The following is a 55,787-nucleotide window of genomic DNA, read 5'->3' on the forward strand; positions in this document are numbered from 1 at the left end:
GCGACCCCGTGGCCGGCGCCGTGCTCGCCTGGATGAGTGAGGTGGCCGACCCGCAGGCGTTCGGCGCGCGCGAGGCGCTGGGCTGGCCGGAGTCCGCCGTCAAGTGCGGCTGGTACGGCGCCCCCGACGAGACCTGTCTGCGCACGCACGCCGTGGCGGTGCAGCCGCGCGGCGGCACCAGGGTGAGCGTGATCGTCGCGATGACCGCCCTGCCCTACACCGACGCGCAGGAGCGGGAGGTCTACCGGGAGCGGGTGGGCAAGGGGCTGTCGGTGGAGGCGGAGCACGAGAAGGTGTCCGGCACGGTGCTACGCGGGCTGATGACGGCGACGCGGGAGGAACTGGGCGCCTGAGAGGCACTGGGCCGGGCGTGTGAGGCGTCCGCAGGCGTCACCGCGGATCTCGCGTGAGCCGTTCCACGACCTTGGCCAGCTCCGGAGGCTCCACGCCCGCAGGCAGCTCCTCGGCCCACACGTACCCGAGCCAGGCCGCGCTCTCCTCCTCCGTCAGCTCCCCCGGATCCACCTCCGGCCGCTCCTCGTCGAACCGCGCCAGAAAGAACACCTCCCGCTTCACGAACCGGGTCCCCAGCCAGCGGAAGTCCCGGTCCACCTCGACGTGCCGGTCCAGCACCGCCGAGCCGGGCAGCCCGGTCTCCTCGGTCAGCTCCCGCCTGGCCGCCCGCGACGGGGTCTCGCCGGGCTCCAGCCTGCCGCCCGGCGGCTCCCAGACCTCCGCGTCGTCGATCCGGTCGTACCAGTGCAGCAGCAGCACCCGCCCGTCGCGGTCCAGGCAGACCACGCGCGCGGCGGGACGCACGTCCATGTCGCTCACGCTGGGGAGGCTACCGGGGGACGTGGTGGCGCAGGCGCAGGGCGTCCGGGTAAGGGGAGAAGTACGTCTGGTCGCGCACCCACGCGGCGGCCTCACCGCGGGCGTGGTGGCGCAGCAGCGTCGTGGGGACGCTCAGCGGCACCAGGCCCGCCCGGTAGTCGTCGATGACGTCCACCAGGTCGGCGCGCCGGACCGGGTCGAGCGCGAGCATGCCCAGGCAGTGCTGCAGCACGTTGACGTTCTTGCCCGTGCTGGCCTTCGTGCTGAGGATGCGCCGGAACGCCTCGGTGTAGCGGGCGGTCACCTCCTCGTGCGGGCGCCCGCCAGCCGCGGCCACCACCCGGCCCGCCTCCCGGTAGAGGCCGGGGTCGTGGGCGAGCAGTTGCATCTTGTGCCGGGCGTGGAAGGAGACGAGGTCGCGGGGCCGCCAGCCGGCCTCGATCAGGGCGCGCAGCCTGGCGTGCGCGAACACCCGCTCCACGAAGCTCTCACGCAGCAGCGCGTCGTGCAGTCTGCCCTCGTCCTCCACCGGCAGCAGCGGATGCCGCTCCATGACGATGCCGCTGAACAGCCCCCTGTTGCGCCGGTCCGCCGGCATGCCGTCCGGACGGTAGACGGGCACGCCGTGGATGCCGCAGGTGGGACTCTTGGCCTTGAACACGTACCCGTCCACGTCGAGCTCGGACAGCTCCGCCGCGCGGCGTACGGCCAGCTCGGTCATGCGGTCGGTCAGATCGACCCGCGTCATCCGCGTCACCAGGCGAGGGCCGTCCTCGGAGCCCACCTGCCGCAGCGTCTCGCGCGGGGCGCCCAGGCCCACCTCGATCTCGGGGCAGACGGGCACCCAGTCGACGTACGGGTCGAGTTCGCCGGTCAGGAAGCGGTCGCGGCTGTGCCCTCCGTTGTACCTGACCGGCTCGCCCAGCAGACAGCTGGACACGGCCACCCGGGGGCGTGCTTCCTGCTCGCCGGCCGTCCCGGGTTCGGTGATCACCTTCACATTGCAGCTCGGAAGGGCGGACGCGGGCAACCAAGCCCGGGGAGATCATTTGACATCGAGTGCGCTCCCATTCGTACCTTGAACTCATGACCACGCCACAACACGAGATCGGGCCGGGTTTCGGCGCGGGATCGACCTGTCGGGCAGGCTGGCGATCGTGACCGGCGGGGGAACGTGCCGCACACGTTCAAGACGCCTGAGCAGGGCGGCGACCGAGGTGTGGGCCGCCACGTCGCCGCAGCTCACGGGCATCGACGCCTTCGCCCGCTAATCCCACGAGCTGCCCGGGGTCAGCGCTTCATCGCGCCGTCGGCGATGGCGTCGGCGGCCTCGCCGATGGCCACCCCCACGATCTCCAGCCGCCGCACCAGCTCCCGCTCCTTCATCGCGTTGGCGGTGATCTCCTCGGAGAAGATGCGCGAGATCTCGTACTGGTACATCCGCCGGATGGCCCCGCCCGCCTTCTTGGCCTCCAGCGCGTCGTGCGACACCGCGGACGGCCGCGCCGCGAGGCTCCGCACGGCCTCCTCCAGCGCCTCGATGCCCACGATGACCTGGTCGAGCATGGGCGTGAAGCGAATCTGGTCAGGCACCCGGTACAGGTGCGACTCCCGGACGAAGTCCCGCAGGGAGTCGAGCACGTCGTCGATCGACCGTGACAGCCGGAACAGGTCCTCCCGGTCGATGGGCGTGACGAGGGCGGTCTTCAGCTCGTCGATGAGCCGGGCCCGCTCCTCGTCGCCCAGGTGCTCGATCGAGCGCATCTGTTCGTGCGCCCCCGTCCTGCCCACCTCGCCGCCGATCATCGCCATCGCCAGCCACGCCCCCTCCTTGGTGGCCTCCAACTGCCCGAGGAGCGCCTCCGTCAACGCGCTGTCCATGCGCCCGGTCATGAGGTCCCTGATCCGCCGCAGCCGTTTCACTCCCGACTTTCCCTTCATGACAGCTCCACGCTCGCGAACCCCTTGACCAGCAGGGCCAGCCCCCAGCCCAGCAGGCCGCTGGCCGGCAGGGTCAGCAGCCAGGCGGCGACGATCTTCCCCGCCGCGTGCCAGCGGACCCGGCCGCCGCCCTGTGCCACGCCGGCGCCGATGAGGCCGCCTGCGATGGCCTGCGTCATGCTCACCGGCATGCCGGCCGCCGCGCACCCGATGACCGCCACGCCCGCGGCCAGTTCGGCCGCGACGCCGTGCGGTGGCCGGGAGGCGATGATCTCGCGGCCGAGCGTGCGGCCCGCCTTGGGCAGCCCGTACAGGGTGCCGGCCGCGAACAGCACGGCGACCAGCACCGTGTACTCGACGGGCGCGCCGGTGAAGCCCAGCGCGATCATGAACACGGCCAGCATCTTCTGGGCGTCGTTGGCCGCGTACGCGAGCGTCTCCAGCAGGAAGCCGGCCCAGTGCCAGCGCCACAACTGCCGTGCGGTGGTCGTGGCCACCAGCAACCGGATCAGCACCCACGCCAGCAGCCCGCCCACCAGCGGCGCGGCCAACCCGAACGCCAGCACCAGCGCCACCCACCCGGGCGCCACCTCCAGCCCCCAGCCGAGCCCCGCCCCGGTGAGCCCGCCGACCACGGCCAGGGTCAGGCTGGTCGGGCGGCCCATGGCGCCGAGCGCGCCCACGACGGCGAGCGAGGCGGCCACCGCGATGGTCATCGCGATCTGGCCGCCGGGCTCGTCGTAGGAGCCCAGCCGGGTCACGAACGTCATCGCCACCTGGTGCGTGACCAGCGGCACGACGGCGACCAGCACCGTCAGCACCACGATCCCGGTCACCGGGCGTACCGTCGGCAGCTTCAGCCCGGTCGCGAGGAGCGCGCCTCCGTCGTTGATTCCGGCCACGACGGCGAACAGGCCGGCCACCACGATCAGCACGACGGCGTCCAAGGGCATGTACTCCATCCCGCCCCGCCTCAGCAGGGACACACGTACCAGGAGACCAAATAGCTACCCAAAAAGGACAGAAGGTTTCTGCGAACTCGGTCACGCTCCCGCAACCGCTCCTCGCGGGTACCCTCGTCTCAGGCTACGAGCACCCGAACGTTCGAGCACTTAGACGTCCGCGAGAGTGAAGGCATGACCAGCCCCGCCGAATACATCCTGACGCTGTCCTGTCCCGACCGGCCCGGTGTGGTGGCCGCGGTATCCGGCCTGCTCGCCGGGCACGGATGCAACATCATCGAGAGCCAGCAGTTCGGCGACAGGGTGGCGCAGCGCTTCTTCATGCGCGTGCAGTTCGCGGCGGACCTGGGCGAGGACGACCTCAACGCCGCCTTCGCCGCGCTCGCGCCCGACTTCGCCATGGAGTTCAAGCTGCGCGACGTGGCCAGGAAGCCGCGCGTGCTGATCATGGTGAGCAAGTTCGACCACTGCCTGAACGACCTGCTCTACCGCGTACGCTCCAAGGCGCTCGACATCGAGATCGCCGCCGTCGTGTCCAACCACCCCGACCTGCGGCCGCTCACCCAGTCCAACGGCATCGACTACCACCACCTGCCGGTCACCCCGGAGACCAAGGCCAGGCAGGAGGCCGAGGTGCTGGCGCTGGTCGAGCACTACCAGGTCGATCTGGTGGTGCTGGCCCGCTACATGCAGGTGCTCTCGGAGGACCTGTGCGGGAAGCTGGCAGGGCGGGCGATCAACATCCACCACTCGTTCCTGCCGTCGTTCAAGGGCGCCAAGCCCTACCACCAGGCCCACAACCGCGGCGTCAAGCTCATCGGCGCCACCGCGCACTACGTGACCGCCGACCTCGACGAGGGGCCGATCATCGAGCAGGAGGTGGCCAGGGTCAACCACAGCCACTCACCTGAGGACCTGGTGGCGATGGGCCGCGACGTGGAGTGCCTGGCGCTGGCCAGGGCGGTCAAGTGGCACGCCGAGCAGCGGGTGCTGCTCGACGGCCACAAGACCGTCGTCTTCCCGCGCTGAGGCGTCACGGCCTGAACGTGCCGAAGTACCAGGGGTTGCCCTGCGGGTCCTGGCAGCCGTACTCGCGCGAGCCGTACGGCTGGTCGGTCAGGCCCATGGTGATCGTCGCGCCCGCGGCCCGCGCGCGGTCGTGATGGGCGTCCACGTCGTCCACGGCGACGTAGATGCCGGGGCCGCCGGGCCTTCCCAGGCCGAGCATGATCATGTCGTCGCCGGCGAGCAGCTCGGCGTGGTGGACGACGCCTTCGTCGTTCTTGGCGACCTCGTGCACGCGGAAGCCGAACGCGCCGGTCAGGAAGTCGATCGCGGCCTGGCAGTCCTGGTAACGGGCGAGTGCGTAAACAGTGCGTGTCATGAGGCCCACGATGCCGCGGCGCCGCTCCCGGGTCTTGGATAAATCTGACCCGGGGTGGTGTCGCCCAGCACCCGGAACTCGCGGTTCATGTGCGCCTGGTCGTAGAAACCGCACTCCGCCGCGGCCTCGGCCGGAGCCGTGCCCGCCCGCAGCAGCCGCAGCGCCCGCCCGAACCGGATGACCCGGGCCGCCGTCTTCGGCGGCAGCCCGACCTGGTCGTGGAAGCGGGCCACGAGATGGCGGTGACTCCAGCCCAGCGCGTCGGCCAGCGACGAGACGCCCAGCCGGCCGCCCGACTCCAGCAGCCGCGCCCACGCCCACGGCAGCTCAGGCCCCAGCGCGGGGCCCGCCGCGATGCGCTCGCACAGCAGCCGGTCGGTCAGCGCCAGCCTGGCCCGCCACGACGGCGTCGCGGCCAGCCGCTCCAGCACCAGGTCGCCCCACGGCCCGAGCAGGTCGGTGACGGGCACCACCCGGTTCGTCAGGTGCCGCATCGGCACGCCGTACAGGCGACGGGCGCCGAACGGCGTGAGGAACACCTCCACGCCCTCCGACGGGCCGTCGATGCGGGTGACGGTGAAGCGGTCGCCCAGCCCGCCGCCGAACGCCCTGACCCGCTGCCCGTCCGCCTCCATCGGCGTGCCGAAGGCCAGGATCAGCACGGAGCCGGGCATCGCCGCCTCCGACCTGGTCAGCGGCGCCGCGTAGTGCTCGCGGTAGGCGCACAGCCGGGTCACGTACGGCCGCAGGGCAGCGCTGGGGGTGGCCTCGACCATGGCCAGCCCCAGCGCGGTGCTCATGCCTTCGAGACTAACGGCCGGCGCGCCGGGCCAGAAAGGCTCGCGCGCGCCCGGCACCACAGGCCGGAAGGCTCGCGCGCCCGGCACTACGGGGCGGTGGAAGGCTCGCGTGCCGGCACTGCGGGCCGGTGGAAGGCCCGTGTGCCGGCACGTCCGGCAGGTGAGAAGGCTCGTGCGCCGGGGCTACAGGCCGGTGTGCTCGGCCAGGAAGGTCAGCGTGTCGGCCGACAGGTCGACCGACCTGCTCACCGAGCGGGCGCCGTGACCCACCTCGGTCTCGTTGCGCAGCAGCACCGGCCGGTCGGCCGTCGAGGCGTGCTGCAGCGCCGCGCACATCTTCCAGGCGTGCAGCGGGTGCACGCGCGTGTCGGACTGGAAGACGGTGAACAGCGTCGCCGGGTACGCCACCGACTCGTTGACGTGGTGGTAGGGCGAATACCCCCACAGCCAGCCGAACTGCTCAGGGTCGTCGGCCGAGCCGTACTCCACGTTCCAGGTCGCGCCGAGCCCGAACTTCTCGTACCTGATCATGTCGAGCAGCGGCGCCGAGCAGACCACCGCCGCGTACAGCTCGGGGCGCTGCGTCAGCGCCGCCCCCACCAGCAGGCCGCCGTTGGAGCCGCCGGAGATGCCGAGCTGCTCGGGCGTGGTCACGCCGGTCGCGATGAGGTGCTCGGCCGCGGCGTGGAAGTCGTCGAAGACGTTCTGCTTGTTGGCCAGCATGCCCGCGCGGTGCCACTCCTCGCCCTCCTCGCCGCCGCCGCGCAGGTTGGCGATGGCGTAGACGCCGCCCGCCTCCACCCAGGTCAGGATCGAGGCCGAGTAGCCGGGGGTCATGGACAGGCCGAAGCCGCCGTAGCCGTACAGGATGGTCGGGCGCGGGCCGGACGCCTCGCCGACGGGGGAGATGACCAGCATGCGGACGTCGGTGCCGTCCTTGGAGCGGTAGACCACCTGCTCGGTGCGCACCGGAGGCACCTCCACCGCGCCGGGGGAGGCCGCCCAGAGCGTCGTCTCGCCCGTCCTGGCGTCGTAGCGCTGGATCGTGGGCGGCGTGGTGTTGTCGGTGTAGCCGAACCACGCCTCGTGGCCGCCCTCGGGGCGCTCGGCGATGCCGCCGATCGAGCCGAGCCCCGGCGCGGGCACCTCGCCGACGACCTCGCCGGTCGCCAGGTCGTGCACGGTGATCTCGCTGATCGCGTGGCGGGTCCAGCCCACCAGCATGACCGGGCTCTCCAGGTCGTCGAGGATGGCGAAGTCGCTCAGCACCGCCTCGGGGTGCTCGGGGATCAGCTCGCGCCAGGTGTCGTAGCCGGGCTCCGCCGGGTCGGTGACGCAGACCCGGCCCCTGGACGCGTCGCGGTCGGTGTGCACGTAGAGCCTGCCGTCGCGGCCGAAGTACAGCCCGACCTGCGCGTCCACGCCCTCCTGCACGACCTTCAGCTCCGGCCGTTCGATCGGCGAGGCGGTCAGGTCGGCCACCCACACGTCGTTGCGCGGCGCGGTGCCCTCGTGCGCTGAGACCTGCAGCCAGCGGCCGTCACGCGAGACCGAGACGCCGTAGTAGTTGGTCATCTTCAGGCCCTGGCCGAAGATCATCACGTCGTCCTCGGTGGAGGTGCCGACGCGGTGCAGGTAGACGCGGCGGTGGAACTGCGTCTCGTTCTCCGGCACCTCGGTGCTCGGCAGCCTGCGTACGTAGTAGAACGCCGCACCGCCGGGCAGCCACGCGATCGGCGAGTAGCGGCAGCGGTCGATCGGCCCCTCGATCCGCTCGCCCGTGGCCACGTCGATGATGTAGAGGATCGACTCCTCGTTGCCGCCCACGGAGATCTGGTACGCCAGCAGGCGCCCCTCCTTGTCGGGCTGCACCGCGTCCAGCGTGGTCAGCCCGGACGGGTCGAGCGCCATCGGGTCGACCAGCGCCCGCTCGGTGCCGTCGGGCTCGACCACGTAGTAGACCGCGTGCTCCTGGTCGGGCGTGCGCCGGGAGAAGAAGTAACGCTCGCCGCGCCAGGCCGGGACGCCCACCGAACCGGACCTGAGCAACTCGGCGATGCGGTCCTTGAACCGTTGCGGGCCCCGCTCCGCGCCGAACAACTCGGCCTGCGCGTCCAGCCATCCCTTGGTCTCGGGGCTGTCGGGGTCCTCGAGCCACCGGTAGGGGTCTGGGACGGGGGTTTCGTGCAGGATGTCGACGATGTCTTCGCGACGTGCTGTCGGGTACGGCTCTCGCGTCATGCCAGGAACCCTACTGCCAAAGGGCATGCGTAAAGCGCTGGTAGAGCGGGCATAAAACGTACCGTGCGTCCCTCTGGTCATTCCGGCGAGTGGTTTTTGGGGTGGCGGGGACCACGGTGCAAACGCCAGACTTGGTGACAGGACGGTGCCGTGGTGACCATCCGCTGGACCGTCCGGCGGAGGTCCACGTGACGGAAGCACGAGTGCCCCAGGAGGGGCCGACAGGAGGGACATGCCGCGGCATGTCCCCTTTGATACGCGCGCAGCGGGAAGAGGCCCGATGATGCGCCAGGTCCTGCTGCTGAATGCCACCTACGAGCCACTGACCACCCTCTCGCTGCACCGCGCCGTCGTGCTCGTGCTGCGGGAGAAGGCCGACGTCGTCCATCGCGACGGCCGAGGCGCCGTGCTGCGGTCCGCCAGCCGCACGCTCGACGTTCCCTCGGTGATCAGGCTCCGCAGATATGTCCGCATCCCCTACCGGTCCCGCATCCCCCTGACCAGGGCCGCCCTCATGCGGCGCGACGACTACCGCTGCGCCTACTGCGGGCAGAAGGCCGAGACCATCGACCACGTCATCCCCCGGTCCAGGGGCGGCACGCACACGTGGGAGAACTGCGTGGCCTCCTGCACCACCTGCAACCACCGCAAGGCCGACAAGTACCTGGAGGAGCTGGGGTGGACGCTACGCGTCAGCCCGGCGGTGCCACGAGGCGCCCACTGGCGGCTCATCGGCGCCTCGCTCGTCGGTGACCCGCAATGGGCGCCCTACCTGGAAGCAGCGGCCTGAAACCGCGTTGAGCGCGAGGCCACATGCCTGACACCATGAGCAGGCATGTGGACCTTCACCTCATCCGTTGAGGAGTACGCCGCGGTCGCCGAGCCGTTCCTGCTCGGCGACCCGGTGCGCAACACCGTGCCACTGACCGTCCTGGCCAACCTGCGGGCCGGCATGCCCGTCAAGGACCCCCGCTACGGGTGGTGGACGGTGGACGGAGAGGTGCGCGGCGCCGTCTTCCACACGCCGCCGTTCCCCGTCGGGCTGTTCGCCGTGCCCGTCGAGGCCGTCCCGCCCCTCGTGCGGGCGCTGGACGGCGGGCTCACCACGTTCGTCGGCCCCCTGGAGGTCACCGGCGAGGCCACCCGGCTGCTCGGTGAGCCGTCACGGGTCGTCTCCGAGCGGCTCTTCCGCCTCGGCACCCTCGCCGTCCCCGACGTGCCCGGCCGGGGCAGACTCGCGGTGGCCGGTGATCTTCCGCTGCTGGTGAGCTGGTACCAGGCGTTCGGCGACGAGACCGGCATGGGCGAGGGCGACGTCGTCGACCGGGTGGTGCGGCGGCTGGAAGGGCGGGAGCTGTTCCTGTGGGAGGCGGAGCAGGCGCCCGTCTCGCTCGCGGCGCTCTCCCCGGAGGCCGGTGGGGTCTGCCGCATCGGGCCCGTGTACACGCCGCCGTCGCGTAGGCGGCGAGGGTATGGGGCTGCGGTCACCGCCCACGCCAGCCGGGTCGGGCTGGAGGAGCGGTGTGAACAGGTGGTGCTCTTCACCGATCTGGCCAATCCGACGAGCAACGCCATCTATCGGTCGATCGGGTACGAGCCCGTCTCGGACTACGCGCACATCAGCTACGACTGAGGGCGCCGCGCCTCCCGAAGGACCGCGCCCGTCACGTCAGTGCGGTGGCGGAGTGGCGAGCGGCCCCTGCGGACACCACGACCGCGGCTAAACTACCCCCATGCCGCGCTACGACTTCCGGTGCCGCGCCTGCGGTTCCACGTTCGAGGTGTCCCGCCCCATGTCGGCCTCCGACGACCCGGCGACCTGCCCCGACGGCCACGCCGACACGGTGAAGCTGCTCTCCACGGTCTCCATGACGGGCAGCGCGTCCGCCCCCAGGCCCGCCGGTGGCGGCGGGTGCTGCGGCGGCGGCTGCTGCTCCTGACCGTCTCCTCTAGGCAGGGGCCCCTGTGTCCGGCCTGGTCAGCGTGTGGACCGCGAGCCGGGCCATCCGCTCCACGGTGGCGACGCCGTTCTCCATGGCGGGGTTGCGCTCCGACAGCACGGCGATCAGCAACTCGTGCCCGCGCACCAAGAGCCGCCCCACGCTGTTGACCGTCCACAACCCGTCGTGCACCTCGGCCGGCAGCCACCCGTTCTTCAACGCCACCTCACCCTCCGGCGCGGCCGCGCTGACACCCCACGCCTGCGACGGCGCCACCGACGACATGAGATCGAGGGCGTAGCGCCGGCTGCGGGCGGGCAGCGGCCCTCCGGCACCGGTCAGCCGCTCCAGGACCTTCACCTGGTCAGAGGGCCTGCTGTGGGTGTAACCCCAGGACAGCCCGGAGCCCGGCCGCGTGTGCCGCACGCCGAGCCGGCGCAGCGCCCGGTCCAGGCCGTCCCGGCCGCCGATGGTCAGGTACAGCTCGTGCGCGCAGTCGTTGTCGCTGTAGCGGATCATGCGGGAGGCCAGCCTGCGTTCGTACGCGCTCAGCCGCCGGCCGTCCTTGCCGAGCAGGAACGCCAGCAGGATGTCCACCTTCGCGACGCTGGCCAGCAGGAACGGGGTGTGCTCGCGGAAGGTGTACCAGGCGCCGGTGGTGCGGTCGTGGACGGCCAGCGCCGCCCGCCCCGGACGTTCGCGCAGGTAGCGCTCCAATGCGCGGTCGAGGGCGCGGCGGTGGGCGGGCGGCAGCGCGCTGTCGGCTCCGTCCGGCGGCAGCCGCCCGGCTGTTGGGGCTGGGTGCGGCGCCTCGCGGGGAGGCGCCGCGCAGCCGGGCGTGGCGAGCAGCAGGATGGCGAAGAGCGAGAACCCCCGTACGCGCATGTGCGGGAGCCTGCCACCCGCCACGCCAACGGCCGGGGAGCCGATGGTCAAACCTCGGCCAGTTTCGGCGTGGCACGCCGACGCACGCCAGGAGCACCCAGCCCGGCGCCGTTCGCCGCGTTTGCCAGCTCACCGAGGCCTGCAGCTGTCGCCGAGGCCCCCCACTTCATCGAGGCCCCCTGCTTCACCGTGGCCCCAGGCTTCACCGAGGCCCCCTGCTTCACCGAGGCCCCAGGCTTCACCGAGGTCCCCCGCTTCACCGTGGCCCCAGGCTTCGCCGAGACCGCCAGGTGCGTCCAGGCCGTCGGCTGCGCCGAAGCCGCCGGCGCGCCCGCCTCTCTTCGCCGAGGCAGCAGGCGAGCCAGCCACTGTTGGCCGAGGCGGCAGGCGAGCGGCCGTTGTCGGCCGAGGGCGGTGGGTCCGCCGAGGCCGCCGTGCAGGCCTTCTGCGGCGGCGGCTCGGCGGGTGGGTCAGGGTCAGGCGGTCAGCCTTCGCTGGCCGGTGCCGGCCGCCGTGACGGCCCGGCGCTTGCGGCGCTGGAACGGCAGGAACCGATCGGCCAGGTGCGGCCGGGACGGCGTGAGCGTGGGCTCGACCGCGATGATCCGGTCGAACCTGAACGCCCTGATCCCACGGCGCATCTTGCACACGCCGACCAGGTACCAGTATTCGCGGTGCACCAGGCACGTCACCGGCTCGACGTCGCGAGAGGTGACGACACCGGAGGCGTCGCGGTAGTGCAGGCGGATCATGAGCCGGCTAGTGATGGCGTCGGCCATCAGCCGGGCACGGGAGGCGACGTCAACGGGCAGCGGCTCGGTCAGCGTCGTGAGCGTGGTGGCGATGACGTCGTCGTCGAGGTCGAGGTGCTCGAATGCGTGCTGCAGGCCACGCCTGGCGGTGACGGCCTGGGGGCCCGCGCCGAGGTGGGCGAGGGAGAGGGCGAGTGCGGCGATCTCGGCGGTCGTCAGCGGGCGAGTATCGTGCTTCACGACTGTCGTCATACCCCAACAATAGGGGTAAGCACCGACAATTTTCGAAAGTCTGTCCGGGAAGACAGGTGCCTGTGCGGCAGGCGAGAACCCACCCGCCCACCGCACAGGGAACGGTGCGGCAGGCGCGAGACCTGCCGCCCTCGTAGCGGTGGAGTGGCTACCGCGAGAGCTGCGACAGGTCGCGCGAGGCGCCCGTAGAGGCCGACGTCGTCATGGCCGCGTAGGCCTGCAGCGCCACGCTCACCTGCCGGTCGCGGTCGCGCGGCCGGTAGCCGCCCAGGTCGGCCAGCAGCCGCTCGCGCCGCGCGGCCAGCTCGGCCTCGGGCACCCGCAGCTCCATCGACCGGCCGGGGATGTCGATGTCGATGATGTCGCCGTCCTCGACCAGCGCGATCGTGCCGCCCTCGGCCGCCTCGGGGGAGGCGTGGCCGATCGACAGCCCGGAGGTGCCGCCGGAGAAGCGCCCGTCGGTGACCAGCGCGCACACCTTGCCCAGACCCTTGCCCTTCAGGAAGGACGTCGGGTAGAGCATCTCCTGCATGCCGGGGCCGCCCTTGGGGCCCTCGTAGCGGATGACGACCACGTCGCCGGCCTTGACCTTGCCGCCGAGGATGCCCTCGACCGCCTGCTCCTGCGACTCGAACACCACGGCGGGCCCGCTGAACTTCCAGATCGACTCGTCCACGCCGGCCGTCTTCACGACCGCGCCGTCGCGCGAGATGTTGCCGTAGAGCACGGCCAGGCCGCCGTCGGCGGTGTAGGCGTGCTCGCGGTCGCGGATGCAGCCCGCCTCGCGGTCGAGGTCGAGGTCGTCCCAGCGGTTGTCCTGCGAGTACGCCTTGACCGTGCGCACGTTGCCGGGCGCCGCGTGCCACAGCTCCACGGCCTGCGGCTTGACCGTCGGCGACATGGCGTCCCACTGGGCCAGCAGGTCGGCCAGCGTGCCGCCGTTCACGGTGGGCACGTCGCGGTGCAGCAGCCCGGCGCGGTCGAGCTCGCCCAGGATGGCGGGGATGCCGCCGGCGCGGTGGACGTCCTCGATGTGGTACTTGGCGGTGGCCGGGGCCACCTTGCACAGGCACGGCACCCGCAGCGAGATCTCGTTGATCTCCTTGAGCCCGAAGTCGACCTCCGCCTCGCGGGCGGCGGCCAGGATGTGCAGGATCGTGTTGGTGGAGCCGCCCATCGCCACGTCGAGGGTCATCGCGTTCTCGAACGCCTCGCGGGTGGCGATGGAGCGCGGCAGCACCGACTCGTCGCCGTCCTCGTAGTAGCGGCGGGTGATCTCCACGAGCTGGCGGCCGGCGTCCTCGAAGAGCTGCTTGCGCGCCTTGTGCGTGGCCAGGATCGTGCCGTTGCCCGGCAGCGCCAGGCCGATGGCCTCGGCGAGGCAGTTCATGGAGTTGGCGGTGAACATGCCGGAGCAGGAGCCGCAGGTCGGGCAGGCGTTCTCCTCCATCTCCAGCAGCTCGGCGTCGGAGACCGAGTCGTCGGCGGAGGCGATCATCGGGTCGATGAGGTCGAGCTTCTTGCCCGGCGTCTTGCCGGCCTCCATGGGGCCGCCGGAGACGAAGATCGTCGGGATGTTCAGCCGGAACGCGGCCAGCAGCATGCCCGGGGTGATCTTGTCACAGTTGGACACGCAGATCAGCGCGTCGGCGCAGTGGGCCTCGACCATGTACTCGACCGCGTCGGCGATCAGCTCGCGCGACGGCAGCGAGTAGAGCATGCCGCCGTGACCCATCGCGATGCCGTCGTCGACCGCGATCGTGTTGAACTCGCGGGGGATGGCCCCGGCCTGCCTGATCGCCGCGGACACCACGTCGCCGACCTCGCGCAGATGCACGTGGCCCGGCACGAACTGGGTGAAGCTGTTGGCCACCGCGATGATGGGCTTGCCGAAGTCGCTCCCGGCTACGCCGGTCGCCCGGAGCAGGGCCCGGGCACCGGCCATGTTCCTGCCGTGGGTGACTGTACGTGACCTGAGGGCGGGCATTGGGCATCTCCCATCGTTGGCGAGTCTTCACATGTTACGGCCACCGCCCGGTGAATGAGACGCTTGTCCATGCCTCGGACGGTTGGTTACCGGATCGTGCCGGAATCGACGGCCGCTGACACCTGAACTCGTGTTACAGAGATCAAATGAGTCACGGGGCAGCCATGCTGGACGACCCCGCAAGGGTCGGCAACTTCATTCATACGATAGACCGCTTATGCCGAAGACCTGCCAGGGGCGAGGGCGTGCAGGACTCCCCGCACGTCGCCAGACGGCCGCTGCTCACCGGCTGGCGGGAGGGGGCCGAGGCCAGGCAGCACACGGACCGCAAGGGGATCCCGCTCGTCCGGCTCAGCGAGGCCGGCGCCTGGCCGCAAGCGCTGGCGCCCAAGAGCCTCAGTGGTTTCGGTGACAAGGCCGTCACGCACGTCATCTCGCCCGACATCCCGCGCGCCCACCCGGACATCCAGCCCGGCGAGCCGATCCCCAGGATTCTCGCCCGCATCGTGGCCGAGCTGCGCAGCAACCGGCTCCGCTTCCCGCGCTACCGGCTGACCGCGCTGCTGGTCGAGCAGCTCGCCGAGACGCACGGCAGCGAGGAGCACGCCCGCCGCGTCCTGCGCGAGGCCGACCGCAACTGGGGCTGGGGCGTGGACACGGCCAGCACGGGCGCCGAGCACGTGCCGTTCCCGATCAACCTGCTGCTGCGGCTGGTGCCCGGCTTCCTGCACGACCTGCGGCTGAGCGGGCGCGTGCCGGGTCTCGGCGGCAGGTTCCGCTGGCTGCGCCGCGCCCTGTCGCAGGACGATCGCGCCGCGCCCGGCGTGCCCGCCCTCCTGGCAGGCCTCGACCCGGACGACGACAAGCGCGTCTCGCGGCTGCTGCTGCGCGCGTTCATGGACGACCTCTCGCGCCAGTACCGGCGCTCGCCGTCCCACGTGCGGGGCGCCGCCCACGTCTTCTACCCCCTGCTGCTGCTCAACGAGCACGGGGACGAGCTGGTCGAGCTGATGGCGGAACGGCGCGCGGACCTCGACAGGTTCGACCCGGTCGTGGTCGTCTCCTACACGGCCGACGCCGTCCAGATCGAGGACGACGAGGAGCCGCTGTGGACGCTCATCCGCTGGCGCAGGGAGCTCGTCACCGCCGACGACGCGGCGACCTGGGGCCAGGTGCTGCGCAACCCGCTGGCCATCAGCGCGCCGCCGCTGCCGTCCGACCTGTCCCGGTACGACGTCGCCGACCGCACCTGGGTGCCGCCCGCCCGGGTGGCGCCCTGGTGGTCGTCCTGGGTCGCCATCACCCTGTTCTGGATGGCCCTGGCCGGCGCCGTGGGCGCGTACGCGGGCCAGACCGCCGCCTGGCACCGGAACGCCTGCGCGACCGGCCTGTGGACGCCCTGGTCGGAGAGCGGCAGACAGCTCGCCGGCACCGAGTGCGTGGGCGTGGCCGAGCCCGACTACCTCTTCGCGCCGGGCAACGCCGAGATGCGGCAGGTCCAGGCGGTGCTCCAGCAGGAGAACGAGCGGGCCGCGCGGCTGAGCGAGGGCAGCGACCGGCCGTACGTGACGATCGTCTACCTGGCGGCGCTGACCTCCTCCGACAACGACACGCTGGCCGCCGCCCGCGAGGGCCTGGCGGGCGTGGCCATCGCCCAGAAGCGGCAGAACGGCGCGGCCGGTCCCAGCGAACCGCTCGTCCGCATCCTGCTGGCCAACGCGGGCGGGCGCATGCAGCACGGCTCCCGCATCGCCCGGCTGCTGCTGCGCTATCAGGACGGCCAGGCGCCCATCGTGGGCGTCGTGGGCCTGGACCAGAGCCGCCAGGAGACGGTCGCCGCCATCCAGGAGCTGGGCAAGGCCGGGCTGCCCATGGTGGCCTCCACGCTGTCGGCCGACCGCCTCGTCAACGAGTCGCCGTTCTACTTCCAGGTGGCGCCGCAGAACTCCAGGCAGGCGTGGATGGCCGCGGCCTTCGCCGGCTCGCTGGCCGCCAAGGGCGAGGTGGCCCGCAGGGCCCGCGTCTACTACTCCCACGACGAGACCGACTACTACGCGGCCAACCTGAAGTCCCGCGTCGTCGCCAATCTGCGGGAGAGCCGCTTCGCCGTCGAGGCGCACCGCTTCACGCCCATCGGCCTGGCCAAGCCGGGCGCGGGGGACCGCAGCGAGGACCCGTACGCGGGCGACCCGCGCGACGCGGGAGTGTCGGCCTGCGGCTTCGACGGGCTCGTGTACTTCGCCGGCCGGGGCATCCCCGACTTCGCCGAGTTCGTGAAGGGGGTGGCCGACAAGTGCGCGTCGTCGCCGCCGGTCATCCTCGGGGGCGACGACGTCACCCGCTACGTCGCCGATGTGCGCGTCCGATCGGCCGTCGGCGGGATCGGCTACTACTACGAGTCGTTCGCCGTCGCGCCCAGCAAGTGCGGCCAGCCGCAGCGGCACGACTTCTACGCCGAGCTGTTCGCCACGTTCCCCTTCGAGTGCGAGGAGCCCGGCCCAGGACGCACCCTGGACGGGCACGCCGCGCTGTCGTACGACGCCACCGAGACGATGATCACCGCCATCCGCAGGCTGGGCGGCATGCGCCACCGCGTGCCCGTGAACTCCTACACCGTCTGGCGCCAGCTCGGCACCCTCTACACCGCGGACCCGACCGGCCACGCCATCGAGGGCGCCACGGGGGCGCTGGACTTCGGGGCGAGTTCGCCCCGGCAGTACCCGCTGGACAAGGCCGTGCTGATCCTGCACGTCAAGGGCGCGGAGCGGCCCACCCAGATCGGCGCCTGCGGGAACATCACCGGCGCCACCGACGACGAGCTGTTCCCCTGGTGCGACTCGATCCCTGAGCGCTACCGCTAGCCCGGTGCTCACCGCCGCCGAGGGCGCCGGCGGTGAGTGGGTCAGCCTTCGCCGTAACGGGCGGGCAGCACCTGCGCGGCGATGTCGTAGATCCGGTCGATCTCAGCGGTCGTCAGCGCCCGCTCCCGCTTCGTGATCCACTTCCGGGCGCGATCGCCCTGGTAGACGTCCACGCCGCGAATGTTCATGATCTTCCACGGCACCGGCGGGCCGTAGATCGCCAGCGACGGCACGACCGCGACCTCACGGCCGAACGACTCGCTGATCAGCTCGCTGGCCTGCGTCGCCTCCCATTTGGCCTCGGTGAGGCGGGGCTTCATGTCGAACGGGCCGTGGAACAGCTTCTTGCCCATCTGCACGCGTACGGGCAGCCGGCGGTCCCACTTCTCGGAGTCGACCGCGTACACGCCCGTCGGGCCCACCACGAGGTGGTCGATCTGGGCCTCGCTGCCCGGGATCGCCCTGGCGTGCAACGTTCGGTAGCCGCTGCGCTCAAGCCTGCGCAACTGCGCCTCCGTGCGGCGCTCGGCCACGGACGTCCGCCGCCACGCGGGCACGGACGAACTGGAGCGAGCGCGGTAGACCGCCTCGAGGATGGCCGCGATCACGCCCGCGGTCACACCCACCCGCCAGTCCTGCACGAGGAAGCCCACCGCCAGGCCGACGACCACCGCGAGGATCACACGGTTGCGCAGGCGGCGGAAGCGGGGCTGCTGCAGCAGGCTACGCACGGACGCGCGCTCGACCGGCGCGTACGTGGAGGTGGGCGCCGAAGGCTTCGCGGCGGCGGTCTGCTCGCTTTCTGGTCGGTCGCTCACCCAGATGGGTGACGCGTTGTGACCGTCTTCTCGCTGGTTGTCGGAGTCCACGTCACTCACCGTAGCCCGGAGATTCGATCGATTCCTAGTGTTGCCGTGTCCATAGTTTTATGGCCCAGCTCATCGTGTTCCACGCATGTTTTCGGGGTATGTCTATTGTTCTTCTCTAGAGAACCCCCGCTCGGTAAAAGATCTTAACCCTGGGAGAGGACCACCCCGACGACGGGTCTGGTCGAGCCCGCTGACGAGGTTTACGGTCTTGGTGTGAACAGCGCGGCGGAGATTCTGCTCTTCCTCATCGGCGTGTCCATGGGGCTGTTCGTACTGATCACCCTGCTCGTCATGGTGCCGGTACGCGGTGCGCAGCGCCGCATCGAAGCCGGCCCCGTGTGGCTGGGAGGCCCTTCCCGGAGCGAGCGTGGGGTGAGCACGTCCGGCCTCGTACTGGCCGACAGGGTGGCGGCGTGGGCGGAGGTGCCCGAGGACGACTGGGTGACCGCCGCCGAGACCGCTGAGCCCGGCAGACGCGTCGGCGGCGCCTCGGCGGGATGGTGAGGCGCCGCATGAACCTCGGCGGGACCGGTTTCGGCGGATGGTGAGGTGACCCATGAAAGGACTGACCGCCGCCCAGGGCGACGACGTCCGTAAGGCCCTGCACACCGCGGAGCGGCGCAGCGGGCTGCGGTTCGGCGTGTTCCTCGGCGATCCCGTGGGCGGGCGGCGGCACTTCGCCGAGCGCCTGCACGCCGCCCTCGGCGTGGATGCCGACGACGCCGTGGTGGTGTTCGTGGATCCGCGGGGGCGGGCGCTGGAGATCGTCACGGGCGAGAACGCTCGCCGTCGGCTCAGCGACGGGGCTTGCCGGATGACGGCCATGTCCATGGCCACGGCGTTCAGCGCGGGCGATCTGATCGGCGGGTTGCTGTACGGGATCGGCGCGCTCGGCGAACAGGCCACCGCCCGCCGCTGACGCCGCCGCTGACGCCGCGGCGGCGTCACGGGTGACGTTCGAGCAGGGTCACGGGTGGCGTTCGAGCAGGGTCACGATGTGCTCGCTGACCCCGTGCAGCAGCGTCGCCGGCTCGATGGCGGCGTCGGCGATGGCCGAGAAGAGCGACGGCAGCCCCGGGAGCGGAAACCCGTCGTCCTTCAGCGCCGCCGTGCCGATCGGGTTCTTGTCGAGCACCGCCCGGCTGCGCTCCCACGCGTCGAGCACCTCCTCGGGCGACGGCACCCCGAACCCGTGCCCCACCGGCGCCGCGTGCCTGAGCCGCACGAGCGGGGTCTCGGCGAACGCGAGCGCCGTACGGGCCCGCGACTGCAGGTCGGCGCGCGGCTCCGGATCGATCCAGGCCATGGACGTGCAGGGGTTGCGGCAGGTGGCCACGCACACGCCGATCGCCCCGGCCACCTGGCTGTGCTGGCGGTCGAAGTAGGCGCGCCAGCCCTCGGCGGGCTCGGTCGAGACCCGCAGGGTCCGGTTGGTGGCGGACTGCTCGGACTTGGTGTGGTCGCACTCCCGGTCGCCGATCACGCCGAACCGGCTCCCCGCCGCGCTCAGCCCCACCGGCCACCTGGCCGGATCGCCGGCGTGGCCGAGCTGCGGCTCGAAGGCGAGCAGTGGCAGGTACTCGCTGGCGATGTGCACGGCGGCGATCATGGGGCTCAGCTCGCGCCGGTGCCACCGTACGGCGATGACCTCGAGCAGCAGCCCGTACGCGGGCCGCAGCGACTCCAGCGCTCCCCGTGGCTGCTCGCGCGGGGTTTGCGGCATGTGGCAGGCCCTGGCGCGTCGTCGCAGGTCGGCGGGTACGACCCGGGCCTCGGCCGCGAAGTCCTCGGCGTCGAGCGAGAGCAGCCGGTGCCCGAACTCGCACACCTCCGCGATCTCGGCGGCGGGCGCGAGCGCGCCGAGGTCGGCGAAGGCGTAACGGCGGGCTAGGGCGACGAGCAGGTCACGAGTCGAGTCCACGCGATGACTTTCTCACGATCAGGCAGGGATTACGGACATGAGGCCCATGGGTGTCGCCGCCAGGCCCGCCCTCAGGGTGGCGGCTCCGGCCAGGGTACGTCGCGATCGCGGGCGGGCGGGGCGGCGGACGGCGGACGGAGAAGGAGCGGGCCGGAGGGGGCGGAGACGAACAACGCCGGAGCCGGCCGGAGGTGGGCGGAGAGGGCGACGCCGGAGGGCGGGCGGAGACGGGCGACGCCGGAGTCGGGCGGAGGTGGGCGGAGAGGGCGACGCAGGAGGACTGGCGGAGACGGGCGACGCCGGGGCGGTCGGGAGGGTGGGCGCAGGGGGAGCGTGGGCGGGCCAAGTGCTCACGGGCGGGATGCGACGCCGCCCACGGCAGGGTGGGTGGTCACGGACAGGGGGCGCGGATGCACTGGATCTCGCCCGGCTGACTGGTGATCGTAGGCTCGACCGTCGGCTCCTCGGGCCCCGGCGTGGTCGGCTCCTCCGTGGGCTCCTCCGGCTCGGACGTCGTAGGCGTCGCCGAGGGGCTCTCCGTCGGCGGGCTGGACGTGGTGACCGTCGGGCTGGGGGAGGGCTCGCCCGTGGGGCGGGTCGCCCGTGGGCTGGGCTGGCGCTTGCTCGGCTGCACCGTGTGCTTCCTGCCGCCGGTGGCCGACGGAGTGGTGGGCAGGAGGTCGGCCGGGCTGCTGACGCTGACGGGCGGGACGGGCGTCTCGCCGCGGGACGCCTGCTCGACGGGCCGCAACCAGACGAACCCGGCGACGGCGGCCGACACGAGCACCGCGGCCAACATGGTGATCACCGCCTGCACCGTCCGGCGCCGCCGCCTCGACGGTGACCCGACGGGCTTGGTCGCCGTGACGGGCGTTCCCCCTGTGCCAGGCGTCCCCTGCGAGCCGGACGCGCCCCCACCCGTGCCCGCAGCCGCGAAGCCGTCCGCGGGACCGCTCACAGCGCCACCGGCCATAGCACCGATCGAGGCTGACGGATCGGTGGCGGCTGACGGGTCGTAGGCGCCGGCCGCGGGCGAGGTCAGCGCGGCACGCGCCGCCTCGGCCATCTGCGGCGCGGTCTGCCACCGCCCCTCGGGCGCCTTCTCCAGCGCCCGCTCCACCACCTGCCGCACGCCTGCGGGAATGTCGTCGGGCAGCCGCGGTGCAGGAGCGTTGAGGTGCTTGAAGATGATCTGAATGGGCGTGTCGCCCTGGAACGGCAGGTGCCCGCTCAGGCACTCGTAGGCCACGACCCCCAGCGCGTACAGGTCGACCGCGGGCGTCACCTCGTTGGAGGTGGCCATCTCGGGAGCGCAGTAGCCGGCCGAGCAGAGCATCGTCCCGGTGGCGGTGAGCTGGCCGGCGGAGGCGGAGTGGGCGATGCCGAAGTCGGTGAGCACGACGCTGCCGTCCGGCTTGACCATGAGGTTGGCCGGTTTGACGTCGCGGTGCACGATGCCCTGCGCGTGCGCGGCGGTGAGCGCGTCGGCGACCTCGGCGACCAGCTTCATGGTGGCGGCGACGCCGAGCGGCCCGCCCCGCCGCAGGGCGCGGTCGAGCGACTCGCCCTGGATGTGCTCCATGACCAGGAAGCTCACCCGGCGCCCGTCGACGTCGCTGATGCCGTAGTCGTAGACGTCGACGACGCCGGGGTGGGTGAGCGTGGCCATGGCTCTGGCCTCGTTCTGGAAGCGCTGGGCGAACGTCGGGTCCTCGCTGAGCGCGGGCATCAGCACCTTGACCGCCACCGTGCGCCCGAGGACCGTGTCGTCGGCACGCCACACCTCGCCCATGCCCCCGCCACCGATGCGGGTGCCGAGCACGTAGCGTTCGTTGAGGGAGGACCCCGGGCCTAGCACGTTTCGAGGCTAACACCGCGCCCTGGATGCCAGCGTCAACTCGGCGTAGCCGGCCCGTGCCTGTCAGGGGCGTGGGCCGGCCGGGGCGTCACGCGGACGCGGCGTCCTTCTCCCTGTTGCGCAGGGCGCGGCGGACGCCGTCGGCGCCTTCGAGGATGAGCCGGCGCAGCGCCTGCGGCGGCTGCGCGGCGGACAGGAAGTCGTGCGCCGACCGCACCGTGGTGGGCTCGATGAGCAGCGCGGGGAAGCACCCGACGGCGAACGTCGAGGCCTGGTCGAACGTCCACTCCTGGTAGATCCGCCCGACTTCGGCGAAGTACCTCTCCCGGTACGGCCCCATCAGCTCGGGGTGGCGCGGGTCCTGGAAGCCGCCGATCGTGGCGCGGGCGATGTGGTTGGCCAGCGTGCCGCTCACGATCCGCGTCCAGGCCGCCTCCTTGGCCTCGGCGGTCGGGATCGCGGCCCGGCACTGCGCGGCCGAGCGCTCACCCGTGGCCGTAGGGTCCCGCTCCAGCTCGGCCTCGATGTCGGCCTCGCCGAGCCGGCCGCCGGAGACGAGCGCCTGCACGAGGGTCCAGCGCAGGTCGGCGTCCACGGTGACGCCCTCGGGCACCGCCGTGCCGTCGAGCACGCCCTGCAGCAGGCTCAGCTCCTCCTCGGACGTGGCGACGGCCGCGTACGCCTGGAGGAAGGAGAGCTGCTGGTCGGAGCCGGGCTCGGCGGAGTCGAGCAGCGTGCGCAGCTCGGTGGCCAGCAGGGACAGGCCTTCGGCCCGCCAGGCCGGGTCGGCGTACTGCTGCGCGGCCAGGCGGGCCTGCCGCAGCACGGTCTGCAGGACGGTGATGTCGCTGACGGTGGCCACGCCGGAGATGACCAGCTTGACGTAGTCGCGGGTGGACATCTCGCCGTCGCGGGTCATGTCCCAGGCGGCGGTCCAGCACAGGGCGCGCGGCAGGGACTCGGTGAACGCGGTGATGCCGCCGTCGACGAGCGTCCGCAGGGAGTCGGCGTCGAGGCGGATCTTGGCGTAGGTGAGGTCGTCGTCGTTGAGCAGCACCAGGTCGGGCTGCTCCTCGCCGATGAGCCGGCTGACGCTGGTGCGGGCGCCGACCACGTCCAGCTCCACCCGCTTGGTACGGGTCAGCTTGCCGCCGGCCAGCGAGTACAGGCCGATCGCGATCCGGTGGGAGCGCAGCGTGGGGTGCTCGACCGGCGCTTCCTGCAGCACGTCGAAGCTGGTGAACCGGCCGCCGGACACCTCGAACTCGGGGCGCAGCGTGTTGACCCAGGAGGTCTCCAGCCACTCCTTCGACCAGGACGACAGGTCGCGGCCCGAGGTCCGCTCCAGGGCGTTGAGCAGGTCTTCGAGCTCGGTGTTGCCCCAGGCGTGGGCGGCGAAGTAGTCGCGTACGCCCGCCAGGAAGTTGTCGAGGCCGACGTAGGCCACGAGCTGCTTGAGCACCGAGGCGCCCTTGGCGTACGTGATGCCGTCGAAGTTGACCTCGACCGCCTGCATGTCGGGGATGTCGGCGGCGATGGGGTGGGTGGAGGGGAGCTGGTCCTGGCGGTAGGCCCAGGACTTCTCCACGTTCGCGAACGTGGTCCACGCCTTGTTCCACCGGGTGGACTCGGCCTGGGCGAGCACGGACATGTAGGTGGCGAACGACTCGTTCAGCCACAGGTCGTCCCACCAGCGCATGGTGACGAGGTCGCCGAACCACATGTGCGCCATCTCGTGCAGGATCGTCTCGGCGCGCCGCTCGACGACGGCGTCGGTGACACGGGAGCGGAAGACGTAGTCCTCCAGGAAGGTCACGCAGCCCGCGTTCTCCATCGCGCCGGCGTTGAACTCGGGCACGAAGAGCTGGTCGTACTTGCCGAACGGGTAGCGCACGCCGAACACGCGGTGGAAGAAGTCGAAACCCTGGCGGGTGACTTCGAGGATGTTGTCGGCGTCGAGGTGCTCGGCCAGCGAGGACCGGCAGTAGACGCCGAGCGGGATGCCGTCGTGCTCGGAGGTCACCTTGTGGTAATGACCTGCTACCAGCGCGGTGATGTAAGTGGAGATGACCGGTGTGGTGGCGAACTCCCACCGCCTGGCGGCCCGCTCGGCCACCTCCTCGATGCTGTCGGCGGCGGAGTTGGAGACCACCTCCCAGTCGGCCGGGGCCAGCACGGTGAGCTGGAACGTGGCCTTGAGGTCGGGCTGGTCGAAGCAGGCATACATGCGGTGCGCGTCGGCCGTCTCGAACTGGCTGTGCAGGTAGACCTTCTGGTCCACGGGGTCGACGAAGCGGTGCAGGCCCTCGCCGGTGCGCATGTAGGTGCAGTCGGCGTCCACGACCAGTTCGTTGGACGCGGCGAGCGAGGTGAGCGGGAAGCGCCCCTTGTCGGCGTCGTAGGCCGACACGTCGAGGTCGGCGCCGTTGAGCGTGACCCTGCGGAGATTGGCGCCGTGGAGGTCGACGAAGGTGGACGCCCCCGGGGTGGTGCTGGTGAAGCGGACCTTGGTGACGCTGTCGAAGCGCTCCTCTCCCTCTGTCAGGTCGAGTGCGACCTCGTACGACTCGACCTTCAACAGCCGGGCGCGCTCACGAGCCTCGTCCCGGGTCAGGTTGCCTGCCAAGTTGCGCTCCTTTTCACCACTTCGTCGGGGTTGTCCGTATCCTGCCATGCCGGGAATAGGACCCGAACCACCTCAGGTTACGGGCAGACATGACTGAGAAGATTCCCGTGGACCTGTGGTTCGACCCCTCCTGTCCATTCGCGTGGGTGACCTCGCGCTGGCTCCTGGAGGTGGAGAAGGTCCGCCCCATCGAGCCGCGCTGGCGCATGATGTCGCTGTACTTCCTCAACCAGGAGAAGGACGTCCCCGCCGACTACCTCGAGCGGGCCGCCAAGGCCATGGGGGCCATCAGGACCGTCGCCGCGGCCGCCGCCAAGCACGGCGAGCAGGTCATCGGCCCGCTCTACACCGGGCTCGGCACCCGCCTGCACAACCAGGGCATCAAGGACCCCGAGCGCCGCCGCGAGGTCATCGAGGGCGCGCTCGACGACGCCGGCCTGGAGCGCGGCCTCGCCGACGCCATGAACTCCGAGGAGTACGACGACGTCATCCGCGCCTCCCACGACGAAGGCATCGGCCTCGTCGGCCAGGAGGTCGGCACCCCGATCATCCGCGTAGGGGAGAACGCCTTCTTCGGCCCCGTCATCACCAAGATCCTCCGCGGCGAGGACGCGGGCAAGCTCTGGGACGGCGTGCTCATGGTCACCCAGTACGACGACTTCTTCGAGCTGAAGCGCACCCGCACCAAGCGCCCCCAGTTCGACTGATATGGCGGTGCAGAAAAGCAGGTGACGGTGGAAAGGGCTTATCCCTCGGTCAGGATGAGCCCTCGCCATGTGGCGCGGGTCACTGTAAGGATGGGCCCATGCGTCAGCTGTTCATCGGCGGCTCCTGGACCGCTTCGGCCTCTGCCGAGCCCATCGAGGTCGTCAACCCGGCCACGGAAGAGATCATCGACCGGGTGCCCGCAGGCTCACCCGACGACGTCGAAGCGGCTGCGGCAGCAGCCAGAAAAGCCTTCCCCGAATGGTCGCGGACGGCTGCGAGCGAGCGCGGAAAACTGCTCGCCCACGCGGCCGACCTGCTGAAACAGCGATCCGACAAGATAGCAGAGACGATCGCCCGCGACATGGGCGCGCCGCTCGGCTTCGCGCTCAAGGTACAGACGCTCATGCCGGCGACCGTCCTGGCCTCCTACGCCCGGCTCGCCGAGAGCCACCCGCGCGAGTCGCGCGTGGGCAACTCCCTGGTGGTCAAGGAGCCCATCGGCGTGGTCGCCGCGATCACCCCGTGGAACTATCCGCTGCACCAGATCGTGTGCAAGGTCGCCCCCGCCCTCGCCGCCGGGTGCACCGTGGTGCTCAAGCCGAGCGAGGTGGCGCCGCTGGCCGCGTACGCGCTGGCCGAGATCTTCGAGGAGATCGGCCTGCCCCCGGGCGTGTTCAACCTGGTCAGCGGCCGAGGCCCGGTCGTGGGCGAGGCGATGGCCGCCCACCCCGAGGTGGACATGGTCTCCTTCACCGGCTCCACCGCCGCCGGCCGCAGGGTGGCCGCGCTGGCCGCCGAATCCGTCAAGCGGGTCGCGCTGGAGCTGGGCGGCAAGTCCGCCAACATCATCCTGCCCGACGCCGACCTGCCGCTGGCCGTCAAGGTCGGGGTGGCCAACTGCTTCGTCAACGCCGGACAGACCTGCTCGGCGTGGAGCCGCATGATCGTCCAGCGCGACCAGTACGACGAGGCCGTGCACATGGCCGTCGAGACCGCGCGCGGCTACCGCGTCGGCGACCCCTTCGACGAGTCCACCAAGATCGGCCCTCTCGTGTCCGCGACCCAGCGCGACCGGGTGATCCGCTACGTCAACCGCGGCCAGGAGGAGGGCGCCAGGCTGGTGGCGGGCGGCACCGAACGGCCGCACGAGCGCGGCTACTACGTCGAGCCCACCGTGTTCGCGGCCGTGGAGCCAGGGATGACGATCGAGCAGGAGGAGATCTTCGGGCCGGTGCTCACGCTGATCCCGTACACGAGCGAGGACAACGCCGTCGAGATCGCCAACGACACCAAGTACGGCCTGGCCGGCGCCGTCTGGGCGGGCACCGAGGAGCACGCGGTCGCGGTCGCCCGCCGGCTGCGCACCGGCCAGGTGTCGATCAACGGCGGCCGGTTCAACCCGGCGGCGCCGTTCGGCGGCTACAAACAGTCGGGTGTCGGCCGCGAGCTGGGCGAGCACGGCCTGGAGGAATACCTGGAAGTCAAGTCGTTGCAGCTCTAGCGCCTGCTTCCGGGGAGCCGGGCGGCTCCCCGGAAGAGCCTGGCTAGACGAACAGGCCGCCGGTCGCCAGGATGTTCTGCCCGGTGACCCACCGCCCGTCCGGCCCGGCGAGCATCGCGACCACCGCGGCGAGGTCGTCGGGCCTGCCCAGCCGCTGCAACGCGGTCATGGCGGGCATCTGCGCCAGTGTCTCGGGCGAGTTGGCCTTGCGCAGCATGTCGGTGTCGGTGGCCCCCGACGAGACGGTGTTGACCGTGATCTCGCGAACCCCCAGCTCCCGCGACGCGACCTTGGTGAACTGCTCCATCGCGCCCTTCGAGCCGCAGTAGAGCGCCAGGGTCGGCGCGGGCACCTGTGTGTTCAGCGACGAGACGTTGATGATGCGCCCGCCGTCGCGCATCACCCGCCCGGCCCACTGGATGGACAGGAAGACGGCCCGGGTGTTCACCGCGAACACCCGCTCGTACTCCTCGTCCGTCAGGTCGGCGATGAGCTTCTTCGGCTCGTCGGTGGCGGCGTTGTTGACCAGGATGTCCACCCCGGGCAGCCGCGCCTGCGCCTCGGCGAACAGCCGCTCCAGGTCCTCCCTGCTGCCCAGATCCGCCCGTACGGCGTGCGCGCCGGTCTCCTTGGCCACCTGCTCGGCGGCCTCCGCTGAATTCTGGTAGTTGAAGACGACTTCCGCGCCGTCGCTGGTCAGTCGCTCCACGATGGCCTTGCCGATGCCCCGGGAGCCTCCGGTAACCAATGCGCCCTTTCCGGAAAGTACGCTCATGCCGCCAAACTATGCCTTGAGCATGATCTCCCGGGCCTCGTTTCGCGGCAGGCGATCAACGTAGAGCTTGCCGTCGAGGTGCTCGGTCTCGTGCTGGAAGCAGCGGGCCAGCGAGCCGCGCGCCTTGACGCGTACGGGGCGCTGCAGCCGGTCCAGGCCCTCGACGGTCACGCCGGCGGCGCGGGCGACCGTGGCGTAGATCGGCTGGCGGGTCCGGCGGTCGGGCACCGACAGGCAGCCCTCCTCGTCCGGCACGTCCTCGGGGTCGTCCACGGTCAGCAGCGGGTTGATCACATGACCCTTGCGCCCGGCGATGTCGTAGACGAACAGCCGCCGCGACACGCCGATCTGCGGGCCCGCGAGGCCGACGCCGTTGACCGCGTACATGGCCTGGAACATCTCCTCGATCAGGCGGCGCAGCTCCCGGTCGAAGTCCGTCACCGGCTCGGCCGGCGTGCGCAGGACGGGATCGCCGATGACGCGGATCTCTCGCATGGCTCTCTGCTTTCGCGATGTAAGGACTGGACTGCGATGCAGGCCCTTACTCTAGCGGGCGAGCCCGATCGGCGCGGCTGTGGAAGACTGGACGGGTGCGTGTCTACATCGGTGCCGACCATGCCGGCTATGAGCTCAAGAACCACCTGGTGTCCTGGCTTAAGGACCACGGGCACGAGGTGACCGACTGCGGTCCCTTCGTCTACGACGCCGAGGACGACTATCCGGCGTTCGTCCTGCGGGCGGCCGAAGGCGTCGCGGGCGACCCCGGCAGCCTCGGCGTGGTCATCGGAGGGTCGGGCAACGGCGAGCAGATCGCCGCCAACAAGGTGCGCGGCATCCGCGCGGCCCTGGCCTGGAGCGAGGAGACGGCCGGCCTCGGGCGTGAGCACAACAACGCCAACGTCGTGGCGGTGGGGGCGCGCATGCACTCCCTAGACGAGGCCACCAGGTTCGTGGAGGTGTTCCTGGGGACGTCGTTCTCCGGGAGCGAGCGGCACAGCAGGCGGATCGCGCAGCTCACCACGTACGAGACGATCGGGCAACTGCCTTCGCTGCCTTAGCCCGTCACCTGCGGACGCCCGCTCGCCCGGCCGGGCCGGAGGGCGGCGCCCGCCGCAGCGGCGTGGGGTGCGCGCCACGGGGCTGCGTGAGCGCGCCCGCCCCAGGACGTCGTGAGCGCGCCTGCCGCAGAGTGCCCTGAGCACGTTCGCCCGCAGGGCGCCGTGAGCGCGCCCACCCACGGACGTGCGGCGGCCCTGGGCCGCATCACGCGCGAAGGGGCCGCCCCGCCCCCCGAAAGGACCGCACCGAAGTGCGGCGGTGGGGCGGGCGACGGCCCAAGAGGTCAGCCCTTGCGCTTGGAGTCGCGCCTGGGCATCTCATCCCGCAACGGCCGCCGATCGGCCGCCTCCTGCTGCTCCTTCGACGGCCGGGACACATCCCGGGCCCGCATGGCCACAACCGCCGTGATCTGCAAACTCTGCAGCGCCATACCCCGACCCTACGTCAGAACGTCAGCCCGGCCCACGGCTTGGGGCTCCACGACATGGCGGTGGCGAGCCGCCGCACCACCCCGGCCGAGTGCTCGCGCAGCAGCCCGGCCTCGAGTTGCTCGCCCAGCGTCCCGTCCCCCAGGTACGCCGACCCGAGCGCGCTCACCGGCAGTGTCACGTCGGGTTCGTCGTCCACCGGCTTGCACTCGGCGCCCGTCAGGTCGGCGGTGAGCCGCCAGCGGCGGGCGTTCCACGGACAGACGTCGTCCTCGACCTCGATGACCGCGTCCACGGGCGCCGAGTAGGACCGCTCGGTGAGCGCCCGGTCGACCTCGACGAGCCGTACCCACAGCTCGTCGGCCCACCGCGGCCGGAGCTGGCGCTGGTCGGCCATGAGCACGGTGAGCGGGTCGTCCACGGGCCGCCCGCCCGCCTGGACGGTGGTGACGAGGTCGCGGTCGAGCACGCTGCGCCAGAGCAGGGCGTAGGCGGCCGGGTCGGAGGCCTCCAGCTCGTACAGCTTCAGCGTCCCGTCGGGGACGCCCGCGTCGTCCCAGGACGACTTGATGCGGAACAGGGCGTAGCCGCGCACGCCGCCGTCGTCCTCGGCCAGGATCGAGCGCAGCGTGCCCGCGCCGTGCTGGTCGTACTCCTCGTCGGCGAGCACGGCGGTCCAGGTCTGGGGGACGCGCTCGTACCTGCCGGGCCGCCGCGTGACGACGGTGGCGAAGAGTTTTTCCAGCTCACCGCGTACGTCGGCGGGTTTGGCGACTCTGAGACGGAGTGAGGGGTCGTGCGGCGCGCCGGGCACGAACCCGGAACGGCGGCTGTCGATCCTGAAGGACAGCTCGCTGGAGGCCCTGCCGTAGCCGTACCGGCCGTAGATGAGCGCTTCTGAGGCGTAGAGCGCCGCCACGGACTCGCCGCGCTCGCGGATGTCGTCGAGCTGCCTGCGCATCAGCGACGACAGCACGCCGCGGCGCCGGTGGGAGGCCAGGACGCTGACGGCGGTCACGCCGGCGACGGGGAGCTGCCTGCCCGGGACCGTCATGGTGAGGCTGAAGACGCCGGTGACTCCCACGATCTGCTCGCCGTCGAAGGCGGCGAGGGTCCGGTCGAACTCGGTCTGCGCCTTGTACCGCTCGGCTTGCTCGGGATGCGGCGTCCAGCCGAACGACTCTTCGTTCACCCTGGCGAAGGCCGGCCACTCGGACGCGTCAATCGGGCGGATGGGATACGTCATCCGTCCACGGTAGGAGCGGGCAAAGGGGGACGGCCACCTAATATACGCCCTTAATGATCAAGGCGTTGGTCAAGTGGGCTGCCCAAACATGGGTCAGACCGATACAGTCAGGCGCATCATGAGTTCCCGTCCGGCGCCGCTGATCCCGCCACGGGTCCGCGCCGCCCTGGTGCGGGTGCCGGGTCTGGTGCCTGTCGTGCGCTTCGTCCGGCGGGTGCTGCTGGCCCGCGACCGCAACCTGCTGACCACGCTGATCGTGGTGGCGCTCGTCATCGGGGTCCTCGCGGTGGAGGTCTCCAACGAGTTCTTCTCGCCGTCCCTGCTCATCCTGGTCACGCTCATCGGCGGGCTCCAGCTCAGGCTGGCGAGCCTGGTCAAGCTGCTCGTCGGCGTGGGGGTCTCGCTCGGGTACGTCGCCGCCAACCTCGGCGCGCACCGCGTCGGGCTGGGGCTGACCGTGACCATCGCGTTCACCGCCGTGCTCGCCGTTCTGATGGCCCGCACCAGGGGCAAGCTGGGCGTGCAGGGCCTGCGCGGCGACGCCATGCTGCTGGAGCTGCGCGACCGGCTGAGGAGCCAGGGCGAGCTGCCCGCGCTGCCCAAGGACTGGGGCGGCAAGGTGGTGCTCAAGCAGGCGGGCGGCTCGTCGTTCGGCGGCGACTTCCTGGTGTCCATGCGCGATGGTGACTCCGTCGAGATCGCCCTGGTCGACGTGTCGGGCAAGGGCGTCGACGCGGGCACCAGGGCGCTGCTGCTGTCGGGCACGTTCGGCGGGCTGCTGGGCTCGGTCGACGACTTCCTGCCCGCGTGCAACGCCTACCTGCACAGGCAGCGCGGCGACGAGGGGTTCGTGACCGCGGTGCACGTCCGTCTCGACCTGGCGACGGGCGACTACACGATCACCTCGGCCGGGCATCCGCCGGTGGTCAAGTTCGACGCGGGCACCGGCAACTGGCAGGTCGCCTCGGCCAAGGGCGTGGTGCTGGGCGTGGTGCCCGACCTGCATTGCGAGCCCGACAGCGGCACGCTGCGCAAGGGCGACGCGCTGCTGCTGTTCACCGACGGGCTGATCGAGCAGCCGGGGCGCGACATCGACGCCGGCCTCGACCGGCTGCTCGGCGAGGCGGAGCGGCTGCTGCCCTCCGGCTTCCGCGACGGCGCCAGGGCGCTGGTCAACGCCATGGCGTCCGGCCACAACGACGACTGCGCCCTGGTGCTCATCTGGCGGCCATGAGACCCGCGTACCCGTGACGTTTCACACGGGCCGGTCATGATGGCGGTCACTGGCAACGGGCTCCGCCCGGCTGACATCCTCTAGGTGTTCGGGCCCCGGCGGAGCGGCGCGGCTCCTCCGGGTCCCGTCACCGTACTTTCCAGGTCTTCCCTCACAACCAGCCGCAGTCGCTGGCGATGCGCACGGCGTCGAGCCGGTTGCGCGCCCCTGTCTTGCACATGATGCGCGACAGATGATTTCGCACGGTGCCCACCGACAGGAACAGCTCGTCGGCGATCTCCGTCGATCGTGCCCCGCCCGCCGCGATCCGCAGCACGTCCAGCTCCCGCCTGGTCAGCGGGTTGGACGCGCACTGCAGCGCGGCCACGGCGAGCTCCGCCTCGATGGCCTGCCGCCCCGCCGCCACCTGGCGCACCCCCTCGGCCAGCCGCTCCGGCGGCACACACAGGCTCATGAACCCCAGCGCGGGCCCGGACAGCGCCTCGCGCACCTGCCCGGGGTTGGGCGCGGCCGACAGGATCAGCACCCGGCAGCGCGGTACGTGCTCGGCCAGGTCGCCGGTCACCGGCGGGCCTGGCAGGTCGAAGTCGACCACGGCCACGTCGGCCTCGGACGAGAGCGCGGCGCGCACCACCTCCTCCCCGCGCACGGCCTCGGCCACCACCCGCAGGTCGGGTTCGGCGGCGAGGGTGGCCAGCAGGCCACGGCGAACCAACGGCAAATGTTCGGCGATCAGTATGCGGATCAAGACGTCCCCCTCCGTCGTCTCCCAGAGTGATCGTGCGATCGCAAGCTGTCAATGCTCGGGAAAACCGGTACGCCATGACGCGTGGGGAGTTCGACTACTCTGGGGCTGTCGGTCCTTTCGTCTGTCCTTGTCGTCCGCCGGGGAGTGCGCCTAGATGAACTGGCTCTACGTCGTGGGGATCATCCTCTTCCTCCTCGGGTTGATGTTCTCCATCGCGCTGCACGAGCTCGGCCACCTGATCCCGGCCAAGCTGTTCGGGGTCAGAGTGACCCAGTACATGGTGGGCTTCGGCTCCACGGCGTGGTCACGGCGCAAGGGCGAGACCGAGTACGGCATCAAGTGGATCCCGTTCGGCGGCTACATCCGCATGATCGGCATGCTGCCGCCGCGCCCAGGCGACGAGCCGGGCAAGCTCAGGAGCACGGCGACGGGCCCGTGGCAGGGCCTGATCGAGTCGGCCCGCGACGCCGCCCAGGAAGAGGTGCGGCCGGGCGACGAGAGCCGCGTCTTCTACCGCAAGAAGTGGTGGCAGAAGGTCATCATCATGTCCGGCGGCCCGGCGATGAACTTCGTGCTGGCTTTCATCTTCTTCACCATTCTGCTGGTCGGCATCGGCCTGCCGACCCTGGCGCCGATCGTCTCGCCCGACACCAACACGTGCGTGATCCCGATCTCGGAGCAGCGCACGGAGTGCAGGGCGACCGACAAGCCCACCCCGGCGGTGCAGGCGGGCATGAAGCCCGGCGACCACATCGTCTCCTTCAACGGCAAGCGGATCGAGTCCTGGGAGCACGCCACCCAGCTCATCCGCTCCCACGGCGCCGGCCCGGTGCAGCTCGGCATCACCCGCGACGGCAAGCCCCTGACGCTCGGCGTCACGCTCATCGCCCAGGACCGCCCCAACCTGGAGGACCCGAAGAAGATCGACAAGAACGTCGGCTTCCTCGGCGTGCTGCCGACCGAGGTGATGCAGCAGCAGAGCATCGGCCAGGTCATCGGCTACATGGGCGAGCTGACGGGCAGGGTGGCGGCCTCGCTGGTGAACCTGCCGGAGAAGATGGTCGGCGTCTGGCACGCCGCGTTCTCCGGTGAGGAGCGCGACCCCGAGGGCCCGGTCGGCGTGGTCGGCGCGGGCCGGATGGGCGGTGAGATCCTGGCCTCCGAGGCGCTGACCGCCGAGAACAAGATCGCCATCTTCGTCAACCTGCTGGCCGGCTTCAACCTGGCGATCGGCATGTTCAACCTCATCCCGCTGCTGCCGCTGGACGGCGGGCACATCGCCGGAGGCCTGTGGGAGGGCCTCAAGCGCGGCTACGCCAGGATCATGAGGCGGCCGGAGCCCGCCCACGTGGACATCGCGAAGGTGCTGCCGCTGACGTACGCGATCGCGATCGTCATGATGATCATGGCGGGCCTGCTCGTCTACGCCGACCTCGTCAACCCGCTCACGCTGACGAACTGACCGTCCCGGCTTCGCAGCCCGCACGCCTCGAAGGCGTGCGGGCTGCCGTCGTTTTACCCCCCGCATACACGCATCTCCCTAAAGTGCTAGGACGCTAGATAAACGGCACTTTTTCGGAGGTAGTGGCGTGACCGCTGTCTTAGAGGCACAAGGACTCGGCAAGAGGTACGGCAAGCGCTGGGCGCTGCGCGACTGCACCATCGACATCCCAGGAGGCCACGTCGTCGGCCTCGTCGGCCCCAACGGGGCGGGCAAGACGACGCTGCTCAAGCTGGCCACCGGCCTGTTGGAGCCCACCACCGGCGGCATCGGCGTGCTGGGCGGCCGTCCGGCGGCAGGCCCCGCACAACTGGCCAGGGTCGGCTTCGTCGCCCAGGACACCCCCGTCTACGCGGCGCTGACCGTCGCCGACCACCTGCGGCTGGGCGCCAGCCTCAACCCCGCCTGGGACGCCGCGCTGGCTAAGGACCGGATCGGGCGGCTCGGCCTTGACCCCGCGCACCGCGCGGGCAAGCTGTCCGGCGGCCAGCGCGCCCAGCTCGCCCTCACCCTCGGCCTGGCCAAGCGGCCCGAGCTGCTGATCCTCGACGAGCCGGTCGCCTCGCTCGACCCGCTGGCCCGCCGCGAGTTCCTGCAGAACCTGATGGAGGCCACCGCCGAGCACCGGCTCAGCGTGGTGCTGTCCTCCCACCTGGTCTCCGACCTGGAGCGGACCTGCGACTACCTGATCGTGCTCGTCGACTCGCGCGTCCAGGTAGCGGGACGGACGGAGGACCTGCTGGCCGGCCACCACCGGCTCACGGGCCCGCGCGACCACGCCCTGCCCGACGGCCCGCGCGTCGTCTCCGCCCGGCACACCGACCGGCAGAGCACCTTCGTCGTGTACGGCGACGCCCCGATCAGCGACCCCGCCTGGACGGCCGGCCGCCTCAACATGGAGGACCTCGTCCTGGCCTACATGGACAACGCCACCGCCGAACGGCGCACCGCCCTGGAGGCCACACGATGATCTGGCTGACCTGGCGGCAGTTCCGCGGCGCCGCCACCCTGATGGCGGCCCTGATCGTGCTGCTCGCCGCCATCCTGCTGCTGACCGGCCCGCAGCTCGCCGCCGACTACGCGGGCGGCGTCGGCTCCTGCGTCAGGGGCGAGGAGTGCGAGCTGTTCTACGACCGGTTCTTCCAGGACTACCAGATCCCGTTCCTGGCCGGCACCCTCGTCGTGCTGATCCTGCCCGGCCTGGTCGGGCTCTTCTGGGGCGCCCCGCTGATCACCCGCGAGCTGGAGGCGGGCACGCACCTGCTGGTGTGGAACCAGAGCATCACCAGGACCAGGTGGCTGGCGATCAAGCTCGGGTTCACCGGCCTGGTCGCCACGGCCGCCGCCGGGCTCAGCGGCCTGGCGGTGACCTGGTGGTCGGGGCCGCTGGACCAGTCCGCGCCCGAGGGCTTCGCGCTCATGGACCCGCTGGTGTTCAGCGCGCGGGGGATCGCCCCGCTGGGGTACGCGGCCTTCGCCTTCGCCCTCGGCGTGACCGTGGGCATGTTCGTCCGCCGCACCCTGGCCGCCATGGCGTTCACCCTGGCCGTCTTCGCCGCCGTCCAGATCGCCGTGCCGCTCCTGGTCAGGCCCTACCTGATCCCTCCCGTCACGGCCACCTTCGAGCTCGGCAGGCAGAACATCGACGGCCTGCACATGAGCCGCGACGGCGACTTCGCCCTGGGGATCGAGTCGGTCATCCCCGGTCACACAGGCTCCTGGGTCCTGTCCAGCGAGCTTCTCGACCCGTCGGGACGCGTGATCGGCACCAGCGGTGAGCCGGTGCCCATCCCGGTCTCCACCACGTCAGGGCCCTGCTCCCAGTCAGGAGCGGGGCCACAGGGCGGGGAGGGGTGCATGGTCGAGGTCAACCGGCTCGGCTACCGGCAGCAGGCGACCTACCAGCCGCTGGAGCGGTTCTGGCCCCTGCAGTGGATCGAGACCGGGCTGTACGCCCTGCTCACCCTCGGCCTGACCTGGCTGTCCTTCTGGTGGATCAGAAGGCGGCTGTCATGAGGCTCAGGACGGTGACGGCCGGGCTCGCCCTCCTCCTGGCAGCGGCCTGCACCGCTCCCACGCCGCCGCGCAGCCAGGCCGGCGCCGCCACCGGCGCGGTCTGCGCCCGCCCCCAGGGCGCCGTCGGAGCGGAGACGGCCACCACGATCGACGTCGTCGAACAGGCCTACTTCTGCGTCCTGGCCCACTACTACGGCGCCGCCACGCTCGACGCCCGCACGCTGCTGACCGCCGGGTTCGTCGCCCTGACGCAGGAGCTCAACCGCAACGGGCGCGACGTGGCCGACGCCACCATGCCGGCGCTGACCGGCGACAGAAAGGCCGACTGGGCCGCCTTCGAGACCGTCTACCGGAGGACCACCGAGCAGGTTCCCGAGAAGCTGCGCGACGAGCTGGCCGTCGCCACCCTCGAAGCGTTGGTGGCCGCCCTCGGCGACAACCACGCCCGCTGGTCGCACGACGCCGCGCGGCATCCCGACTACTACGACGGCGACGGTTACGGCCTGGGCCTGACGGCGAACGTCAACGGCCCCCAGGTGGACGGCAACCCCGGCGCCGCCCTGCCGCCGCTGTTCGTCACCGCGGTGGAGGGCGGCGCGGCGCGGGCCGCCGGCGTGCGGCCTGGCGACGTGATCGAGTCGATCAACGGCTCGGCGCCCTTCATCGACGGCACGCCCACCCCCGCGATCGCCGCCCTCTACCCGCGCTACCCGGAAGCGCGCCCCGTCCGGCTGCGGCTGCTGCGGGAGAGCACCGGCCGCCGCTGGAGCGTCACCCTCCAGCCCGGCCTCTACCAGCGCGAGCTCACCGGCCTCCAGGTGGTGCGGTCGAAGCTGCTGGACGGCGGCGTCGCCTACGTCCGGCTGTCCGGCTTCGCCCCCGACTCGGCCAAGCGGGCCCTCGCCGCGATCGCCAGGCTACGCGCCGGCAGGACGCTCACCGGCGTCGTGCTGGACCTGCGCGGCAACGGCGGCGGCAGCCCCGACGAGGCGGTGCGGCTGGTGAGCGGGTTCGTCCACGGCAAGGTCACCGGCTACCGGTGCGCCGCCGACGGCGTCTGCGAGGCCTTCCGCACCGACGACACCGTCGAGCTGGTCGGGCTGCCGCTGGCCGTGCTGATCGACCGGAGCTGCGCCTCGGCGTGCGAGCACGTCAGCTCCGCCGTCAAGGACCTGCGGATCGGGCGGCTGGTCGGCACGAGGACGGCCGGCGTCATCTCCGGGCCGGCGGAGCCGTACCTGCTCGCCGACAACACCGTGCTGAGCTTCCCCGCCAAGCACCACCTCGGCCCGAACCGCGAGGTGGTCGACACGATCGGCGTCGCGCCCGACCACCATGTGCCGCCGACCCCGCGCGACGCCGCGGCCGGGCGCGACGCCGCCCTGGCCCAGGCCCTGACCCTGCTGCGCAAGTGAAGAGAACGGATCGCCACATGAGACCGATCGCGCTGGCGCTCGCCGGGCTGAGCGTCCTGGCGGCATCCGCCTGCACCGCGCCCGCCGCGCCCCGGCCCGCCGCCGTGTCACCCCCGCCGTCCGGCCCCGCCACGCTGCCCGCCCCCACCGGCGGCCAGGCGGTCGGCACGACCGTCCTGCACCTGATGGACACCTCCAGGCCCGACCCATGGAACCTGGACGCCGACGCCAGGCAGCTCAAGGTCACCCTCTGGTACCCGACCGAGCAGCGGGACGGGCCGCGGGCGCCGTACATGTCGCCGAAGGAGTCGGAGCTCATGGTGAAGAGGCTCAGGAGCGCGGCGGTGCCGGACGACACGCTCAGCAAGACGGGGACGAACGCCGTCACGGACGCCGAACCTGCCGGGCGCGGGCTGCCCCTGGTCGTGCTCTCGCCCGGTTTCACCAAGCCGGTGAGCACGCTCACGTCGCTGGCCGAGGACCTGGCCAGCCGAGGGTACGTCGTGGCGGGCGTGGATCACCCCTACGAGAGCTACGCCACCACCCTGGCCGACGGCACGGTCGCGGAGTGCCTGGCCTGCGACAGCGACGCGGACCCCGGCTTCGGCCCGGGCGTCGTCGGCGGCCGGGCGGCGGACGTGTCGTTCGTGCTCGACCGGTTGCCGGCGAAGTGGGACGGCGCCGGGGTGCTCGACCGCACCAAGATCGCCATGGTCGGCCAGTCGATCGGCGGGGCGAGCAGCGTCGCGTCCATGGTGGCGGACCCGCGGATCCGCGCGGGCATCGACATGGACGGCACCACCTACGCCCGGATCCCGAAGAGCGGGTTCTCCCGGCCGTTCATGTTCCTGGGCACGCCGCAGCACGTGCCCGGCGGCCGGGACCTGTCCTGGGAGCGCGACTGGAAGCTGCTGACCGGGTGGAAGCGGTGGATCGTGCTGACGGGCGCGGAGCATCAGTCCTTCACCGACGGCCCGCTGCTGCAGGGCGCGCTCGGCGTCACGCCCGCCAGCGGAACGCTGTCCGCCGGGCGTGCCGCCGAGCTCACCCGCACGTACGTGGCGGCCTTCCTCGACCTGCACATGAAGGGGCGGCGGCAGCCGATCCTGGACGAGCCGTCGCCGCGCCACCCGGAGGCCAGGCTCTGCCCGTCGGCGTGCACCTAGTTCATCGAGATGTGCACGTGGTCGAAGTGGTTCTCGGTGACGCTGCCCCGGTCGGACATCGCGCGCCAGCCGGAGCCCTGGTTGATGCGCTGCTTCCAGATCACGTACTTGACGCCCAGCTTGTCCTTGTTCTGGATCGCCCAGGCCGCGATGCGGTCGCCCAGCGCGTTGTTCGCGGCCGAGGGCATCGAGCCGCCCGTGCTCATCATGAAGTCGCAGGCCCGGCCCAGCGGGTGCTCGCCGCTGGAGCCCGAGCGGAAGCAGCCGACCGTGAACGGCAGCGAGAAGTTCTTCTCCACCTGCGCCTTCATCAGCCGGGTGCGGGCGGTGATGTTGTCGGAGCCGGTGGGCAGCTCGGGCGCCCAGGTGCCGTTGGAGTTGCGGCCCGTCGCGACAGGGACGAGATCCTGGAGCTTGTCCTTGATGTCGTCGATGACGTCCTCGGCCTCGTCGCGCTGCTCCTCCACCTCGGCCGCGTCCGCCTTGATCTTGGTGGCCAGCGCGGCGGCCTCCTCGCTGGCCTTCTTCTTGTCGTCGCGGGCCTTGGCCACGGTCGCGACGAGCGCCTGCTGCTCGGCGGTGAGCTGTTCGAGCAGCGCCGCGGTGCCGGCGTCCGTGGGGAGCATGAAGCCCGGCAGCGCGGAGGGGTCGCCGTTCTGGTAGCGCAGGCGGGCGATGTCGGCCACCCGCTGCTCGGCGGCGGCCAGCGTCTGCTCCGCGGTGGCCGCCTTCGCCGCGGCGGCCTTGGCGGCGTCCTGCGCCTTGGCCAGCTCGACGCGCTTGAGGTTGTACTGCTCGATGAGCTTGTCGACCTTGCTGTTGAGCTGCTTGAGCTGGGCGCGGAGCTCGGCCTCCGAGGGCTTGGGCGCCGCTGCGGCCGGGGCTGCCGAAAGGGCGACGGCGGTGGCGGTGATGAGGCCGATGGCCAGGATCGCGGGGGACGAAGCCGCCACGTAGATGTTCCTCTCCCTCTGCCGGCCGGGTTAGCTGACGGGTTCGGGCATGGGAGTGCGCTTCCCTACCGCCGTAGCGGATTCACCCCAGGTGCGGTTTGGGTCCCCGGCTCCCGGGCGAGGCGCCCGGGATTAGGCCTGCTACCTGCCGTTACGGCCGGTGCATATGGGGATATTAGTGGTAGATCACGAGTCATGCGACCTTAACTAGAAATCTATTAGTGATCAATCTGTGATCGAATCAGGCGGGCCGCCTCCTCCGGCAGCACGTCGTTCACGAACGCGCCCATCGCCGACTCCGAGCCCGCCAGGAACTTGAGCTTGTTCGCCGCCCGCCTGATGCTGAACAGCTCCATGTGCAGGTAGCCCAGCTCCCTGCCCTGCCGCACCGGCGCCTGGTGCCAGGCCGCGATGTACGGCATCACCAGGTCGAACAGCCCGTCGAACGCGCGCAGCACCGAGGTGTACAGCGGCGCGAACGCCGCCCGCTCCTCCTCGGTCAGCGCCGCCAGGTCGGGCACCTGCCGGTGCGGGTAGAGGTGCACCTCGAACGGCCAGCGCGCGGCGGCCGGCACGAACGCCGTCCACAGCTCGTTGCTCGCCACCACCCGCGTCCCCGCCTCCCGCTCGGCGGCCAGCACGTCGGCGAACAGGTTGCCCCCGGTGTGGCGGCCGGCGGCGGCGAGCTGCAGCTTGGTCCTGGGGGTGACGTAGGGGTAGGCGTAGATCTGGCCGTGCGGGTGGGCCAGCGTGATGCCGATCTCCTCGCCCCGGTTCTCGAAGCAGAACACCTGCTCCACGCCGTCGATCTGGGACAGCTCCGCCGTCCTGTCGGCCCACGCCTCCATGACCAGCTCCACCTGCGAGTCGGACAGCTTGGAGAAGGAGGAGTCGTGATCGGAGGTGAAGCACACCACCTCGCACCTGCCCACGCCGGGACGGACCTCGCTCAGGCCGCCCGGCTCCCCGTAGGCCCCGAAGTTCGTGGAGAAGGACGGGAACCGGTTCTCGAACACCACCACGTCGTAGTCGTAGGCCGGGATCTCCGTCGAGCGGGTGTCGGACGACGGGCACAGCGGGCACTCGGCCGTGCCGCCGGTCGGCAGGAACGTGCGCGTCTGGCGGTGCCCGGCGATCGCGACCCACTCCTCCGTCAGCGGGTCGTACCGCAGCTCGGAGGCCACCGGCCGGGGGCCGAGCGTCCGCCGGTCGATCGCGCTCCTGTCGGCGTCGTCACGCCGGTCGAAGTAGATCAGCTCCCGGCCGTCGGCCAGATGGGTGATGGTGCGCTTCAAGGGGTGCCCTCCGCGATGATCAGTTCTCCGGCCCGTTCGGCCAGCTCGGTGCGTGCGTCCTCCGGCAGCCCCGCGTCGCTGATGACCACGTCGGCCTCGCTCAGCTCGGCGATGGTGCTGATGCCGACCGTGTTCCACTTCGTGTGGTCGGCCGGGACGACCAGCCGGGTCGCGGCCGTCACCAGCTCCCTGTCGGTCTCGGACTCCAGCAGGTTGGGAGTGGTGAAGCCGGCGCGCACGCTCATCCCGTGCACGCCCAGGAACAGCGTGTCCACGTGCAGGCGGCGGATCGCGGCCACGGCGACGGGGCCCACCAGCGCGTCGGACGGCGTGCGCACGCCGCCCGTCAGCACCACCGTGCGGTCGGCGCGCGGATTGCGGTGGAAGACGTCGGCGACCGGGATCGAGTTCGTGATCACGGTCAGCTCGGGCACGCCGATCAGGTGGCGGGCCAGCGCCCACGTGGTGGTGCCCGCCGACAGCGCCACGGCCGTGCCGGGACGGACGAGCGTGGCGGCGTGCCGCGCGATCGCCTCTTTCTCCTGCTGCTGGCGGGCGGACTTGGCGGTGAAGCCCGGCTCCTCGGTGGAGCCCGGGCCGAGCGCGGTCGCGCCTCCGTGCACCTTCTCCAGCAGCCCGCGTTCGGCCAGGACCTCAAGGTCGCGGCGGATGGTCATGTCGGAGACGCCGAGCTCGCGGACGAGGTCGGCCACCCGGACGCCACCGTTGCTGCGCACGCGTTCGAGAATCGCCTGCTGACGCTGCTGTGCGAGCACGCCCGCTCCTTCCAACAGATTCCACCAAATTATGACACGGAATTGTTGGGGAATGTTAGTTAGCGCGGGAACGCTTGCGCTGGTCAGCGCGACGGGGGACGGTGAGGGCTCACCGATCACCGGAGACTCAGCAGAGACTCACCGGAGACCTCGACCGGAGGCGAGCTTATGGCCAGGCGGGCACGCAAGGGCAGGGCACGCAAGAAGAAGAAGGCGAACCACGGCAAGCGCCCCACGGCACGATGAACACGACAGGTGGCCGCCCCCTGCGGCGGCCACCTGTCGTACTCAGCCGGGCAGTTCGGTGAGCGCCTGGTCCACCCGCTCCTGCGGCAGCGCGTAATCCTCCAGCTCGCCCGCCAGATGACGGTCGTAGGCGCCCAGATCGAAGTGGCCGTGACCGCACAACGCGGTCAGGATGACCTTCTCCTCTCCGCTCTCCCTGCACCGCAACGCCTCCGCGATGGTCTCCGCCAGCGCGTGGGTCGGCTCGGGCGCGGGCACGATGCCCTCCGTCCTGGCGAAACGCACCCCGGCCTCGAAACACTCGCTCTGCGTGCGGGTGACGGCCTCGAACAGGCCCAGCTCGTACAGGTGCGACAGCAGGGGCGACATGCCGTGATAGCGCAGCCCGCCGGCGTGGATCGGGTCGGGCACGAACGAGTGGCCCAGGGTGTGCATCTTCAGCAGCGGCGTGAATCCGGCCGCGTCGCCGAAGTCGTAGGCGTACACGCCGCGCGTGAACGACGGGCAGGCGGCCGGCTCGACCGCCCTGAACACCGTCCCGACCCGCCCGGCCAGCTTCTCGCGCAGGAACGGGAAGGCGAGCCCCGCGAAGTTGGAGCCGCCGCCGGTGCAGCCGATCACCAGGTCAGGCATCTCGGGAAGCTGCGCCAGCGCCTCCTCGCCGATCACCGTCTGATGCAGCAGCACGTGGTTGAGCACGGACCCGAGCGCGTACCGGGCGTCGGCCGTCGCCCCGGCCACCTCCACAGCCTCGCTGATCGCGATCCCCAGGCTGCCGGGGGAGCCGGGATCGTCCGCCAGGATCTTGCTGCCCGCACCCGTCACGGTGGAGGGGCTGGCGTGCACGGTCGCGCCGTACACCTGCATGAGGGAACGGCGGTAAGGCTTCTGATCGTAGGAGGCCCGCACCATCCAGACCTGGCACTCCAGCCCGAACTGCGCGCAGGCGAACGCCAGCGCAGAACCCCACTGGCCCGCGCCCGTCTCGGTGGTCAGCAGCCGCACGCCCTCGCGCGCGTTGTAGAACGCCTGCGGCACCGCCGTGTTCGGCTTGTGCGAGCCGGCGGGGGAGACGCCCTCGTACTTGTAGTAGATCCTGGCCGGAGTGCCCAGCGCCCGCTCCAGGCGGCGCGCCCGGATCAGCGGCGTCGGCCGCCACAGACGGTAGACGTCCAGCACCTCCTGCGGGATCGGGACGTACCGCTCGCCGCTGACCTCCTGCGCGATCAGCTCCATGGGGAACAGCGGCGCCAGGTCGGCGGGGCCCACGGGCTGCCGCGTGCCGGGGTGGAGCGGGGGCGGTGGCGGGGAGGGCAGATCGGGAACGATGTTGTACCAGTTGCCGGGGATCATCGCTTCAGTCTGCGCCGCCCTCGCGCGGCCCGCCAGAGCCTTTCACGGCATCTCACCTGACCAGGACCGCAGGCTTACCCGGGTGATCTGCCCGCACCACGACATCCGCCACCTCCTGGGGCCGGACCTCCCGCTCATACCGCTCGTAAGCGGGCAACCTCCAGCGCTCCTCCTCGCCCGTCCCCCGCTCCAAAGCCCCGGGCGACAACCACACGTGCACGCTCACCTCGAACGCCAGCCCCCGCCCCAGCAGCAGCGTCCCGTCCACCAGCACCACCCCGCCCGCGGACAACTCGGTGTACGGCACCCGATAAGCCCGATCGATCCCGCTGTCCCACAGCGCGGGCAGCACCCGCCCCGACCCTCCCGGTTCGAGCGGATCCAGCACCTCCCTGCGCAGCGCCTTGGCGTCGAGCCAGTCGTCGTAGAAGGCGTCGGGGTCGGTCCTGCCGTACTCCAGCCGCAGCGACGCCGGCCGCAGGAAGTCGCCCGCCGACACCCGCAACACGGGCCTGCCCCGCAGTCGCAACGGCGCCACCAGCTCATCGGCCAGCGCCCCGGGCCGCGCGGGCGGCGCCCCGTCCACGGCCACCCGCACCCACGAGCCGGGCGGCCGCGCGGAGATCAGCTCGGCCAGCTCCTCGACGAGAGCCTCACGGGAGATCGGTCGCACACGCATCGACCACAGCTTACGAGCGCCCGAAATGCCGTCGACCGCCCCACTGCCGCCTCGCTAGGGTGCCCGCCATGACCCAGTGCGACTGCGGCGCCCCGCCCGGCCCGCTCGGCGAGTGCGCCGACTACTACAACACCATCCTGGCCGAGGAACAGCTCGACCCGGAGATGTACCGGTGGCACGCGGTCGTCGTCTGCGTCTACCTCCTGCAGCACCCCGCCCGCGGACACGAGAAGCACCTCGACGGCCAGTTCCGCTGGCTGCAGTTCTACCTCGACCGGGGCATCGACGCCACGGTGCGCCTCCAGGCCCACCAGGTCGCCCGCAACAACCGCCGATCCAGCGCGGGCTACGACATGGCGCCCCTGGAGCCCTACACGCCCCTGCCCTCCGGCGGGCCTCCTGCGCGCTTCACCGCGAGCTTCTGCGAGCTTCCGTACGGAGAAGGCGGATTCGTCCTCGACGGACACGCGACATACGGCGACCGCCTGCGCACTCTGGCGCAAGCGACCGAGCAGGCCTGGAAAAGCCTCGGGCCAGGCACCCCGTCGCGGGGTTGACCTGGCCCTTCGCCATGCTGGAGCGGACGACGGGAATCGAACCCGCGTAGCTAGTTTGGAAGACTAGGGCTCTACCATTGAGCTACGTCCGCGCGAACCGGTCGAACTCTGGTCTAGACTTCATCCGGTCGTCAGGGCGTAAGCGTACCGGAGTCCCGGAGCGCATGCGCAATCGGCGAGACGGGGCGTGGCGCAGCTTGGCAGCGCGCTTGCTTTGGGAGCAAGAAGTCGCAGGTTCAAATCCTGTCGCCCCGACCAGCCAGAAGGCCCCACCCGCATCGGGTGGGGCCTTCTGCTTGTCTGTCTGCTTGACTATGGCGTTCCGAAGTCGGGCCATGGACCGCGCTCCTCCTATGTCTTCCAGCACACGTCCCGAGGGCATGCGGACACGGCTCGGGACCGGACGCGGGCCACTCCGGGCGCCGGACCAAGCTGAGCGGTGCTTCATCGTCGCCTGCGTGGCCGTGTCGAGGTGCCTCAGCGACGCAACGATGAGAGGCTCGCTCGGCTGGAGGAGCGGGTGGGCATGCTGCCGCTCCACGAGTCGGTGGCGGTCGAGAGCGTCGCGGGTGGCAAGCTCGCCGGCACCGTGTACGTCAACCCGGGCGGCTCCACGCGTGGGCGGGCTCACGACAGGCGGACACCGCCGGAAGGCGTCTCCTGGTGCCGGACCGGCCGCATGACCTGCTTGGCGACGCAACTGGGCAACCCCGCGGCGTCCCCGGCCGCCAGCCGCCGGTAGGTGCTGGGCGACATGCCGACCAGTTCGGAGAAGCGGGTGCTGAAGGTGCCGAGCGACGAGCAGCCGACGGCGAAGCAGACTTCGGTGACCGACATGTCGCCGCGCCTCAGCAGCGTCATGGCCCGTTCGATGCGGCGGGTCATCAGGTAGCTGTACGGCGATTCGCCGTAGGCGGCGCGGAACAGCCGGCTCAGGTGCCCGGACGAGAGGTGTACGCCGCGCGCCAGCGCCTCCACGTCCAGCGGCTGCGCGTAGTCGCGGTCGATCCTGTCGCGCACGCGGCGCAGCAGGGTGAGCTCGCGTAGGCGCTGGTCGGGTTGGGTGGCCATGTCGTACAGCCTGCCCTGAGGACGGCTGCGCTGTCCACGCGGCCGGGGTGCAGCCAGGTACACCCCCATCGGGCAGGTAGGTCGATTCCGGCGGCCGGTCGTGGTGCCTAGCGTCGGAGGTCCGGGGAAGCGGTGGAGGAGGGGATGCCGGGTGCGTGTGGTGCTGTGGCTGCTGCAGGTCGTCGTGGCGGGGTTCTTCGTGATGGCGGCGCTGGGGAAGTTCGCGGGGGCTGAGCCGTCGGTGTCGACGTTCGAGGCGATCGGGTTCGGCGACTGGTTCCGGGTGCTGGTCGGGGTGCTGGAGGTGGCCGGGGCGGTGGCGTTGCTGGTGCCGCGGCTGGCCGGGGTGGCGGGGCTGGCGCTGGCGGGGTTGATGGCGGGCGCGGTGGTGACCGAGGCGTTCGTGTCCGGGGGCGGGGTGGTGCTGCCGCTGGGTTTGCTCGTGTTGTGCCTGGTCGTCGCGTGGGGGCGCAGGAGGGAGACGGAACGTCTGTGGTCGGGGGTCGCTGGGCGGACCTGATGAGTGGTGTGGCAGGCGCCGGGCGGGCATGGTGAGAGGCGTGGCACTGACCGAGGGCGACGAGTGGCTGTTCGCGGGCGATCCGATGGCGTTTCCGCTCACGTACCCCGGCCGGGTTCCGTCCGGCTCCGGTGTGCTGGTGGACGACGCGTACAGAAGGCAGGAGTGGGGTGAGGGCGGCGCGGCGATCGCCGCGCTGCTGGCGGCGCTGGGGCAGGCGCCGCTGGAGGCGCGCCACCGCGTGGTGGCCGTGGGTTCGAACGCCGCCCCTAGTCAGGTGCGCAGGAAGTTCCTCGATCACGGGGTACGCCCGGTCGTGCCGATGACGCCGGCCGACGTGCCGGGGATCGCGCCCGGCGTGTCCGCGCACGTGAGCAAGTGGGGTTACGTGCCGGCCGCGCCCGTGGAGACGCCGGGTGAGACGTCCAGGCTGTTCGTGCTCTGGCTCGACGAGCAGCAGCTCGCGGCCCTGGACCTCACGGAGCCCAACTACCGCAGGCGCCCGCTGGCGGAACCGGTCGTCCTGGAGGACGGGACGGAGCTGCCGCCGCCCTTCGTGTACGAGGGCAGGCACGGCTGCCTCGCCGCCCCCGGTGACGGGCGGCCGCGGCGTCTGATCGCGCAGCCGGCGCTCATCCGGTCGCTTCTGGACGAGTCCGCGGACCTGCGCCACCTGTGCGGGGACACTCCGGAGCGGTTCGTGGCCAGTGTCAGGGACGACACCGTGCGCGAGGCGGCCTACCTGCTGCTCCAGCGGGAGAGCCGGGTGAGCCACGCGGTGGGCGGGGGATAAGGTCGGGGCTCGTGACAGACAACCGAATCCCTCCCCCCTTCGCCGGCGACGAGCGGGCGATGCTGAACAACTGGCTCGAATGGCACCGCGGCACGCTGGCCGTGAAGTGCGACGGCCTGTCGGAGGAGCAGCTGCGCGAGCGTTCCGCGCCGCCCTCCGCGCTCTCCTTGCTGGGCCTGGTCAGGCACATGGCGCACGTCGAGCGTTCCTGGTTCCGCCGGGTGCTGAACGGCGAGGACCTGCCCAAGCTGTGGGACAAGGATCGCGACAACGACGCGGACTTCAAGGAGGTCGACACCGCCTCGGCGAAGGAGGCGTTCGACACGTGGCAGGAGGAGATCCGGCTCGCCCGCGCCATCTCGGACGCCAAGCCGCTGGACGCGGTGGGTGACCGTAACGGGCAGGACTGCACGCACCGCTGGATCCTGATTCACCTGATCGAGGAGTACGCCCGCCACAACGGCCACGCCGACCTGCTGCGCGAGCGCATCGACGGCGTCACCGGCGAATAAGGGTCAGTCGTCGGCACGGAACAGCGCCCAGACGGCCTTGCCGCCGCGGGCCAGCGGATCCCAGCCCCAGCACTGGCTGTAGGTCTCGACGATGTAGAGGCCGCGCCCGTTCTCGGAGATGAAGTCGGGCTCCTTGGGCCTGGGCACCTCGTCGCTGGGGTCGGCCACGGCGAGCAGCACGTGGGGGGCGACCCGCATGAGCAGCAGCTCGATCTCGCGGCGGCCGGCGGCGTACATCGCGTACCTGACGGCGTTCGTCACCAGTTCGGAGACCACCAGTGCGGCGTCGTCGCTGAGGTCGTGCAGGCCCCAGCCGCGCAGTGTCCTGCGCGTGACGTCCCTGGCGGTTCTCACCGAGTCGGCCTGAAAGGGCAACGGGCACGAGGTCGTGTACGGCTTGCCACCCGTGAGGAGGCGGTCGAAGCCCACCTCCCGGGTTATCTGCAGGCAATCGGCAGTGGCCAGAGGGTCCTCCACCATGCCGCCGATACCTCCCCGTTCAGCCTTGGTTAGTGCATGTTTGGCCCAATATGCACTAAGCCATCATGGGTCACGAACGCGGCACCTGCAAGACCCAAATGCACGTGCAGTTGCAATGTGCAGGAGCAAGCGACGTTTTCGGGATAAATCTCCGAATCCGGACACGAGGTTGAGACCTTGTCATACCCGGCAATGTGGTGTCACTGTGTGTGCGGACCTTGATAGGAGGCAAAGTGACGCAGAACCAGCCGGGTTCCGGACCGACGGCGCTGCGCATCCTCCTGGGCTCCCAGCTGCGCAAGCTCAGGGAAGCGAAGAACGTCACTCGTGAGGAGGCCGGCCACCTCATCAGGGGGTCGGAGTCCAAGATCAGCCGAATGGAGCTCGGCCGAGTGGGGTTCAAGGAACGCGACGTGGCGGACCTGCTGACCCTGTACGGGGTCGTGGATCATCAGGCCCGCTCCGCCGTCCTCGATCTGGTCGCCACCGCCAACGAGCCGGGCTGGTGGCACCGGTTCAACGATGTCCTGCCCACGTGGTTCCAGGCGTTCGTCGGCCTTGAAGAGGCCGCCGCCAGGATCAGGACCTACGAGGTCCAGTTCGTGCCAGGACTGTTGCAGACCAAGGAGTACGCAAGGGCCGTGGTGACCGCCGGTGCGGCGGGCATCGGGGCAGAGGAGATCGCCCGCAGGGTGGATCTCCGACTGGAGCGCCAGCGGATGTTCGACAGGCCGGACGGGCCGGTCTTCTGGGCCGTGATCGACGAGGCCGCGCTCAGGCGGCCCATCGGCGGGGCCGAGGTGATGAGGGCACAGATCGAGCACCTCATCGACCTGATGCGGCAGCCGAACATCACCATCCAGGTCATGCCGTTCAGCTTCGGCGGGCACAGCGCGGAGGGCGGGGCGTTCAGCATCCTGCGCTTCCCCGACAGCGACCTGCCCGACGTCGTGTACGTGGAGCAGCTCGCCAGCGCGCTCTACCTGGACAAGCGTGAGGACGTGGACCGATACACCGAGGTGATGGAACGGCTGTGCGCCGTGAGCACCACGCCGGATGAGACGATCGAGCTTCTGAGGACGATCGCGGACGAGTTCTGACCGCGGCGGCGTCGTGGTTGGGTGTGCATCTGCCCTAGACTGGCCATCGGCGTTGGATGCCGCCGTTGCGGAGCATGCCCAACACCGCACATGTGGGCGCGGCGCGCGAGCCGTACCGATTGGACGCGCCCGCGATCACTCGTAGCTTGATCAAGGAGACCATTCCGTGAAGACCGCTGTCGAGGAGCTCAGCCCGACCCGGGTCAAGCTCACTGTCGAGGTGCCGTTCGACGAGCTGCGCCCGAGCATGGATGCGGCGTACAAGAAGGTCGCGCAGCAGGTGCGCGTCCCCGGGTTCCGGCCTGGCAAGGTTCCGGCCCGCATCATCGAACAGCGCTTCGGCCGGGCGGTAGTGCTGGAGGAGACCCTCAACGACGCGGTGCCCAAGCTGTACGGCCAGGCCGTCGACGAGGCCGACGTGTTCCCCGTCAGCCAGCCTGACATCGAGGTCACGAAGATCGACGACGGTGAGCAGATCGAGTTCACCGCCGAGGTCGACATCCGGCCCAACTTCGAGGTGCCCGACTACCAGGGCATCGAGGTCACGGTCGACTCCGCCGAGGTCTCCGACGAGGACGTGGACGCCCAGCTCGACGCGCTGCGCCAGCGCTTCGCGACGCTGACCGGCGTGGAGCGCGCCGCCGCGAGCGGCGACTTCGTCGTGATGGACCTGCGCGCCGAGATCGACGGCGAGAACATCGAGGAGCAGCAGGCCAGCGAGGTCTCCTACGAGGTCGGCGCAGGCTCCGTGCTGCAGGGCCTCGACGACGCGCTCGAGGGCATGTCCGCGGGCGAGGAGAAGAGCTTCAAGACCGAGCTGGTCGGCGGCGAGAACGCCGGCGAGGAAGCCGACGTCATCATCAACGTCAAGTCGGTCAAGGAGAAGGTCCTGCCCGAGCTGGACGACGAGTTCGCCCAGCTCGCCAGCGAGTTCGACACGCTGGACGAGCTGAAGAACAGCATTCGCGAGCAGGCCCGCCGCAACAAGCTCATCGACCAGGTCGTCCAGAGCCGCGAGAAGGCGCTCGACGCGCTGCTCGACAAGATCGAGATCCCGCTGCCGGACAGCGCGCTCAAGGCCGAGGTCGACGCGCGCAAGCACAACCTCGACCACCAGATCGCCGAGAGCGGCCTCAGCCGCGACGCCTTCTTCCGTCTGTACCAGACGTCGGAGGAGGAGCGCTTCGAGGAGTTCGACAAGAACTCCGCTCGCGCGATCAAGGTCGGCTTCGTGCTCGACAAGATCGTCAAGTCCGAGGAGCTGGGCGTCTCCGAGCAGGAGCTGACCAACTTCGTGGTCCGCCGCGCCATGGAGATGGGCGTGCAGCCCAACGAGCTGGCCAAGCACCTCGCCGACAACGACCAGCTCACGCTGGCCATGGTCGAGATCGTCCGCGACAAGGCCAAGTCGGTGCTGGGCGACGCCGCCAAGGTCGTCGACACCGAGGGCAACGAGGTGGACCTCAAGGCCATCTACACCGAGATCAACGGCGAGCCGCCGGTCGAGGAGGAGGAGGCCGCCGCCGACTCCGACGAGGCCGCCGACAAGCCCGCCGAGGACAAGGCCCAGGCCTGACGCTCAGGCGTAACGGGAGCCCCCGGACCAGCCGGTCCGGGGGCTCCCGCTTTTCGCGGGCCGGGGCGTTCACGGAAGTGTGCCGGGCCCGCGAGGGGAGTGTGGCCTCCCCGCGAGGTTTCCCGCGAGGGCGGAGGCCGTCAGGGGCGCTCAGATGGACGCTGCGGGGACGGCGGCCCTGTGATGCACCCAGCCGAGAGCGCACCCTCCCGCGACACCGGGGGCGCCGTCTCAGGGCCCTGTGGATGTACGGCGAGTGATGGCCCGGGGTCCGGGAGGCGGCTGCCGCGCGTCAAGCGGGACGAATGCCGCATGCGACCGCGAAGGGTAACAGGGGCCGGTCCATCCGAACCTGCGCCGTCAGCGAACAGTCCGGGGGACCGGGCATGACCTGTGGGCGGCGCGCGTTAAGGTCACAAGCAAAGCCAATCGATTACGACGCATCGGAAGGTGACGCTGTGACCAGCCCGCCGACCTTCTATCAGCCTGAGTCTCGAGGCCGTGAGAACGGCTCCGCCTTCCGGCTTGAGGACCAGCTTTACCAGCGCCTGCTCCGCGAGCGCATCATTGTGCTCGGGCAGGAGGTCAACGACGAGATCGCCAACCGCATCTGCGCCGAGCTGCTGCTGCTCGCCGCCGATGACCCGGAGCGTGACATCACGCTCTACATCAACTCGCCGGGTGGCTCGGTGAGTGCGGGCATGGCGATTTACGACATGATGGAATACGTGCCGAACGACGTCTCCACCGTGGTGATGGGCATGGCCGCCTCGATGGGGCAGTTCCTGCTCACCGCGGGGGCGCGGGGCAAGCGTTACGCGCTGCCGCACGCCCGGGTGATGATGCACCAGCCCTCGGGTGGCATCGGCGGTACCGCCGCTGACATCGCCATCCAGGCTGAGCAGATGCTCTACGTGAAGAAGACGCTGGCCGAGCGGATCGCCTTCCACACGGGGCAGTCGCTGGACCAGATCGAGTCGGACTCCGACCGTGACCGCTGGTTCACGGCCGAGGAGGCCAAGGACTACGGCTTCATCGACCACGTGGTGCGCAGCGCGCGTCAGGTGCCCTCCGCGGGCCCGGTTTCCTAGGGGGAGCTGACATGAACATTCAGAGCCGTTACGTTCTCCCCTCCTTCGTCGAGCGCACGTCCTACGGCGTGAAGGAGATGAACCCGTACAACAAGCTCTTCGAGGACCGCATCATCTTCCTCGGGGTGCAGATCGACGACGCGTCGGCCAACGACGTGATGGCCCAGCTCCTCACGCTGGAGTCGCTGGACCCCGACCGTGACATCAGCATCTACATCAACTCGCCGGGTGGCTCCTTCACCGCCATGACGGCGATCTACGACACGATGCAGTTCGTCCGGCCGGAGATCCAGACCGTCTGCCTCGGCCAGGCCGCGTCCGCCGCGGCCGTGCTGCTGGCCGGCGGCACCCCGGGCAAGCGGTTCGCGCTGCCCAACGCCCGGGTGCTGATCCACCAGCCGTCCACCGAGGGTGGCGGCCAGGGCAGCGACATCGAGATCCAGGCCCGCGAGATCCTCCGCATGCGCACGCTGCTGGAGGACATCGTGGCCCGGCACACCGGTAAGACCTCCGCTGACGTCCGCAAGGACATCGAACGCGACAAAATTCTCAACGCGGACGAGGCAAAGGCGTATGGTCTGATCGACGACATCATCCCGTCCAGGAAGAAACGAGCTCAGGCCGTAGCTTCCTAGACGAGACGTGACGCACCGGAGCGCTGCCCAATAGGGCACGTTCCGGTGCGACTCGCCGCTAGGGGGCTCACTGAGGGCCCAGAAGACGGTAACGTCGAAACCTGAGCGGTTCGGCCTAGTCCGGAGGATGTCCGGAGACACTGCTCGCGGGAGCAGGGCGGTCCCACGCAAAGGAGTATCTGGGGTGGCACGCATCGGCGACGGGGGAGACCTGCTGAAGTGCTCTTTCTGCGGGAAGAGTCAGAAGCAAGTCAAAAAGCTCATTGCCGGTCCAGGCGTCTACATCTGCGATGAGTGCATCGATCTCTGCAACGAGATCATCGAGGAGGAGCTCACCGAGTCCTCCGAGCTCAAGTGGGACAACCTGCCCAAGCCAAGAGAGATCTACGAGTTCCTCGACGCCTACGTCATCGGTCAGGACAAGGCGAAGAAGGCCCTCTCGGTGGCGGTGTACAACCACTACAAGCGGGTGCAGTCCGGCGACCGGGGCAGAGACGACGTTCTCGAGCTGGCCAAGAGCAACATCCTGCTGCTCGGGCCCACCGGCTCGGGCAAGACGCTGCTGGCGCAGACCCTGGCGAAAATGCTCAACGTGCCCTTCGCCATCGCCGACGCCACGGCTCTGACGGAAGCGGGATACGTCGGCGAGGATGTGGAGAACATCCTGCTCAAGCTGATCCAGGCCGCCGACTACGACGTCAAGAAGGCCGAGACCGGCATCATCTACATCGACGAGGTCGACAAGATCGCCCGCAAGAGCGAGAACCCGTCGATCACGCGCGACGTCTCCGGTGAGGGCGTACAGCAGGCGCTGCTGAAGATACTGGAGGGCACCACCGCGTCGGTTCCTCCGCAGGGCGGCCGCAAGCACCCGCACCAGGAATTCATCCAGATCGACACCACCAACGTGCTGTTCATCTGCGGTGGCGCGTTCGCCGGCCTCGAGAAGATCATCGAGTCGCGCATCGGCAAGAAGGGCATCGGCTTCAACGCCATCATCCGGTCGAAGGAAGAAGTCGACACCGCCGACATCTTCGGTGACGTGATGCCGGAAGACCTGCTGAAGTTCGGCATGATCCCCGAGTTCGTGGGCCGTCTGCCGGTCATCACCTCGGTGCACAACCTCGACCGCGAGGCGCTCATCCAGATCCTCACCGAGCCGCGCAACGCGCTGGTCAAGCAGTACCGCAAGCTGCTCGAGCTCGACGGAGTGGAGCTGGAGTTCACCGACGGCGCCCTGGAGGCCATCGCCGACCAGGCCATCCTGCGCGGCACCGGCGCCCGCGGGCTGCGCGCCATCCTGGAGGAGGTGCTCCAGTCCGTCATGTACGAGGTGCCCTCCCGGCAGGACGTCGCCCGTGTGGTCATCACCCGCGAGTCGGTGCTGGAGCACGCGATCCCGACGCTCGTCCCGCGCGACCAGCTCGCCGTCAAGCAGCAGCACACGCCGCAGGAGAAGTCGGCCTGAGCAGGCCCTTGGCAGCACCCGAACGCCCCGTGGTGGAAACCATGGGGCGTTTCGCTTGCCCGCCTCCCTAGAATTGGTTGCTGTGACAACGCCAGAGCTGCCTACTCAATACACACCGGCCGACGTCGAGACCCGCAGCTACGAGCGCTGGGTATCCGAAGGCTACTTCCGCGCCGACCCGGGCAGCTCGCGCGAGCCGTACAGCATCGTCCTCCCGCCGCCCAACGTGACGGGCGTCCTGCACATCGGGCACGCGCTCGACCACTCCATCCAGGACGCGCTCACCCGGCGCGCCCGCATGCAGGGCCGCGAGACCCTCTGGCTGCCCGGCATGGACCACGCCGGGATCGCCACCCAGAACGTCGTCGAGCGCGAGCTGGCCAAGCAGGGCAAGTCGCGCCACGACCTGGGCCGCGAGGCGTTCGTCGAGCGCGTCTGGGAGTGGAAGGAGGAGTCCGGCGGCCGGATCCTCGGCCAGATGCGCAAGCTCGGCGACGGCGTCGACTGGTCGCGCGAGCGCTTCACGATGGACCCGGGGCTCTCGCGGGCCGTGCAGACCATCTTCAAGAAGCTCTACGACGACGGGCTGATCTATCGCGCCGAACGCATCATCAACTGGTGCCCGCGCTGCCTGACCGCGCTGTCCGACATCGAGGTGGAGCACAGCGAGGACGAGGGCGAGCTCGTCTCCATCCGCTACTCCGACGAGATCGTGGTCGCCACCACGCGCGCCGAGACCATGCTCGGCGACACCGCCGTGGCCGTCCACCCCTCCGACGAGCGCTACGCCCACCTGATCGGCACCATGGTGGAGGTGCCGCTCACCGGCCGGATGATCCCGGTCGTCGCCGACGAGCACGTCGATCCAGCGTTCGGCACCGGCGCGGTCAAGGTGACACCCGCCCACGACCCCAACGACTTCGAGATCGGACGGCGCCACTCGCTGCCGTCCCTCACCGTCATGGACGAGCGGGGCGTCATCACCGCGCACGGGCCGTTCGAGGGGCTCGACCGTTTCGAGGCGCGGCCCGCCGTGGTCGCCGCGCTGCGCGCCGAGGGCCGCATCGTCGCGGAGAAGCGGCCGTACCTGCACTCCGTCGGCCACTGCTCGCGCTGCAAGACGGTGGTCGAGCCGAGGCTGTCGCTGCAGTGGTTCGTCAACGTCGCGCCGCTGGCCAAGGCCGCCGGCGACGCCGTTCGTGACGGGCGCACCCGCATCCACCCGCCGGAGCTGGCCAAGCGCTACTTCGACTGGGTCGACGACATGCACGACTGGTGCATCTCCCGCCAGCTCTGGTGGGGCCACCGCATCCCGGTCTGGTACGGCCCGGGCGGCGAGGTCGTGTGCGTCGGCCCCGACGAGGAGCCGCCGGCCGGCTACACGCAGGACTCCGACGTTCTCGACACCTGGTTCTCCTCCGGGCTGTGGCCGATCTCGACGATGGGCTGGCCCGACCGGACGGCGGAGCTGGAGCGCTTCTACCCGACGTCCGTGCTGGTCACCGGCTACGACATCCTGTTCTTCTGGGTCGCCAGGATGATGATGTTCGGCCTGTACGCCATGGACGGCGAGCCGCCGTTCCGTGTCGTCGCCCTGCACGGCATGGTCCGCGACCAGTACGGCAAGAAGATGTCGAAGTCGTTCGGCAACGTGGTCGACCCGCTCGACTGGATCGACCGCTTCGGCGCCGACGCCACCCGCTTCACCCTGCTGCGCGGCGCCAACCCCGGCGCGGACGTCGCGGTGAGCGAGGAGTGGGCGGCCGGCTCGCGCAACTTCTGCAACAAGATCTGGAACGCCACCCGCTTCGCGCTGATGAACGGAGCGGCCGTCGGCTCGCTCGACGGAGCGGAGCTGACGGCGGCCGATCGGTGGATCCTTTCACGCCTGCAGTCGGTGATCGAGGCGACCGACGCCGCCCTGGAGGACTTCGAGTTCGCCAAGGCCTCCGACTTGCTCTACCACTTCGCGTGGGACGAGGTCTGCGACTGGTACCTGGAGCTGGCCAAGATCCAGCTCGGTGAGGGGCTGGAGCACACCAGGCTGGTGCTCGGGCACGTGCTCGACGCGCTGCTGAGGTTGCTGCACCCGCTGGTGCCGTTCGTGACAGAGGAGCTGTGGCGGGCCGTCACCGGGGGCGAGTCGATCGTCGTGGCGCCGTGGCCGGTGCGCGAGGAGCGGTACGTGGATCCGGCCGCCGAGGCCGAGATCGACGCGTTGCAGGAGCTGGTGACCGAAGTTCGCCGGTTCCGCTCGGATCAGGGGCTCAAGCCCGGCCAGAAGGTCGCGGCGCGGCTCGGGCTGAGCGGCACGCCGCTGGCCGGCCAGGAGTCGGCGATCAGGTCGCTGCTGCGGCTGACGGAGCCGCCGGAGTCGTTCAGCGCCACGGCGCGGTTCACGGTGGGCTCGGTGACCGTGGAGATCGACACGGCCGGCGCCATCGACGTGGCCGCCGAACGAAAGCGGCTGGAGAAGGACCTGGCCGCCGCGCGCAAGGAGGCCGCCCAGGTGGCGGCCAAGCTGGGCAACGAGCAGTTCATGGCCAAGGCGCCGCAGGACGTGGTGACCAAGGTCAGGAGCCGCGCCGAGCAGGCGTCGGCCGACATCGAGCGGCTGGAAGCGCAGCTCGCGGCCCTGGGTGTTTGAACCACGAGCACGAGGGGAAGGTCCATTCGTTACCGAGAATGGACCTTCCTCGTCTCTGAGGCTGCTACAGTTTTCAACGCGGGGCCAATCGGCCCTGACATCCCGCTGAACGAACCCCGACTTTC

At 70.7% G+C, this 55,787-nt stretch carries 54 protein-coding genes, 2 tRNA genes and 1 riboswitch (1 of these 57 cut by a window edge); of the genes, 29 read left to right on the forward strand and 27 right to left on the reverse strand.

Features of this window, described 5'->3' with window-relative positions:
- Positions 1–353 carry the end of a hypothetical protein gene (locus FXF51_RS39150; protein WP_148439807.1) on the forward strand. The gene continues 418 nt to the left of window position 1, outside the view, so only the last 353 of its 771 coding nucleotides appear in the window; its start codon lies off the left edge, out of view; it ends in the stop codon at positions 351–353.
- Between the two features lie 37 nt (positions 354–390).
- On the opposite strand, the gene FXF51_RS39155 is transcribed toward FXF51_RS39150, so the two are convergent.
- From FXF51_RS39155 to FXF51_RS39170, 4 genes are all read right to left on the reverse strand, one after another.
- A complete protein-coding gene (locus FXF51_RS39155; protein ID WP_148439861.1) occupies positions 391–825 on the reverse strand; it encodes an NUDIX domain-containing protein in 435 nt (144 codons plus the stop codon).
- A 19-nt stretch (positions 826–844) separates the two neighbouring features.
- Entirely contained in the window at positions 845–1,828 is a 984-nt protein-coding gene (locus tag FXF51_RS39160) for a YbgA family protein (protein WP_262380115.1), read from the reverse strand.
- A 296-nt stretch (positions 1,829–2,124) separates the two neighbouring features.
- Positions 2,125–2,775, reverse strand: coding sequence for a DUF47 domain-containing protein (locus FXF51_RS39165; RefSeq protein WP_262380116.1), 651 nt, complete (start codon positions 2,773–2,775; stop codon positions 2,125–2,127).
- The gene (locus tag FXF51_RS39170; protein WP_262380117.1) at positions 2,772–3,728 is read right to left on the reverse strand and encodes an inorganic phosphate transporter; all 957 of its coding nucleotides are present in this window, start codon (positions 3,726–3,728) and stop codon (positions 2,772–2,774) included. Before FXF51_RS39170 ends, FXF51_RS39165 begins: the two co-directional genes overlap by 4 nt.
- A 183-nt stretch (positions 3,729–3,911) precedes the next feature.
- Between FXF51_RS39170 and purU the strand changes: the two genes are divergently transcribed.
- Positions 3,912–4,766, forward strand: a complete 855-nt coding sequence (gene purU, locus FXF51_RS39175; RefSeq protein ID WP_148439808.1) for a formyltetrahydrofolate deformylase — start codon at positions 3,912–3,914, stop codon at positions 4,764–4,766.
- A gap of 4 nt (positions 4,767–4,770) precedes the next feature.
- Here the strand turns inward: purU and FXF51_RS39180 are convergent, their stop codons facing one another.
- The 3 genes from FXF51_RS39180 to FXF51_RS39190 form a co-directional block, all read right to left on the reverse strand.
- A complete protein-coding gene (locus tag FXF51_RS39180; protein ID WP_148439809.1) occupies positions 4,771–5,121 on the reverse strand; it encodes a VOC family protein in 351 nt (116 codons plus the stop codon).
- A complete protein-coding gene (locus tag FXF51_RS39185) occupies positions 5,118–5,921 on the reverse strand; it encodes a helix-turn-helix domain-containing protein (protein WP_148439810.1) in 804 nt (267 codons plus the stop codon). The genes FXF51_RS39180 and FXF51_RS39185 overlap by 4 nt, the downstream gene beginning before the upstream one ends.
- Positions 5,922–6,104: 183 nt before the next feature.
- A complete protein-coding gene (locus tag FXF51_RS39190; RefSeq protein WP_148439811.1) occupies positions 6,105–8,162 on the reverse strand; it encodes a prolyl oligopeptidase family serine peptidase in 2,058 nt (685 codons plus the stop codon).
- A 283-nt stretch (positions 8,163–8,445) separates the two neighbouring features.
- Between FXF51_RS39190 and FXF51_RS39195 the strand changes: the two genes are divergently transcribed.
- The 3 genes from FXF51_RS39195 to FXF51_RS39205 all read left to right on the forward strand — a co-directional run bounded on the left by FXF51_RS39195 (position 8,446) and on the right by FXF51_RS39205 (position 10,102).
- On the forward strand, positions 8,446–8,952 hold the full coding sequence (locus tag FXF51_RS39195; RefSeq protein WP_043640342.1) for an HNH endonuclease: 507 nt from the start codon (positions 8,446–8,448) through the stop codon (positions 8,950–8,952).
- A 45-nt stretch (positions 8,953–8,997) separates the two neighbouring features.
- Positions 8,998–9,795 carry a GNAT family N-acetyltransferase gene (locus FXF51_RS39200; RefSeq protein ID WP_148439812.1) on the forward strand — a complete coding sequence of 266 codons (798 nt, stop codon included), beginning with the start codon at positions 8,998–9,000 and terminating at the stop codon, positions 9,793–9,795.
- A gap of 100 nt (positions 9,796–9,895) precedes the next feature.
- Positions 9,896–10,102: an FmdB family zinc ribbon protein gene (locus FXF51_RS39205; protein WP_148439813.1), complete on the forward strand. Its 207-nt coding sequence runs from the start codon at positions 9,896–9,898 to the stop codon at positions 10,100–10,102.
- 9 nt (positions 10,103–10,111) lie between these two features.
- Here FXF51_RS39205 and FXF51_RS39210 read toward each other — a convergent pair whose 3' ends face one another.
- The 3 genes from FXF51_RS39210 to ilvD form a co-directional block, all read right to left on the reverse strand.
- Positions 10,112–10,987 carry a serine hydrolase gene (locus FXF51_RS39210; protein WP_148439814.1) on the reverse strand — a complete coding sequence of 292 codons (876 nt, stop codon included), beginning with the start codon at positions 10,985–10,987 and terminating at the stop codon, positions 10,112–10,114.
- Between the two features lie 476 nt (positions 10,988–11,463).
- On the reverse strand, positions 11,464–11,991 hold the full coding sequence (locus FXF51_RS39215; RefSeq protein ID WP_187414809.1) for a helix-turn-helix transcriptional regulator: 528 nt from the start codon (positions 11,989–11,991) through the stop codon (positions 11,464–11,466).
- Between the two features lie 148 nt (positions 11,992–12,139).
- Positions 12,140–13,978: a dihydroxy-acid dehydratase gene (gene ilvD, locus FXF51_RS39220; RefSeq protein ID WP_148439815.1), complete on the reverse strand. Its 1,839-nt coding sequence runs from the start codon at positions 13,976–13,978 to the stop codon at positions 12,140–12,142.
- A 245-nt stretch (positions 13,979–14,223) separates the two neighbouring features.
- Between ilvD and FXF51_RS39225 the strand changes: the two genes are divergently transcribed.
- Entirely contained in the window at positions 14,224–16,839 is a 2,616-nt protein-coding gene (locus tag FXF51_RS39225) for an ABC transporter substrate-binding protein (protein WP_148439816.1), read from the forward strand.
- A 41-nt stretch (positions 16,840–16,880) separates the two neighbouring features.
- Here the strand turns inward: FXF51_RS39225 and FXF51_RS39230 are convergent, their stop codons facing one another.
- Entirely contained in the window at positions 16,881–17,708 is an 828-nt protein-coding gene (locus FXF51_RS39230; protein ID WP_148439817.1) for a nuclease-related domain-containing protein, read from the reverse strand.
- Between the two features lie 213 nt (positions 17,709–17,921).
- Between FXF51_RS39230 and FXF51_RS39235 the strand changes: the two genes are divergently transcribed.
- Positions 17,922–18,212, forward strand: coding sequence for a hypothetical protein (locus FXF51_RS39235; RefSeq protein ID WP_148439818.1), 291 nt, complete (start codon positions 17,922–17,924; stop codon positions 18,210–18,212).
- A 52-nt stretch (positions 18,213–18,264) separates the two neighbouring features.
- Positions 18,265–18,627, forward strand: coding sequence for a DUF5130 family protein (locus FXF51_RS39240; protein ID WP_148439819.1), 363 nt, complete (start codon positions 18,265–18,267; stop codon positions 18,625–18,627).
- Between the two features lie 48 nt (positions 18,628–18,675).
- Here FXF51_RS39240 and FXF51_RS39245 read toward each other — a convergent pair whose 3' ends face one another.
- The 3 genes from FXF51_RS39245 to pepN form a co-directional block, all read right to left on the reverse strand.
- Positions 18,676–19,629, reverse strand: coding sequence for a hypothetical protein (locus FXF51_RS39245; RefSeq protein WP_148439820.1), 954 nt, complete (start codon positions 19,627–19,629; stop codon positions 18,676–18,678).
- A gap of 391 nt (positions 19,630–20,020) precedes the next feature.
- On the reverse strand, positions 20,021–21,487 hold the full coding sequence (locus FXF51_RS62125; RefSeq protein ID WP_222871641.1) for a serine/threonine-protein kinase: 1,467 nt from the start codon (positions 21,485–21,487) through the stop codon (positions 20,021–20,023).
- A gap of 88 nt (positions 21,488–21,575) precedes the next feature.
- Positions 21,576–24,113 carry an aminopeptidase N gene (gene pepN / locus FXF51_RS39255; RefSeq protein WP_148439821.1) on the reverse strand — a complete coding sequence of 846 codons (2,538 nt, stop codon included), beginning with the start codon at positions 24,111–24,113 and terminating at the stop codon, positions 21,576–21,578.
- 89 nt (positions 24,114–24,202) lie between these two features.
- On the opposite strand from pepN, the gene FXF51_RS39260 reads away from it, so the two are divergent.
- Both FXF51_RS39260 and FXF51_RS39265 read left to right on the forward strand, forming a co-directional pair.
- Complete coding sequence (locus FXF51_RS39260) at positions 24,203–24,820, forward strand: DsbA family protein (RefSeq protein WP_148439822.1); 618 nt, start codon at positions 24,203–24,205, stop codon at positions 24,818–24,820.
- 98 nt (positions 24,821–24,918) lie between these two features.
- The gene (locus tag FXF51_RS39265) at positions 24,919–26,322 is read left to right on the forward strand and encodes an aldehyde dehydrogenase family protein (RefSeq protein WP_148439823.1); all 1,404 of its coding nucleotides are present in this window, start codon (positions 24,919–24,921) and stop codon (positions 26,320–26,322) included.
- A gap of 43 nt (positions 26,323–26,365) precedes the next feature.
- On the opposite strand, the gene FXF51_RS39270 is transcribed toward FXF51_RS39265, so the two are convergent.
- Both FXF51_RS39270 and def read right to left on the reverse strand, forming a co-directional pair.
- Positions 26,366–27,097 (reverse strand): SDR family oxidoreductase, encoded by a 732-nt coding sequence (locus FXF51_RS39270; RefSeq protein ID WP_148439824.1) that lies wholly within the window; start codon positions 27,095–27,097, stop codon positions 26,366–26,368.
- A 9-nt stretch (positions 27,098–27,106) separates the two neighbouring features.
- On the reverse strand, positions 27,107–27,592 hold the full coding sequence (def, locus tag FXF51_RS39275; protein WP_148439825.1) for a peptide deformylase: 486 nt from the start codon (positions 27,590–27,592) through the stop codon (positions 27,107–27,109).
- Between the two features lie 95 nt (positions 27,593–27,687).
- Here def and FXF51_RS39280 point away from each other — a divergent pair, with 95 nt between their 5' ends.
- Positions 27,688–28,155 (forward strand): ribose-5-phosphate isomerase, encoded by a 468-nt coding sequence (locus FXF51_RS39280; RefSeq protein ID WP_148439826.1) that lies wholly within the window; start codon positions 27,688–27,690, stop codon positions 28,153–28,155.
- A gap of 284 nt (positions 28,156–28,439) precedes the next feature.
- Here the strand turns inward: FXF51_RS39280 and FXF51_RS61205 are convergent, their stop codons facing one another.
- Positions 28,440–28,586: a hypothetical protein gene (locus tag FXF51_RS61205; RefSeq protein ID WP_187414810.1), complete on the reverse strand. Its 147-nt coding sequence runs from the start codon at positions 28,584–28,586 to the stop codon at positions 28,440–28,442.
- Positions 28,587–28,600: 14 nt separating this feature from the next.
- Positions 28,601–29,830 (reverse strand): GNAT family N-acetyltransferase, encoded by a 1,230-nt coding sequence (locus tag FXF51_RS39285; protein ID WP_148439827.1) that lies wholly within the window; start codon positions 29,828–29,830, stop codon positions 28,601–28,603.
- Between the two features lie 118 nt (positions 29,831–29,948).
- On the opposite strand from FXF51_RS39285, the gene FXF51_RS39290 reads away from it, so the two are divergent.
- Entirely contained in the window at positions 29,949–31,064 is a 1,116-nt protein-coding gene (locus tag FXF51_RS39290) for a PP2C family protein-serine/threonine phosphatase (protein ID WP_187414811.1), read from the forward strand.
- 151 nt (positions 31,065–31,215) lie between these two features.
- Here the strand turns inward: FXF51_RS39290 and FXF51_RS39295 are convergent, their stop codons facing one another.
- The gene (locus FXF51_RS39295) at positions 31,216–31,812 is read right to left on the reverse strand and encodes a response regulator transcription factor (RefSeq protein WP_148439828.1); all 597 of its coding nucleotides are present in this window, start codon (positions 31,810–31,812) and stop codon (positions 31,216–31,218) included.
- A 154-nt stretch (positions 31,813–31,966) separates the two neighbouring features.
- Between FXF51_RS39295 and FXF51_RS39300 the strand changes: the two genes are divergently transcribed.
- The 5 genes from FXF51_RS39300 (at position 31,967) to FXF51_RS39320 (ending at position 37,910) form a co-directional block, all read left to right on the forward strand.
- Positions 31,967–33,274: a M50 family metallopeptidase gene (locus FXF51_RS39300; RefSeq protein ID WP_148439829.1), complete on the forward strand. Its 1,308-nt coding sequence runs from the start codon at positions 31,967–31,969 to the stop codon at positions 33,272–33,274.
- Positions 33,275–33,401: 127 nt separating this feature from the next.
- The gene (locus FXF51_RS39305; protein ID WP_148439830.1) at positions 33,402–34,283 is read left to right on the forward strand and encodes an ABC transporter ATP-binding protein; all 882 of its coding nucleotides are present in this window, start codon (positions 33,402–33,404) and stop codon (positions 34,281–34,283) included.
- Positions 34,280–35,329, forward strand: a complete 1,050-nt coding sequence (locus FXF51_RS39310; protein ID WP_148439831.1) for an ABC transporter permease — start codon at positions 34,280–34,282, stop codon at positions 35,327–35,329. The genes FXF51_RS39305 and FXF51_RS39310 overlap by 4 nt, the downstream gene beginning before the upstream one ends.
- Positions 35,326–36,744 (forward strand): S41 family peptidase, encoded by a 1,419-nt coding sequence (locus FXF51_RS39315; protein WP_148439832.1) that lies wholly within the window; start codon positions 35,326–35,328, stop codon positions 36,742–36,744. The genes FXF51_RS39310 and FXF51_RS39315 overlap by 4 nt, the downstream gene beginning before the upstream one ends.
- 17 nt (positions 36,745–36,761) lie before the next feature.
- The gene (locus FXF51_RS39320) at positions 36,762–37,910 is read left to right on the forward strand and encodes an alpha/beta hydrolase family protein (protein WP_148439833.1); all 1,149 of its coding nucleotides are present in this window, start codon (positions 36,762–36,764) and stop codon (positions 37,908–37,910) included.
- Here FXF51_RS39320 and FXF51_RS39325 read toward each other — a convergent pair.
- The 3 genes from FXF51_RS39325 to FXF51_RS39335 all read right to left on the reverse strand — a co-directional run bounded on the left by FXF51_RS39325 (position 37,907) and on the right by FXF51_RS39335 (position 40,934).
- Positions 37,907–38,863: a coiled-coil domain-containing protein gene (locus tag FXF51_RS39325; RefSeq protein WP_148439834.1), complete on the reverse strand. Its 957-nt coding sequence runs from the start codon at positions 38,861–38,863 to the stop codon at positions 37,907–37,909. The two genes, FXF51_RS39320 and FXF51_RS39325, sit on opposite strands and share 4 nt — an antisense overlap.
- Positions 38,864–38,868: 5 nt before the next feature.
- Positions 38,869–39,012, reverse strand: a riboswitch (cyclic di-AMP (ydaO/yuaA leader).
- Positions 39,013–39,081: 69 nt separating this feature from the next.
- Positions 39,082–40,158: a galactose-1-phosphate uridylyltransferase gene (galT, locus tag FXF51_RS39330; RefSeq protein ID WP_148439835.1), complete on the reverse strand. Its 1,077-nt coding sequence runs from the start codon at positions 40,156–40,158 to the stop codon at positions 39,082–39,084.
- Entirely contained in the window at positions 40,155–40,934 is a 780-nt protein-coding gene (locus tag FXF51_RS39335) for a DeoR/GlpR family DNA-binding transcription regulator (protein ID WP_148439836.1), read from the reverse strand. The genes galT and FXF51_RS39335 overlap by 4 nt, the downstream gene beginning before the upstream one ends.
- Positions 40,935–41,102: 168 nt before the next feature.
- On the opposite strand from FXF51_RS39335, the gene FXF51_RS63910 reads away from it, so the two are divergent.
- The gene (locus FXF51_RS63910) at positions 41,103–41,180 is read left to right on the forward strand and encodes a 50S ribosomal protein bL37 (protein WP_372513659.1); all 78 of its coding nucleotides are present in this window, start codon (positions 41,103–41,105) and stop codon (positions 41,178–41,180) included.
- Positions 41,181–41,222: 42 nt separating this feature from the next.
- On the opposite strand, the gene FXF51_RS39340 is transcribed toward FXF51_RS63910, so the two are convergent.
- Both FXF51_RS39340 and FXF51_RS39345 read right to left on the reverse strand, forming a co-directional pair.
- The gene (locus FXF51_RS39340) at positions 41,223–42,569 is read right to left on the reverse strand and encodes a TrpB-like pyridoxal phosphate-dependent enzyme (protein ID WP_148439837.1); all 1,347 of its coding nucleotides are present in this window, start codon (positions 42,567–42,569) and stop codon (positions 41,223–41,225) included.
- A gap of 16 nt (positions 42,570–42,585) precedes the next feature.
- Entirely contained in the window at positions 42,586–43,212 is a 627-nt protein-coding gene (locus FXF51_RS39345; protein ID WP_148439838.1) for a uridine kinase, read from the reverse strand.
- A gap of 68 nt (positions 43,213–43,280) precedes the next feature.
- On the opposite strand from FXF51_RS39345, the gene FXF51_RS39350 reads away from it, so the two are divergent.
- Entirely contained in the window at positions 43,281–43,769 is a 489-nt protein-coding gene (locus tag FXF51_RS39350; protein WP_148439839.1) for a DUF5946 family protein, read from the forward strand.
- Positions 43,770–43,787: 18 nt separating this feature from the next.
- Here the strand turns inward: FXF51_RS39350 and FXF51_RS39355 are convergent.
- Positions 43,788–43,861 (reverse strand) — tRNA-Gly (locus FXF51_RS39355).
- Positions 43,862–43,950: 89 nt separating this feature from the next.
- On the opposite strand from FXF51_RS39355, the gene FXF51_RS39360 reads away from it, so the two are divergent.
- Positions 43,951–44,027, forward strand: a tRNA-Pro gene (locus FXF51_RS39360).
- 369 nt (positions 44,028–44,396) lie between these two features.
- Here the strand turns inward: FXF51_RS39360 and FXF51_RS39365 are convergent.
- Positions 44,397–44,840 carry a helix-turn-helix transcriptional regulator gene (locus FXF51_RS39365; protein WP_148439840.1) on the reverse strand — a complete coding sequence of 148 codons (444 nt, stop codon included), beginning with the start codon at positions 44,838–44,840 and terminating at the stop codon, positions 44,397–44,399.
- A gap of 151 nt (positions 44,841–44,991) precedes the next feature.
- On the opposite strand from FXF51_RS39365, the gene FXF51_RS39370 reads away from it, so the two are divergent.
- From FXF51_RS39370 to FXF51_RS39380, 3 genes are read left to right on the forward strand one after another with little or no spacing between them, the layout of a single operon-like run.
- Positions 44,992–45,360 (forward strand): DoxX family protein, encoded by a 369-nt coding sequence (locus tag FXF51_RS39370; protein WP_262380118.1) that lies wholly within the window; start codon positions 44,992–44,994, stop codon positions 45,358–45,360.
- A 40-nt stretch (positions 45,361–45,400) separates the two neighbouring features.
- Complete coding sequence (locus FXF51_RS39375; RefSeq protein ID WP_148439841.1) at positions 45,401–46,153, forward strand: hypothetical protein; 753 nt, start codon at positions 45,401–45,403, stop codon at positions 46,151–46,153.
- Positions 46,154–46,164: 11 nt separating this feature from the next.
- On the forward strand, positions 46,165–46,665 hold the full coding sequence (locus tag FXF51_RS39380; RefSeq protein WP_262380119.1) for a DinB family protein: 501 nt from the start codon (positions 46,165–46,167) through the stop codon (positions 46,663–46,665).
- A 3-nt stretch (positions 46,666–46,668) separates the two neighbouring features.
- Here the strand turns inward: FXF51_RS39380 and FXF51_RS39385 are convergent, their stop codons facing one another.
- The gene (locus FXF51_RS39385; protein WP_148439842.1) at positions 46,669–47,145 is read right to left on the reverse strand and encodes an ATP-binding protein; all 477 of its coding nucleotides are present in this window, start codon (positions 47,143–47,145) and stop codon (positions 46,669–46,671) included.
- Between the two features lie 233 nt (positions 47,146–47,378).
- On the opposite strand from FXF51_RS39385, the gene FXF51_RS39390 reads away from it, so the two are divergent.
- The 6 genes from FXF51_RS39390 (at position 47,379) to FXF51_RS39415 (ending at position 55,662) form a co-directional block, all read left to right on the forward strand.
- A complete protein-coding gene (locus tag FXF51_RS39390) occupies positions 47,379–48,245 on the forward strand; it encodes a helix-turn-helix domain-containing protein (protein WP_148439843.1) in 867 nt (288 codons plus the stop codon).
- A gap of 166 nt (positions 48,246–48,411) precedes the next feature.
- Positions 48,412–49,821, forward strand: a complete 1,410-nt coding sequence (tig, locus tag FXF51_RS39395) for a trigger factor (RefSeq protein WP_148439844.1) — start codon at positions 48,412–48,414, stop codon at positions 49,819–49,821.
- A 458-nt stretch (positions 49,822–50,279) separates the two neighbouring features.
- The gene (locus tag FXF51_RS39400) at positions 50,280–50,912 is read left to right on the forward strand and encodes a ClpP family protease (RefSeq protein WP_148439845.1); all 633 of its coding nucleotides are present in this window, start codon (positions 50,280–50,282) and stop codon (positions 50,910–50,912) included.
- Positions 50,913–50,923: 11 nt separating this feature from the next.
- Positions 50,924–51,547: an ATP-dependent Clp protease proteolytic subunit gene (locus FXF51_RS39405; RefSeq protein ID WP_148439846.1), complete on the forward strand. Its 624-nt coding sequence runs from the start codon at positions 50,924–50,926 to the stop codon at positions 51,545–51,547.
- 184 nt (positions 51,548–51,731) lie between these two features.
- Complete coding sequence (gene clpX / locus FXF51_RS39410) at positions 51,732–53,015, forward strand: ATP-dependent Clp protease ATP-binding subunit ClpX (RefSeq protein ID WP_148439847.1); 1,284 nt, start codon at positions 51,732–51,734, stop codon at positions 53,013–53,015.
- Positions 53,016–53,097: 82 nt separating this feature from the next.
- Positions 53,098–55,662 carry a valine--tRNA ligase gene (locus tag FXF51_RS39415; RefSeq protein WP_316247658.1) on the forward strand — a complete coding sequence of 855 codons (2,565 nt, stop codon included), beginning with the start codon at positions 53,098–53,100 and terminating at the stop codon, positions 55,660–55,662.
- Positions 55,663–55,787: the final 125 nt, after the last annotated feature.

The organism is Nonomuraea sp. PA05 (genome assembly GCF_008086045.1).
GTDB classification, from domain to species: domain Bacteria; phylum Actinomycetota; class Actinomycetes; order Streptosporangiales; family Streptosporangiaceae; genus Nonomuraea; species Nonomuraea monospora.

Bases quoted from the DNA above. Each gene is read 5' to 3' on its own strand.
- FXF51_RS39165 (WP_262380116.1), bottom strand. From the start codon at position 2,775: ATGAAGGGAAAGTCGGGAGTGAAACGGCTGCGGCGGATCAGGGACCTC.
- FXF51_RS39315 (WP_148439832.1), top strand. From the start codon at position 35,326: ATGAGGCTCAGGACGGTGACGGCCGGGCTCGCCCTCCTCCTGGCAGCG.
- FXF51_RS39365 (WP_148439840.1), bottom strand. From the start codon at position 44,840: ATGGCCACCCAACCCGACCAGCGCCTACGCGAGCTCACCCTGCTGCGC.
- FXF51_RS39205 (WP_148439813.1), top strand. From the start codon at position 9,896: ATGCCGCGCTACGACTTCCGGTGCCGCGCCTGCGGTTCCACGTTCGAG.
- FXF51_RS61205 (WP_187414810.1), bottom strand. From the start codon at position 28,586: ATGGCGCTGCAGAGTTTGCAGATCACGGCGGTTGTGGCCATGCGGGCC.
- def (WP_148439825.1), bottom strand. From the start codon at position 27,592: ATGCGAGAGATCCGCGTCATCGGCGATCCCGTCCTGCGCACGCCGGCC.
- purU (WP_148439808.1), top strand. From the start codon at position 3,912: ATGACCAGCCCCGCCGAATACATCCTGACGCTGTCCTGTCCCGACCGG.
- FXF51_RS39350 (WP_148439839.1), top strand. From the start codon at position 43,281: ATGACCCAGTGCGACTGCGGCGCCCCGCCCGGCCCGCTCGGCGAGTGC.
- FXF51_RS39240 (WP_148439819.1), top strand. From the start codon at position 18,265: ATGAAAGGACTGACCGCCGCCCAGGGCGACGACGTCCGTAAGGCCCTG.
- FXF51_RS39155 (WP_148439861.1), bottom strand. From the start codon at position 825: ATGGACGTGCGTCCCGCCGCGCGCGTGGTCTGCCTGGACCGCGACGGG.
- FXF51_RS39270 (WP_148439824.1), bottom strand. From the start codon at position 27,097: ATGAGCGTACTTTCCGGAAAGGGCGCATTGGTTACCGGAGGCTCCCGG.
- FXF51_RS39190 (WP_148439811.1), bottom strand. From the start codon at position 8,162: ATGACGCGAGAGCCGTACCCGACAGCACGTCGCGAAGACATCGTCGAC.
- FXF51_RS39310 (WP_148439831.1), top strand. From the start codon at position 34,280: ATGATCTGGCTGACCTGGCGGCAGTTCCGCGGCGCCGCCACCCTGATG.
- ilvD (WP_148439815.1), bottom strand. From the start codon at position 13,978: ATGCCCGCCCTCAGGTCACGTACAGTCACCCACGGCAGGAACATGGCC.
- FXF51_RS39285 (WP_148439827.1), bottom strand. From the start codon at position 29,830: ATGACGTATCCCATCCGCCCGATTGACGCGTCCGAGTGGCCGGCCTTC.
- FXF51_RS39195 (WP_043640342.1), top strand. From the start codon at position 8,446: ATGCGCCAGGTCCTGCTGCTGAATGCCACCTACGAGCCACTGACCACC.
- FXF51_RS39405 (WP_148439846.1), top strand. From the start codon at position 50,924: ATGAACATTCAGAGCCGTTACGTTCTCCCCTCCTTCGTCGAGCGCACG.
- FXF51_RS39185 (WP_148439810.1), bottom strand. From the start codon at position 5,921: ATGAGCACCGCGCTGGGGCTGGCCATGGTCGAGGCCACCCCCAGCGCT.
- FXF51_RS39170 (WP_262380117.1), bottom strand. From the start codon at position 3,728: ATGCCCTTGGACGCCGTCGTGCTGATCGTGGTGGCCGGCCTGTTCGCC.
- FXF51_RS39265 (WP_148439823.1), top strand. From the start codon at position 24,919: ATGCGTCAGCTGTTCATCGGCGGCTCCTGGACCGCTTCGGCCTCTGCC.
- FXF51_RS39290 (WP_187414811.1), top strand. From the start codon at position 29,949: ATGAGTTCCCGTCCGGCGCCGCTGATCCCGCCACGGGTCCGCGCCGCC.
- FXF51_RS39215 (WP_187414809.1), bottom strand. From the start codon at position 11,991: ATGACGACAGTCGTGAAGCACGATACTCGCCCGCTGACGACCGCCGAG.
- FXF51_RS63910 (WP_372513659.1), top strand. From the start codon at position 41,103: ATGGCCAGGCGGGCACGCAAGGGCAGGGCACGCAAGAAGAAGAAGGCG.
- FXF51_RS39200 (WP_148439812.1), top strand. From the start codon at position 8,998: ATGTGGACCTTCACCTCATCCGTTGAGGAGTACGCCGCGGTCGCCGAG.
- FXF51_RS39345 (WP_148439838.1), bottom strand. From the start codon at position 43,212: ATGCGTGTGCGACCGATCTCCCGTGAGGCTCTCGTCGAGGAGCTGGCC.
- FXF51_RS39300 (WP_148439829.1), top strand. From the start codon at position 31,967: ATGAACTGGCTCTACGTCGTGGGGATCATCCTCTTCCTCCTCGGGTTG.
- FXF51_RS39320 (WP_148439833.1), top strand. From the start codon at position 36,762: ATGAGACCGATCGCGCTGGCGCTCGCCGGGCTGAGCGTCCTGGCGGCA.
- FXF51_RS39260 (WP_148439822.1), top strand. From the start codon at position 24,203: ATGACTGAGAAGATTCCCGTGGACCTGTGGTTCGACCCCTCCTGTCCA.
- FXF51_RS39210 (WP_148439814.1), bottom strand. From the start codon at position 10,987: ATGCGCGTACGGGGGTTCTCGCTCTTCGCCATCCTGCTGCTCGCCACG.
- FXF51_RS39180 (WP_148439809.1), bottom strand. From the start codon at position 5,121: ATGACACGCACTGTTTACGCACTCGCCCGTTACCAGGACTGCCAGGCC.
- FXF51_RS39385 (WP_148439842.1), bottom strand. From the start codon at position 47,145: ATGGTGGAGGACCCTCTGGCCACTGCCGATTGCCTGCAGATAACCCGG.